Origin of the sequence: Bartonella sp. CM31XJBT, from assembly GCF_028618555.1 — a bacterium.
Lineage (GTDB): Bacteria > Pseudomonadota > Alphaproteobacteria > Rhizobiales > Rhizobiaceae > Bartonella.
In genome coordinates this window covers 1-55456 of sequence record NZ_JAQITD010000007.1, presented here as the reverse complement: position 1 = coordinate 55456, position 55456 = coordinate 1, and the positions used below count along the sequence as shown (strand labels likewise).

Annotated in this window: 63 protein-coding genes, 1 tRNA gene, 1 other RNA gene and 2 pseudogenes (1 of these 67 cut by a window edge); 44 read left to right on the top strand and 23 right to left on the bottom strand. The window is 40.5% G+C overall.

What is annotated here, in order from left to right; translation table 11 throughout:
- The 7 genes from PVV63_RS04720 to PVV63_RS04690 form a co-directional block, all read left to right on the top strand.
- Positions 1-525: the 3' end of a DUF6990 domain-containing protein gene (locus tag PVV63_RS04720; protein ID WP_273790881.1), read on the top strand. Its footprint begins 627 nt before the window's first position; 525 of the gene's 1152 nt are visible here — the last part of the coding sequence; the start codon falls outside the window, past its left edge; the stop codon is at positions 523-525.
- An 88-nt stretch (positions 526-613) separates the two neighbouring features.
- Entirely contained in the window at positions 614-964 is a 351-nt protein-coding gene (locus PVV63_RS04715) for a hypothetical protein (protein ID WP_273790880.1), read from the top strand.
- 397 nt (positions 965-1361) lie between these two features.
- Positions 1362-1574, top strand: coding sequence for a hypothetical protein (locus PVV63_RS04710; protein ID WP_273790879.1), 213 nt, complete (start codon positions 1362-1364; stop codon positions 1572-1574).
- 15 nt (positions 1575-1589) lie between these two features.
- On the top strand, positions 1590-1766 hold the full coding sequence (locus tag PVV63_RS04705) for a hypothetical protein (RefSeq protein WP_273790878.1): 177 nt from the start codon (positions 1590-1592) through the stop codon (positions 1764-1766).
- A gap of 286 nt (positions 1767-2052) precedes the next feature.
- On the top strand, positions 2053-2217 hold the full coding sequence (locus PVV63_RS04700; protein ID WP_273790877.1) for a hypothetical protein: 165 nt from the start codon (positions 2053-2055) through the stop codon (positions 2215-2217).
- 117 nt (positions 2218-2334) lie between these two features.
- Entirely contained in the window at positions 2335-2472 is a 138-nt protein-coding gene (locus tag PVV63_RS04695; RefSeq protein WP_273790876.1) for a hypothetical protein, read from the top strand.
- Between the two features lie 136 nt (positions 2473-2608).
- Positions 2609-2749 carry a hypothetical protein gene (locus PVV63_RS04690; protein WP_273790875.1) on the top strand — a complete coding sequence of 47 codons (141 nt, stop codon included), beginning with the start codon at positions 2609-2611 and terminating at the stop codon, positions 2747-2749.
- Between the two features lie 590 nt (positions 2750-3339).
- On the opposite strand, the gene PVV63_RS04685 is transcribed toward PVV63_RS04690, so the two are convergent.
- On the bottom strand, positions 3340-3855 hold the full coding sequence (locus tag PVV63_RS04685; RefSeq protein ID WP_273790874.1) for a short-chain dehydrogenase: 516 nt from the start codon (positions 3853-3855) through the stop codon (positions 3340-3342).
- 18 nt (positions 3856-3873) lie between these two features.
- Positions 3874-4437, bottom strand: a complete 564-nt coding sequence (locus PVV63_RS04680; RefSeq protein WP_273790873.1) for an NADPH-dependent FMN reductase — start codon at positions 4435-4437, stop codon at positions 3874-3876.
- A gap of 699 nt (positions 4438-5136) precedes the next feature.
- On the opposite strand from PVV63_RS04680, the gene PVV63_RS04675 reads away from it, so the two are divergent.
- The 7 genes from PVV63_RS04675 to PVV63_RS04645 all read left to right on the top strand — a co-directional run bounded on the left by PVV63_RS04675 (position 5137) and on the right by PVV63_RS04645 (position 9389).
- Positions 5137-5298 (top strand): hypothetical protein, encoded by a 162-nt coding sequence (locus tag PVV63_RS04675; protein WP_273790872.1) that lies wholly within the window; start codon positions 5137-5139, stop codon positions 5296-5298.
- A gap of 69 nt (positions 5299-5367) precedes the next feature.
- Entirely contained in the window at positions 5368-5595 is a 228-nt protein-coding gene (locus PVV63_RS04670) for a hypothetical protein (protein ID WP_273790871.1), read from the top strand.
- 148 nt (positions 5596-5743) lie between these two features.
- Complete coding sequence (locus tag PVV63_RS04665) at positions 5744-6277, top strand: hypothetical protein (RefSeq protein ID WP_273790870.1); 534 nt, start codon at positions 5744-5746, stop codon at positions 6275-6277.
- A gap of 585 nt (positions 6278-6862) precedes the next feature.
- Positions 6863-7147: a hypothetical protein gene (locus PVV63_RS04660; protein ID WP_273790869.1), complete on the top strand. Its 285-nt coding sequence runs from the start codon at positions 6863-6865 to the stop codon at positions 7145-7147.
- A 137-nt stretch (positions 7148-7284) separates the two neighbouring features.
- Positions 7285-7491: a hypothetical protein gene (locus PVV63_RS04655; protein ID WP_273790868.1), complete on the top strand. Its 207-nt coding sequence runs from the start codon at positions 7285-7287 to the stop codon at positions 7489-7491.
- Positions 7492-7840: 349 nt separating this feature from the next.
- On the top strand, positions 7841-8218 hold the full coding sequence (locus PVV63_RS04650; RefSeq protein ID WP_273790867.1) for a hypothetical protein: 378 nt from the start codon (positions 7841-7843) through the stop codon (positions 8216-8218).
- Positions 8219-8228: 10 nt separating this feature from the next.
- Positions 8229-9389, top strand: coding sequence for a DUF6990 domain-containing protein (locus tag PVV63_RS04645; protein WP_273790866.1), 1161 nt, complete (start codon positions 8229-8231; stop codon positions 9387-9389).
- Between the two features lie 887 nt (positions 9390-10276).
- Here the strand turns inward: PVV63_RS04645 and PVV63_RS04640 are convergent.
- A complete protein-coding gene (locus tag PVV63_RS04640; protein ID WP_273790865.1) occupies positions 10277-10600 on the bottom strand; it encodes a hypothetical protein in 324 nt (107 codons plus the stop codon).
- Positions 10601-10978: 378 nt separating this feature from the next.
- Here PVV63_RS04640 and PVV63_RS04635 point away from each other — a divergent pair, with 378 nt between their 5' ends.
- Both PVV63_RS04635 and PVV63_RS04630 read left to right on the top strand, forming a co-directional pair.
- Positions 10979-11131 carry a hypothetical protein gene (locus PVV63_RS04635; protein WP_273790864.1) on the top strand — a complete coding sequence of 51 codons (153 nt, stop codon included), beginning with the start codon at positions 10979-10981 and terminating at the stop codon, positions 11129-11131.
- Between the two features lie 168 nt (positions 11132-11299).
- Complete coding sequence (locus tag PVV63_RS04630) at positions 11300-11521, top strand: hypothetical protein (RefSeq protein ID WP_273790863.1); 222 nt, start codon at positions 11300-11302, stop codon at positions 11519-11521.
- A gap of 2330 nt (positions 11522-13851) precedes the next feature.
- On the opposite strand, the gene PVV63_RS04625 is transcribed toward PVV63_RS04630, so the two are convergent.
- On the bottom strand, positions 13852-14421 hold the full coding sequence (locus PVV63_RS04625; RefSeq protein ID WP_273790862.1) for a hypothetical protein: 570 nt from the start codon (positions 14419-14421) through the stop codon (positions 13852-13854).
- A gap of 302 nt (positions 14422-14723) precedes the next feature.
- Between PVV63_RS04625 and PVV63_RS04620 the strand changes: the two genes are divergently transcribed.
- From PVV63_RS04620 to PVV63_RS04590, 7 genes are all read left to right on the top strand, one after another.
- Positions 14724-14942, top strand: coding sequence for a hypothetical protein (locus PVV63_RS04620; protein ID WP_273790861.1), 219 nt, complete (start codon positions 14724-14726; stop codon positions 14940-14942).
- 162 nt (positions 14943-15104) lie between these two features.
- Positions 15105-15356 carry a hypothetical protein gene (locus tag PVV63_RS04615; protein WP_273790860.1) on the top strand — a complete coding sequence of 84 codons (252 nt, stop codon included), beginning with the start codon at positions 15105-15107 and terminating at the stop codon, positions 15354-15356.
- Between the two features lie 24 nt (positions 15357-15380).
- Positions 15381-15704, top strand: a complete 324-nt coding sequence (locus PVV63_RS04610; protein ID WP_273790859.1) for a hypothetical protein — start codon at positions 15381-15383, stop codon at positions 15702-15704.
- Positions 15705-15761: 57 nt separating this feature from the next.
- Positions 15762-16169 carry a hypothetical protein gene (locus PVV63_RS04605; RefSeq protein WP_273790858.1) on the top strand — a complete coding sequence of 136 codons (408 nt, stop codon included), beginning with the start codon at positions 15762-15764 and terminating at the stop codon, positions 16167-16169.
- A gap of 56 nt (positions 16170-16225) precedes the next feature.
- Positions 16226-16549 carry a hypothetical protein gene (locus PVV63_RS04600; protein WP_273790857.1) on the top strand — a complete coding sequence of 108 codons (324 nt, stop codon included), beginning with the start codon at positions 16226-16228 and terminating at the stop codon, positions 16547-16549.
- Positions 16550-16793: 244 nt separating this feature from the next.
- On the top strand, positions 16794-17477 hold the full coding sequence (locus PVV63_RS04595) for a hypothetical protein (RefSeq protein WP_273790856.1): 684 nt from the start codon (positions 16794-16796) through the stop codon (positions 17475-17477).
- The gene (locus PVV63_RS04590; protein WP_273790855.1) at positions 17456-18028 is read left to right on the top strand and encodes a hypothetical protein; all 573 of its coding nucleotides are present in this window, start codon (positions 17456-17458) and stop codon (positions 18026-18028) included. The genes PVV63_RS04595 and PVV63_RS04590 overlap by 22 nt, the downstream gene beginning before the upstream one ends.
- On the opposite strand, the pseudogene PVV63_RS04585 reads toward PVV63_RS04590, so the two are convergent.
- A pseudogene (locus PVV63_RS04585) lies at positions 18022-20310 on the bottom strand (toprim domain-containing protein); the annotation flags it as partial. The gene PVV63_RS04590 and the pseudogene PVV63_RS04585 overlap by 7 nt on opposite strands.
- Before the next feature lie 293 nt (positions 20311-20603).
- Here PVV63_RS04585 and PVV63_RS04580 point away from each other — a divergent pair.
- On the top strand, positions 20604-20927 hold the full coding sequence (locus tag PVV63_RS04580; RefSeq protein ID WP_273790931.1) for a hypothetical protein: 324 nt from the start codon (positions 20604-20606) through the stop codon (positions 20925-20927).
- Between the two features lie 360 nt (positions 20928-21287).
- Here the strand turns inward: PVV63_RS04580 and PVV63_RS04575 are convergent, their stop codons facing one another.
- Positions 21288-22358: a DUF1376 domain-containing protein gene (locus PVV63_RS04575; RefSeq protein WP_273790853.1), complete on the bottom strand. Its 1071-nt coding sequence runs from the start codon at positions 22356-22358 to the stop codon at positions 21288-21290.
- Positions 22359-22774: 416 nt separating this feature from the next.
- Here PVV63_RS04575 and PVV63_RS04570 point away from each other — a divergent pair, with 416 nt between their 5' ends.
- From PVV63_RS04570 to PVV63_RS04560, 3 genes are all read left to right on the top strand, one after another.
- On the top strand, positions 22775-23092 hold the full coding sequence (locus PVV63_RS04570; RefSeq protein WP_273790852.1) for an XRE family transcriptional regulator: 318 nt from the start codon (positions 22775-22777) through the stop codon (positions 23090-23092).
- Between the two features lie 312 nt (positions 23093-23404).
- Positions 23405-23794 (top strand): hypothetical protein, encoded by a 390-nt coding sequence (locus PVV63_RS04565; RefSeq protein WP_273790851.1) that lies wholly within the window; start codon positions 23405-23407, stop codon positions 23792-23794.
- 2 nt (positions 23795-23796) lie between these two features.
- Positions 23797-23985: a hypothetical protein gene (locus PVV63_RS04560; protein ID WP_273790850.1), complete on the top strand. Its 189-nt coding sequence runs from the start codon at positions 23797-23799 to the stop codon at positions 23983-23985.
- On the opposite strand, the gene PVV63_RS04555 is transcribed toward PVV63_RS04560, so the two are convergent.
- Positions 23927-24055 carry a hypothetical protein gene (locus tag PVV63_RS04555; RefSeq protein WP_273790930.1) on the bottom strand — a complete coding sequence of 43 codons (129 nt, stop codon included), beginning with the start codon at positions 24053-24055 and terminating at the stop codon, positions 23927-23929. The two genes, PVV63_RS04560 and PVV63_RS04555, sit on opposite strands and share 59 nt — an antisense overlap.
- A 296-nt stretch (positions 24056-24351) precedes the next feature.
- Here PVV63_RS04555 and PVV63_RS04550 point away from each other — a divergent pair, with 296 nt between their 5' ends.
- Entirely contained in the window at positions 24352-25116 is a 765-nt protein-coding gene (locus tag PVV63_RS04550; RefSeq protein WP_273790849.1) for a lambda exonuclease family protein, read from the top strand.
- A gap of 763 nt (positions 25117-25879) precedes the next feature.
- Here the strand turns inward: PVV63_RS04550 and PVV63_RS04545 are convergent.
- From PVV63_RS04545 to PVV63_RS04535, 3 genes and pseudogenes are all read right to left on the bottom strand, one after another.
- Positions 25880-26116 (bottom strand): annotated as a pseudogene (locus tag PVV63_RS04545) (DnaJ domain-containing protein); the annotation flags it as partial.
- Positions 26117-27062: 946 nt separating this feature from the next.
- Positions 27063-27596: a hypothetical protein gene (locus PVV63_RS04540; RefSeq protein WP_273790848.1), complete on the bottom strand. Its 534-nt coding sequence runs from the start codon at positions 27594-27596 to the stop codon at positions 27063-27065.
- A gap of 92 nt (positions 27597-27688) precedes the next feature.
- Positions 27689-28426: a hypothetical protein gene (locus PVV63_RS04535; RefSeq protein WP_273790847.1), complete on the bottom strand. Its 738-nt coding sequence runs from the start codon at positions 28424-28426 to the stop codon at positions 27689-27691.
- Positions 28427-29993: 1567 nt separating this feature from the next.
- Between PVV63_RS04535 and PVV63_RS04530 the strand changes: the two genes are divergently transcribed.
- On the top strand, positions 29994-30155 hold the full coding sequence (locus PVV63_RS04530) for a hypothetical protein (protein ID WP_273790846.1): 162 nt from the start codon (positions 29994-29996) through the stop codon (positions 30153-30155).
- Positions 30156-30157: 2 nt separating this feature from the next.
- Here PVV63_RS04530 and PVV63_RS04525 read toward each other — a convergent pair.
- A tRNA-Thr gene (locus tag PVV63_RS04525) sits at positions 30158-30232 on the bottom strand.
- Positions 30233-30408: 176 nt separating this feature from the next.
- Between PVV63_RS04525 and PVV63_RS04520 the strand changes: the two genes are divergently transcribed.
- From PVV63_RS04520 to PVV63_RS04500, 5 genes are all read left to right on the top strand, one after another.
- Positions 30409-30561, top strand: coding sequence for a hypothetical protein (locus PVV63_RS04520; protein WP_273790845.1), 153 nt, complete (start codon positions 30409-30411; stop codon positions 30559-30561).
- Positions 30562-30737: 176 nt separating this feature from the next.
- The gene (gene murA / locus PVV63_RS04515; RefSeq protein ID WP_273790844.1) at positions 30738-32033 is read left to right on the top strand and encodes a UDP-N-acetylglucosamine 1-carboxyvinyltransferase; all 1296 of its coding nucleotides are present in this window, start codon (positions 30738-30740) and stop codon (positions 32031-32033) included.
- Between the two features lie 333 nt (positions 32034-32366).
- A complete protein-coding gene (locus PVV63_RS04510; RefSeq protein ID WP_273790929.1) occupies positions 32367-32825 on the top strand; it encodes a helix-turn-helix transcriptional regulator in 459 nt (152 codons plus the stop codon).
- A gap of 243 nt (positions 32826-33068) precedes the next feature.
- Positions 33069-33461, top strand: a complete 393-nt coding sequence (locus PVV63_RS04505) for a helix-turn-helix domain-containing protein (RefSeq protein WP_273790843.1) — start codon at positions 33069-33071, stop codon at positions 33459-33461.
- Positions 33462-33632: 171 nt separating this feature from the next.
- Positions 33633-34097 carry a helix-turn-helix domain-containing protein gene (locus tag PVV63_RS04500; protein ID WP_273790842.1) on the top strand — a complete coding sequence of 155 codons (465 nt, stop codon included), beginning with the start codon at positions 33633-33635 and terminating at the stop codon, positions 34095-34097.
- Between the two features lie 366 nt (positions 34098-34463).
- Here PVV63_RS04500 and PVV63_RS04495 read toward each other — a convergent pair whose 3' ends face one another.
- The 7 genes from PVV63_RS04495 to PVV63_RS04465 form a co-directional block, all read right to left on the bottom strand.
- On the bottom strand, positions 34464-35285 hold the full coding sequence (locus PVV63_RS04495) for a TIGR00282 family metallophosphoesterase (protein ID WP_273790841.1): 822 nt from the start codon (positions 35283-35285) through the stop codon (positions 34464-34466).
- Between the two features lie 18 nt (positions 35286-35303).
- A complete protein-coding gene (locus PVV63_RS04490; protein WP_273790928.1) occupies positions 35304-35909 on the bottom strand; it encodes a 5-formyltetrahydrofolate cyclo-ligase in 606 nt (201 codons plus the stop codon).
- Between the two features lie 345 nt (positions 35910-36254).
- A non-coding RNA gene (gene ssrS, locus PVV63_RS04485) (6S RNA) lies at positions 36255-36415 on the bottom strand.
- A 1388-nt stretch (positions 36416-37803) separates the two neighbouring features.
- Positions 37804-38589, bottom strand: coding sequence for a tetratricopeptide repeat protein (locus tag PVV63_RS04480; RefSeq protein ID WP_273790840.1), 786 nt, complete (start codon positions 38587-38589; stop codon positions 37804-37806).
- Between the two features lie 157 nt (positions 38590-38746).
- Entirely contained in the window at positions 38747-38872 is a 126-nt protein-coding gene (gene ykgO / locus PVV63_RS04475; protein WP_004863016.1) for a type B 50S ribosomal protein L36, read from the bottom strand.
- A gap of 778 nt (positions 38873-39650) precedes the next feature.
- A complete protein-coding gene (locus PVV63_RS04470) occupies positions 39651-39824 on the bottom strand; it encodes a hypothetical protein (protein WP_273790839.1) in 174 nt (57 codons plus the stop codon).
- On the bottom strand, positions 39817-40191 hold the full coding sequence (locus tag PVV63_RS04465; RefSeq protein ID WP_273790838.1) for a hypothetical protein: 375 nt from the start codon (positions 40189-40191) through the stop codon (positions 39817-39819). The genes PVV63_RS04470 and PVV63_RS04465 overlap by 8 nt, the downstream gene beginning before the upstream one ends.
- Positions 40192-41048: 857 nt before the next feature.
- Between PVV63_RS04465 and PVV63_RS04460 the strand changes: the two genes are divergently transcribed.
- Positions 41049-41189: a hypothetical protein gene (locus PVV63_RS04460; RefSeq protein ID WP_273790837.1), complete on the top strand. Its 141-nt coding sequence runs from the start codon at positions 41049-41051 to the stop codon at positions 41187-41189.
- A 169-nt stretch (positions 41190-41358) separates the two neighbouring features.
- Here the strand turns inward: PVV63_RS04460 and PVV63_RS04455 are convergent, their stop codons facing one another.
- Positions 41359-42441, bottom strand: coding sequence for a 5-(carboxyamino)imidazole ribonucleotide synthase (locus PVV63_RS04455; RefSeq protein WP_273790927.1), 1083 nt, complete (start codon positions 42439-42441; stop codon positions 41359-41361).
- A gap of 283 nt (positions 42442-42724) precedes the next feature.
- Positions 42725-43222: a 5-(carboxyamino)imidazole ribonucleotide mutase gene (gene purE / locus PVV63_RS04450; protein WP_273790836.1), complete on the bottom strand. Its 498-nt coding sequence runs from the start codon at positions 43220-43222 to the stop codon at positions 42725-42727.
- Between the two features lie 825 nt (positions 43223-44047).
- Between purE and PVV63_RS04445 the strand changes: the two genes are divergently transcribed.
- Both PVV63_RS04445 and PVV63_RS04440 read left to right on the top strand, forming a co-directional pair.
- The gene (locus PVV63_RS04445) at positions 44048-44200 is read left to right on the top strand and encodes a DUF5993 family protein (protein ID WP_273790835.1); all 153 of its coding nucleotides are present in this window, start codon (positions 44048-44050) and stop codon (positions 44198-44200) included.
- A gap of 10 nt (positions 44201-44210) precedes the next feature.
- Positions 44211-44786, top strand: a complete 576-nt coding sequence (locus tag PVV63_RS04440; protein WP_273790834.1) for a disulfide bond formation protein B — start codon at positions 44211-44213, stop codon at positions 44784-44786.
- Positions 44787-45540: 754 nt separating this feature from the next.
- Here PVV63_RS04440 and PVV63_RS04435 read toward each other — a convergent pair.
- Both PVV63_RS04435 and PVV63_RS04430 read right to left on the bottom strand, forming a co-directional pair.
- Entirely contained in the window at positions 45541-45888 is a 348-nt protein-coding gene (locus tag PVV63_RS04435; RefSeq protein WP_273790833.1) for a hypothetical protein, read from the bottom strand.
- 908 nt (positions 45889-46796) lie between these two features.
- A complete protein-coding gene (locus PVV63_RS04430; RefSeq protein ID WP_273790832.1) occupies positions 46797-47168 on the bottom strand; it encodes a helix-turn-helix transcriptional regulator in 372 nt (123 codons plus the stop codon).
- 1331 nt (positions 47169-48499) lie between these two features.
- Between PVV63_RS04430 and PVV63_RS04425 the strand changes: the two genes are divergently transcribed.
- The 5 genes from PVV63_RS04425 (at position 48500) to PVV63_RS04405 (ending at position 52399) form a co-directional block, all read left to right on the top strand.
- Complete coding sequence (locus PVV63_RS04425; RefSeq protein WP_273790831.1) at positions 48500-48691, top strand: hypothetical protein; 192 nt, start codon at positions 48500-48502, stop codon at positions 48689-48691.
- 247 nt (positions 48692-48938) lie between these two features.
- Positions 48939-49157, top strand: a complete 219-nt coding sequence (infA, locus tag PVV63_RS04420; RefSeq protein ID WP_004857577.1) for a translation initiation factor IF-1 — start codon at positions 48939-48941, stop codon at positions 49155-49157.
- Between the two features lie 276 nt (positions 49158-49433).
- On the top strand, positions 49434-50147 hold the full coding sequence (locus tag PVV63_RS04415; RefSeq protein ID WP_273790830.1) for a Maf family nucleotide pyrophosphatase: 714 nt from the start codon (positions 49434-49436) through the stop codon (positions 50145-50147).
- A gap of 21 nt (positions 50148-50168) precedes the next feature.
- Positions 50169-50450: a DNA gyrase inhibitor YacG gene (yacG, locus tag PVV63_RS04410; protein WP_273790829.1), complete on the top strand. Its 282-nt coding sequence runs from the start codon at positions 50169-50171 to the stop codon at positions 50448-50450.
- Positions 50451-51190: 740 nt separating this feature from the next.
- Positions 51191-52399 (top strand): MFS transporter, encoded by a 1209-nt coding sequence (locus PVV63_RS04405; RefSeq protein ID WP_273790926.1) that lies wholly within the window; start codon positions 51191-51193, stop codon positions 52397-52399.
- Between the two features lie 430 nt (positions 52400-52829).
- Here PVV63_RS04405 and PVV63_RS04400 read toward each other — a convergent pair whose 3' ends face one another.
- A complete protein-coding gene (locus PVV63_RS04400) occupies positions 52830-53201 on the bottom strand; it encodes a helix-turn-helix transcriptional regulator (RefSeq protein WP_273790925.1) in 372 nt (123 codons plus the stop codon).
- A 1468-nt stretch (positions 53202-54669) separates the two neighbouring features.
- On the opposite strand from PVV63_RS04400, the gene PVV63_RS04395 reads away from it, so the two are divergent.
- Both PVV63_RS04395 and PVV63_RS04390 read left to right on the top strand, forming a co-directional pair.
- The gene (locus PVV63_RS04395) at positions 54670-54804 is read left to right on the top strand and encodes a hypothetical protein (protein ID WP_273790828.1); all 135 of its coding nucleotides are present in this window, start codon (positions 54670-54672) and stop codon (positions 54802-54804) included.
- A gap of 118 nt (positions 54805-54922) precedes the next feature.
- Entirely contained in the window at positions 54923-55051 is a 129-nt protein-coding gene (locus PVV63_RS04390) for a hypothetical protein (protein ID WP_273790827.1), read from the top strand.
- Positions 55052-55456 lie beyond the last annotated feature (405 nt).

Below are 55456 nucleotides of genomic sequence, written 5' to 3'. Positions count from 1 at the left end.
CTTCACTCTCAATATAGAATCCTGCCTTGGGAAAACAAAACTGTGGTCCCTCGGTTGGCTTCTTATTCCCTGCGTTATCTTGCAGCTCTGGCTTTGATGGGCGATGTTGAAACTTTACACTCTTATCAGAAAAGCTTTATGGAAGGTGAGAAGCTGGGCTTTGAAACAAGCATCGAAGAGGAGCATCTGGAACGCGCAATGGTGATCGCTCAAGCGGTAGAAAAGACAAAGCAACCCAGTTACGATTTGCTTCAACAGGCGGCAAAGGATTTTTCCATGGAGGTAGAAAGCTATGAATGTTTTAGAGCTACAGATCCCAATTTGTGCAATAGAAGAAGAGATTCTTATGAAAAATTGATCGAGGAAAAAAGAGAAGAATTAAGGCAACAGGGATATTTTGTTTACGAAAAGGACGCGATTTGTGAAGTTGATGGAAAAAACTATCGTCCTCATATTCTTTACATAAAGGATGGGGAGTTAGAATATATGGATGTAGAAATTAGGGTTGAGGAAAAAATTTATTGAGAAAAATAAAGAGTTTAGATAAGTTAAAAAGAGCTTAAACCTAAAAATAGAGCGTAAAAAGCGCGAAGCGTAAAAGCAGAGGGGAACAATGCAGGAGAAAAAAGCAACATTTGAAGAGTCTTTCTTTTCATTTAGAAAATTTATGGTGTCTTCAGTGGAAAGGCGTAAAGGGGTGGGAAGGTGTAAAATAATAGGGTGCCGCTTTTTTATCATGTTTTGTACATGCCTTATCATGATGGCTTTAGAAGTTTCTGCGGGTGCAAAATCTCTGGTACAGCCGTTGCAATGGACAAGATGGGAAGGAATTGGTTCTCTTATTTTTCTCTTACCAGTGTTGATATGGTTTTGTCTTCTCACACCCCTTCCTATTTTGTGGGGCATTTGTCGTTTTAAAGAGCGTAAATTGGAAAAAATAAAGAAAAAACTAAAAAAAAAATAAAGCAGCAAGAGATTAATCAATGAGGTTATACACATGAGGGGTGAGATCGCGTTTTTTATTTTGTTTCTGCCGGTTGGATATTTTCTTCTAAATGCAGTTACAGTTTTTGCCATTTTTGTGAATATGATTATTGTGGCGCCTTATTATTCTTTAATCAAGCGTTTGAGGCTCTATTACAGAGTGAAAAAACAAAGACGTTTGATGAAAGAACATCCACAGCGTTTTTGTTTCTTTGAAAAAAGCGGAAAAGAAAAAGAGAGAGTGCCGCAAAACTTAGCACTAGAAACACAGATAAGTTCCTATTCGTTAAAAAAAATGGCTCGCTTTTTCACGCAAAGATTATATCCTCCACGCATGCCTCTCTTTCATCATTATGTTTTTCAAAGCTTATGTCTATGTGATTTTCTCTAAAGGGATAGCTGCTGAGGTAGATGAGAGCAGATTTGAATATCTTGCCATTCTCTTGCTTTTCTGGTTTTTTTTATCGGTATGTATTTTTGCAACGATCCCTGTTGTTGTGATCCTTCGTGAAATTTTAACCCATCGATTGAAAAAGAAGATTCAGCAGTTGGAAGAAGTGACTGAAGCAACCCAATCAATCAATTTATAAAGAGAAGGGGATAAAATGCATTACGAAATGGCGGCAGCTTGGACGGTGATTTTGATCATTCTGCTGGGGGGTGTTTTTGATTTTTTCTTAACAATACCCATTGTGGCACTGTATATTTCTTTTATCAAGCGTTTGATCTCGTATTACAAGGTTACCAAACAATTAAACGCAGCGCTGAAAAAGCGCATGTAGTGCTCGTGTCATGGGGGAGGCATAAGTTTTAGATCATGCCATTGCTTCACGGCTTGGGCATGCCATTGCTTCACGGCTTGGGAGGAGGGCATCGATTGTTTTTCTCATTTTACGCTGATCTCTGGGGAAAAGGGTTGATGGCAATGAATAGGCTGGTGATAGGTTTGTAATAGGCTTGTATAGGCTTTAATGGGGCGGTTGATCGGAAGTTTGTTGTTTTCTGTGAATTTGCAAAATCGTAAAAACGTGAAACTGTAATAGGGCGTGTGGTTGCTCAAGAGCCGTGATGGTTGTGGGGCGGTTGGGGAGAAAAGGTGCCAATGGAGGCATAAAGGTTGGATTGTGCAATGCGTCAAAATTGGAATGGGGTAATGGAGGGCGCGTTGGGGGAATGGAGGGCGTTGGGGGAAAAGGGCTGATGGCAATGAATAGGCTGATGGTAGGTTTGTAATAGGTTTGTATAGGCTTTAATGGGGCGGTTTATCGGCAGTTTGCTTGTTTTCTGTGAATTTGCAAAATCGTAAAAACGTGAAACTGTAAAAGGGTGTGTGGTTGGTCAAGAGCCGTGATGGTTGTGGGGCGGTTGGGGAGAAGAGGTGTCAATGGAGGATGGTTGGATTGTGCAATGCGTCAAAATTGGAATGGGGTAATGGAGGAATGGGGTAATGGAGGGCGTTGGGGGAAAAGGGCTGATGGCAATGAATAGGCTGATGATAGGTTTGTAATAGGCTTGTATAGGCTTTAATGGGGCGGTTTATCGGCAGTTTGCTAGTTTTCTGTGAATTTGCAAAATCGTAAAAGCGTGAAACTGTAAAAGGGTATGTGGTTGCTCAAGAGCCGTGATGGTTGTGGGGCGGTTGGGGAGAAAAGGTGCCAATGGAGGATGGTTGGATTGTGCAATGCGTCAAAATTGGAATGGGGGAATGGAGGGCGTTGGGGGAAAAGGGTTGATGGCAATGAATAGGCTGGTGATAGGTTTGTAATAGGCTGGTGATAGGCTTTAATGGGGCGGTTTATCGGCAGTTTGCTAGTTTTCTGTGAATTTGCAAAATCGTAAAAACGTGAAACTGTAAAAGGGTGTGTGGTTGCTCAAGAGCCGTGATGGTTGTGGGGCGGTTGGGGAGAAAAGGTGCCAATGGAGGATGGTTGGATTGTGAAATGCGTCAAAATTGGAATGGAGTAATGGAGGGCGTTGGGGAAAAGGGTTGATGGCAATGAATAGGCTGATGATAGGTTTGTAATAGGCTTGTATAGGCTTTAATGGGGCGGTTGATCGGAAGTTTGTTGTTTTCTGTAAATTTTTAAAATCGTAAAAGCGTGAAACTGTAAAATGGTGTGTGGTTGCTCAAGAGCCGTGAGGGTTGTGAGAGGGGGATAAGCCCGTGTGAGAAGGGTTAGAAAAACGTTTGGTTTTGGAGCTGTTGATATAGGCATGCTGTTTAGAGGCGTAAGGGAGGGGGATTGTTCGTTCTCAAAGCCTATGATGTAAGAGAGTATGGGCTATTCAAGAGGGTGTTCGGGTATGGATAGAGATTGAAGGGGCACTGCTTCTTTGCAAAGCCATAGGTGTTGCTCATAAGTTTTGTTTATTCATATGTTTTTTTATGGCATCCAGTACCTGTTGGCTTATCTCCTTATGGGTCAGCCATCGTAAACCTTTGGGCGTTGTTTTTTGTCCTAATTGAATGGGGATAAAATCAACCTTGTTTTTGCGCGCGCACTCGAGGATCATTTGATCATGCGTGTTGGAACCAAAAATATGAAGAATACATGGCGGTTTAGGTAAAAGAGCTAACTGCTCAATTAATGCGCAAGAAAATGCATGGGCGGGCGAATGAATCCATAATATGCAATATTTTAGATCATGCCATTGCTTCACAGCTTCTAAAAATTGCGCCTTTGATGCCGCACAATCATAATCCAACGACACACACAACTGTTTGTTGTGCAATGCCTCAAGCTGGACTTTATGGGAAAGAAAGCGTGCAGCAATAATCACTTCTTGCGGCTTTAGTGATTGATACAAAGGGGCTAGCATCCCTGTACCCCCTACCACTAAATAACGATAGTGCGCATCCTTTTTTTTCATGCCCCCTCCCTTATTACTTTAAATCCCACCTCTTTGCTTTAAAAATGTGTACATTTCATCAGCAAGTCTTTCACAACGTGTTTGTACCTCTTCACTTGTAACTTTCCAAGTACGACCTTCATCATCTGAGGAAAAATCTTCGTTGGAAGAGGCGATTTGACATTGGAGTGTATAACCATAAAGCGTGTGCACCACCGGAACTAAATGTTCACACGGTTGTGCGCATTTTTTGGCCGTACTCCCATGAGAGATAAGCCCAACAGGTTTATTTAAAAAGGCATTATAGCTCAAATTATCAAGAGCATTTTTTAAAACACCCGAATAAGACCCTTGATAAACGGGGCTTGCTAGAATAACGCCATCAGCCGCTGCAATGGTTTTTACAAACTCACGGACCGCAGCACTTGGATTAGCCTCTACCTGCTGATGATAATCGGGATCTGTCATCGGCAAGGGCTGTTCACGCAAATCAACCCACTGAAGTGATGCACCCCGCTTTATGAGGCAATCCGCTAAATAATTGGCTAAAGTTCTTGTTAAGGAAGGTTGACGCACAGACCCCAAAATAATTGCTATATTCAACAGGATTCTCCTTTATCTTTTCCCCACAAGCCTATAACGCAAGGCTTATAAAGAAGTGTGAGTAAAATGGCGCGTATCAATGCTGTTTATAAAGAGCAATTGTGCTGATATCGCATAGTTATAGAATCAATCCATGCTAACAAGATTGTTGACAAAACAACACCTCAAACTTGCAAGGGAATGTTAGTGCTTTCATTAATATTAAAATGCTTGATCTCAAGAATTGCGGCTGTCTCTCTGTCTTAGAAGCGCTTTGATGAATATATTCTGAGCTATTGGCTTGCAAGATCCCCAATGAAAAATGGAATATATCGTCATATTTTGAATGATCATTGATCCTTTTTAATTGGAATAAGAAAGTTGTAAGATTTTCTCATTTCAAATGCTCTTATTGCGCGATCATTTGCAAATCAATGGAAGTTCCTTTTTTCATGTCTTAAGTGGGGGTCCGAAAACAATTGAGAAAAGAATAAAAATGCTTCTGTCTTTTCAAGGGATAAAGGCTATCGTAGAAGCTAGATATGCTTGTTTTTAGGGCAAGAGGTGGGGTTGTCGTAGGAGCCTTAGGCTAATGGGGTTGTCCGTGTTGAGGAACGAGTTATGGCGTAGCTTGTTGCAAGGGAGGGTAAGGCTATTGTAGAGGCCGCAGGGGGCGTATATGAATGGTGCCGGATTACATTTTTTATTGAAACAATGGTAGTGATAGAGTTTATAGTAAGGGGATATATTCATGGGAGCGCTATTGTTATCCCCTTCATGGGGGCTGTTTATGAAATGGGGGTGATGCGCGGTGGTTTGCAAGTGTTGAGAGATGTTTCTTTAAAACAAGCACGTGAATTGGCAAAAGTATTGGCAACATGAATATGCAATACGAGTGTTCTTTGGGTATTCTGTTTGACGACAATGGACGCAATGGTGCTTTGAGAGATTATGCGTATTACAAGGGAGGGTAAGGCTATTGTAGAGGCCGCAGGGGGCGTATATGAATGGTGCCGGATTACATTTTTTATTGAAACAATGGTAGTGATAGAGTTTATAGTAAGGGGATATATTCATGGGAGCGCTATTGTTATCCCTTTCATGGGGGATGTTCATGAAATGGGGTGTATGCGCGTTGGTTTGGAAGTGTTGAGAGATTTCTTTAAAACAAGCACGTGAATTGGCAAAAGTATTGGCAACATAAATATGCAATACGAGTATTTTCTGGGGTGTTCTGTTTGACGATAATGGATGCAATTGTGCTTTGAGAGATTATGCGTGTCCTTATAAAGTTAGGGACAAACAGTTGCATAAAAGGGAAGAGCAAATGAAGGGGGAAAATTCCACATTTTATAACAAACGGTGCTCTCTTTTTTTTGGAAAATCATTTCGTTCTTATAAAGATCATATGATTATTTGTCTTATTTCTATCCTTATTGGGATAGGTTATAAAGCTCTTTTGATCCCATTAGAAGCCAAGTGGTCGTTGAGTGTATCGCAGGATAGCACTCTTTTGGCGCTTTTTGTGCTGCGTGAAGTCATCATGGTTGTTGTTGTTGCCTTGATGCCTGTTTTATTGGTGCTTTATCTCATCTTAACGTATTTGTTGAAAAAAAAGATTCAGCAGTTAGAAGAGGTTATCCAGCAACGGGGTTACACAACCGATCAACAAAATAATCCAGTAAAAAACAATAGAGAAAAAATAAGCAGTTTTTTTATCGTATACTTTTGGTTGATATTTCTGCTAGAGGTCTTTTTTCCTGCGGGTGTTGTCATGCTCATTTTAGAATTTTACTATTTTGTTTTCAAGCAGGTGAGAAAGTATCGTAGAATGAGACGGCTACTAAAACGCGTAAGATAAAGAGAGTGACAAGGCGCTTTTGTAGCTATCGTAAGGGGTAAGAGGCAATGTTTAGAAGCTCTCGTGACATAGAGAAGAGGGGATGGTTGGAAAATCATCAGGCAAAGAAGAGAGTCTATTTTTGTTTGTAATGAGGAGGATGCTCTTAATCATTTGGAAGAGTAACCGCGCTTTTAGAAAGTTGGGGGTTTTTATTGAAAATAAGGGAAGCGCCATGCATCGCACTTTTCGTGGTTCTTAAAAGAGCGGGCATGAGATAAAGAAGTGCATTTTTCATAAAAAAAAAGAAGAGCAATGAAGGGGAAAAAGTCAGAATTTTATTCAGCATTTTATAATGGACTGCGCTATTTTTTTGGGAAAGATTATTTTTCTGTGCGAGAGCATGTTGTCATTTGTTTCCTCTCCCTCATTGAGCTATGGAACAGGATTTTCTTTCTCCTATCCTTGGGTAGCAATGGAGAACGGACAGGGTGGTGGGATACACCTCTTTTTCTCTCTTTGTATGCGTTTTGGAAAGTTATTATAGTGTGTGTTTTGGTCTTGTTCCCAGTTATATTGATACTCGGCATCATATTGTGGTTTTTGTTGAGAAAAAATATTCGGAAATTGAAAGGAATAGATCAGCAACGGGGTAAAATAACCGATCAAAAGGATTGGTATAAAAAAGGCGATAGAGAAAAATGGAGTGATATTCTTGTTACAATATTCGGTCTCGTGCTTCTGTTCGTGACACTGTGGGTTGCTTGTATTCCCATGATGATTTTAGAACTTTATTATGGTGTCTTTAAGCAGGTGAGAACGTATCGCTGTTTAAGAAAAGAACTGAAAAACGTCTTGCAAGAACAGGATACAGCGTTTGAGAAGTCATGAGAGGGAAAAAATAATGAAGAAATTATGAGAGATTCAGCCTTTATAGGGATTGCTCTCTATACCATTTTGCTTCTGATATGTTTTGGTGCTCTTTCATGAGGTGTCCGTAAACATTGCTCTAAGGAGCAGTGTTGAGGGTGGCATTGAGTGAAAGAAAAGCCGATTATGGATTAGTATTGATAAAAGGGAATAAGAGCCCTTGGGGTTTAGAGCCTAGAGTGAGTGCTTGGGACTTACTTTATCGTTTGAGGTGTGAGGAAGGAACGGTTTTGCTTGTAGGTGGTCGCGATATATGGGTTGTTTTCGTATTTTTAGGAGCCTTGTTCATTCAAGCTTTGAAATGAATCCTATTGAAGTGGGGTTGCAGGGTCATTTTCTTGAAAATAGGAGAATTTTTGGGAAGAAAAAGCTGAATTGTGACTATTGTTTACAGATTGGCGTGGTTTGAAAATCTTTATTGTTTGCAATGTGAGGAAGGTAAGAGGGTAGCAAGGTACCACGAATATTATCATTTTTATTATGACGCAAACCATAATGGCCTGTGTACTTTTCTTTATTCCGGTGGTATTTGGGTTTTGCATCATCATAATGCGTAAATTGGAAAAAAGATCTAGAAACGAGAAGAGGCAATCTCTGTGTGATAGCAAATAAGCTCTCTGTCGCACAGGTCTTTTCAAAGAGAGAGGGGAATACATGAAGGAGCAAAATTGGGCATCAGAGCAAGAAACGCATAAAGGAGTGCATTCTTTTTCGCTCCAGCAAGCGTTGCTCTCAGCAAAGGATTATAAAATTATCTTTGCTATTGCGGTTCTCATTATCATGTGGAAAATGGTTCTAGAAATACCAGGTGTATTGAATTGGCAGCTGACAGGGTGGCAATATGTTGTGCATGCCGTTCTCTTTAAAACAACGGACATCATAACGGTTTGTGTTATTATTTTTATTCCGGTTATGTTACGGCTTCGCACCAAAGTGACGGGTGAGTTGCGAAAAAATATTCAGAAACTAGAAGAAGCAATCTCGGTGCGAGAGCACATAAGCTCTCTGTCGCACGGGCTTTGTAAAGACTGAGAGGGGAAAAATGAACAGTGATCCTATAGCCGTATTTCTATTAGATCCCGGATTCTGGGTGATGATTGTTATTTGCATGATCATTATCATGCTTATTTTAGCTCTTTATATCTCTGTCTTTAAACGGATGAAAATGAATTTCCAAGTGAAAGGCGAGCTGGAAAGAGTGCTTAAAGAAAATGATCTTGCAACGCAGCAGTTTTGGAAAGATGAAGCCGTGGTGCAGAAGAGGCGTTTGCAACTAAAGGAAAAAGAGTTCTCTGCCGATTATGATGATGATGAAATTCTCACGATAGAAAGTGCAACAGGGCTTTTAAAAAGCTTGGGATGGTCGGTGGAAATCGAGGGAAAGGGAGATTATTTGGCAACCCTCTTTTTACCAGATCGCGAAGTGCAGTTTCTTTATAACGAGCAACGAGTGGAAGAGTTTTCGCCTTTTGATCGCGGACTTTTAATTATGAGCGGTATTTTTGCGGCGGCTTGTCAGACGATTAATCCTCATAATTCTGGGGTTGTGCCAACGGTATTTATGAATTTTGTATCCAATGGATTGGAAATTTTTGAAGAAAAAGTGAGCGTCCAGCTTTTAAAGAAAGCACTCGATAAAACTTTAAAATGGACAATGGAAGATGATTCTTTGCATGAAATGTTTCGCTCTCAATATGGTATTCCCCCTTGGGAAAAAGACTCTTTATCTTGGGCACCGGATGATGACATAGAGCTCGCACCTTATGCTTTGCTGCATCTTGCTGCTCTTGCCTTACTGGGCGATGTTGAGACTTTAGCTTCTTATGACGAAAGTTTTACGGCAGGGGAGAAGCTTGGCTTTGATGAAACCATTGAAAAAGTCCATTTGGAACGCGCGATGGTGATCGCTCAAGAAGTGAAAAGGGAAGGAAAGTTCAGTTACGATCTACTGGAACGGGTTGCTGAGAAGTGGTCTATAGCCATGGACTATCAGCTTTTCAGAGTGAGATCCCCTAATACGTGTAATCAAAAACGTGCTTTTCATAAAAAATTAGTCGAGGAGAAAAAACAAGAATTAAGGGAACAAGGATTTGATGTGAGTGATGAACAGTTCGTGTTTGAAGCAGAGGGGGTAAAACATGCTCCTGATATTACTTATATTAAAGATGGTGAACCTGCATTTATGGATATAAAAATTGATTAGTGTTGTACTCTCCTGTTGAAGAAAACACTCTTATTTAAAAGATGTGAAAGCGCCATGATTGAGGCACTTTCACACCTTTCTTACCAGAGCCAAATAAAGGGCTCGAAAAATCAAGAATAATAGCCAAGATTTTAAAAAATAGACTGGAAATAGCTTGATCCTCAAGAATAGGGGGAAAAATCAATTATAAATTCTACTCTCTTCTTTAAGACTGTTCTGTTGTTTTGTTAGAAAATGCTCATAAATTATCGCTTATTCAAGTGCCTTATTCAAGCGGTATGAGGAAAAGGTCCATTGACTAAAGCGCTATGGGGGGAGCTTTAAGGGTTAGAGCCTTTGTCATTTGAGGGGAGAGGAAGGCAAAAAATGGCATTTTTGAGCAGTGTTAGGGTCTTTTTCCTTTGAGGTGTTTTTTGTCTTTAAGCTGTTCTTGCCAATGAAGCAGCGCTTGTTAAGCTGCAACAACGTTTCAGTATGGTGATCTTGATACAAAAATTTATATGGTATTTTTGTGTTTTTCAGTCTGCTTCATGGAGATCTGTAAGCCAATCCGATGATGTAGGGGATGCATGGTCATTTTCTTGAAACAGAGGAATTTTTGGGAAGAACAAGAAGAATAAAAGGATTGCGGATTCTCATTGATTAAAGCGCTATGGGGGGGAGCTTTAAGGGTTAGAGCCTTTGTCATTTGAGGGGAGAGGAAGGCAAAAAATGGCATTTTTGAAGGCTGTGATATTTGGCCAATAAAAATAAAAACACAATAAAAATTAAACTAAAACAAAGGAAAAATTAAACTAAAAAAGGCCCCATTTAAAAAGGGCCTTTTTATTTAAATTTTACAATATATACAAAATGTATATAACTTTACTTTAAGAACTTTTTGTATCTTATACTCTAGTAGAAACAAGTTGTATGAAATATATAATAATTGATCCTAAAAAACTAGCTATTGCATTCAATAAACTTTTTCCTTTCTCGTATATATCGTTTATTGATGCTTGTTCTGATGCGCTTCTATTACTGACTCTCAGTATATTCAATGTATCCGATGTGTCCCTTACTTGTTTAACAAACTGTAAATTTGTTTTCTCAATAGTATAAGGTGCAACAATAGGAGAGGGCTGTTTATTGACTATACGATCAGATTTTTGAATCGCGAGAGCTAAACCACTTGTGATAGCCCCCGCTATGAAAAAATATCTGATATTCATAGTTTTTCTCCTATATTTATTTCGATAAATAAATATCGATACGTATCATATATAAATTCGATTTAAATAACTATAGTAAAAATACAACAATCACAAAAAAGAATAAACTTTGTCTATATTTTGACAAAATTTACCCTTAATTGCCTTAATGAATTCTTTTAGATTCGATTTTATGAAGGCGTAAAAAGGTTTGAAAGCTCTGTAGGCAAGTGGAATCCCATAAGATGGGTGATACGGCAGTCGCTAGAAAACTTCCTTTTGTGCCTTTGACCAAGGATTCATAAAAATGAGGGTTCATAAATAATGAGATGCGATGAAAATTGAGTAAAACCCTTGAAGGGAAGGATTCACTCTATTGAAGGCGGAGTGAATCCTCTTATGGATCGGATACTGCCTTATGAGGGTTTGGCAGTTTCCGTTGAGGGGAAGGATGCACTCTTTTTGAGGGCTAGAGTGCATCCTCTTATAGATTGGATACTGCCTTATGAGGGTTCGGCAGTTTCCGTTGAGGGGAAGGATGCACTCTTTTGAGGGCTAGAGTGCATCCTCTTATGGATTGGATACTGCCTTATGAGGGTTCGGCAGTTTCCGTTGAGGGGAAGGATGCACTCTTTTGAAGGCTAGAGTGCATCCTCTTATGGATTGGATACTGCTTCATGAGGGTTCGGCAGTTTCCGTTGAGGGGAAGGATGCACTCTTTTGAGGGCTAGAGTGCATCCTCTTATAGATTGGATACTGCCTTATGAGGGTTTGGCGGTATCCGTTGAGGGGAAGGATGCACTCTTTTTGAGGGCTAGAGTGCATCCTCTTAGGGATAGGATACTGCCTTATGAGGGTTTGGCGGTATCCGTTGAGGGGAAGGATGCACTCTTTTTGAGGGCTAGAGTGCATCCTCTCATGGATTGGATACTGCCTTTATGAGGGTTCGGCAGTTTCCGTTGAGGGGAAGGATGCACTCTTTTGAAGGCGGAGTGCATCCTCTTATGGATTGGATACTGCTTCATGAGGGTTCGGCAGTATCTGTTGAGGGGAAGGATGCACTCTTTTGAAGGCGGAGTGCATCCTCTTATGGATTGGATACTGCCTTTATGAGGGTTCGGCAGTTTCCGTTGAGGGGAAGGATGCACTCTTTAAGGGCTGGAGTGCATCCTTTCCATGGATTGAACGCACTCTTTGGAGGCTAAAGTGCATCCATAGGGAAAGGCATATTCCATAAGAAACAGAGATAACCAAAAGATTTGTTTTTATATTTTTATTGATAGGTTGCTGTATTTGCGAGGGCTATTCATTCTTTATTCTCAATATTTAAGATGATTATGTGATAAGGGTTGTTCGTCAATACAATCGTAAAAGACGCTGAGCATTTTTATAAAAATTAAGATATTTTTGTGCCTTTTTCTTGTTTTTTTTGTGTTTACACAAGATATGCACGGCTTTTCAACAGTTTGTTTTTTTAGCTTTGCTAATGGCGTTGGCTAAACACTTCAATTGTTTTAACTGCTTCAATACCGCCTTAAAAAAACAGTGCTTTATAATATGACAAAATAAGCTTTATAACTTTTGATTCTTACGCGATGCTAGAAAAAGGGGAATGTTAGGAGAGATGTTGTCTATATTCTTAGCTTATCTCTTAAGGTAGGAAGATTAACATACTTTCTGGATCTATTTTTATTTGGCCGGATCTATTTTTATTTGGTTTGACGGTTAAAGAGCAATAGCTGAATGGAATCACGCTTGCTTCATGTTTTTATCCTCACGCTTTAGATTTTTTCTCATAGAGATTTTGTTTTTAATGGGGTTTTACGCGAATCACGTAAAACAGAATGTTCTAAATAGAATATATTTGTGTTGCACATTTACGTACTTGTTTAAAAAACATTATGTTGTCTTATCATCACAATGATGTTGATGAATGGGGATGTTGATGAATGGGGATATTGATGAATGGGATAATGGAGAAATCTCTTGCGAAGTGGATAAGCCCTTCTTTAAAATCTCATAAGGGGAAAGCCTGCACTATCATACTATTCGCGCCTCATGTGATGACAGCCTTTGGCTCTTGAGCGTGTTCATAAGAGGCATTTTGATTCTTTATCTTGCTAGTGTTTTATTTCATATGTCTCTCATGTTTGTAATGTGGAAAAGACAAGGTGTTGATTGATGCAACATGAAATAAATTTAAAATGAGAGAATCCCTATGATATCCGGGTCTCTTAAATTTTATATGGATAACTGGAAATTATTATTATAAATCAAATTATTACCGTGATACATCAACCTGTTGGTGGACTATGCGATAAAGAAAGTTATCCAGTAGTTAAGTCATTCTGTTATGTCGTAAAACACTGTCATTTGAAGTTTGGTGATATGAAGCAAGCTTCTTTGGATATGTTTTAAGTGTTTTTTTAAGGGCGTGGTGAATCTTTAAGACAGAGCAAGCTTCTGTTGCGCCTTGAGTTTAGCTGAAAATCCCTGAATGGAAGCCAAGAGTGAATGGAAGCCAAGAGAGAAGTGTATCCAAGCTGTTTGTAAATCAGATTGAGTTAAGAATCTTTGTTCTTTGAGAATGAAACGCAAGTCAATTTGACAAAAGAATGATCTATTTTGCGGGTAGACCTTATGGAGGAATATAACAAAGCTCATAAGGAAGTGATTTAAGACAATACAGTCATAAAAAAGTACAGTTATAAAAAAAAGTCCTCCGTCGCAATTAGAGGACCAAAGAGCAGGAGAATTTTAACATTGACTCGCAGGACGTGTCAAAAAAGAATAAATTCAAAAGGCCGTACTAAATACAAAAAATCATACTTAAAGAACCTACCACATTATAATTAGCAGAGAATTGAAAAAATAGCAATATAAAAAATACTTTTTACAAAAAATTTTGTCATTTTGCATTAAAACTTAATACTTTTTTCAATTGAATATTTGTTTTAAGACTCGATATTAATTAAACTATATTTAAAAATATTATGATGCATGCAAGCATCTTGATAATATTCTTCAATCAAAAACGAATTAAGAGCCCCTCATGATTATAGGACTGATATGGGGGAAGGCTTTTTGTTTTTAAGAGTGTGGGGTGTATCTTCAGTATGTGTAGGGGGTGAAGTATTGTCCTTTTGGGTGTGGGGGGCAAGGTAATGAAAATGGAGGCGAGAGCTGCTGGATGCTTGAGCCCGTGTGGGGGAGGTTTCTTTAGAGGGGGCGGGGGCAACATGGGAGGCCGCTTAAAATGGCGAGGAGGGGGATTATTCAAAATGTTTATGGTTTGCATATCCCCAATGAAATGCGAGCAAGTCTAAACAATCTCGTAAATGATCGGCAAGGGAGTTTTGTTTGCGTTTTGAAGAACTTAATTCTTTTATCGCTTGTCCATGGCCGATAACGCGTTCAAGCAGTGAATAGCCAAGAATACCCAGTTGAACTTTGATTGTTCTTAAATGATTGGAGGCTTCTATTTGACGTTCAATGGGGTGTATGTACCCTTGGCTACAGGAAACCTTTTCACGGGTGTAGTCAAGGCTCATGTGGAGATCGGCTTGGCTTTGACGCCAGTAAAAATAAAAACGTTCTGCCGCTTTATATTGGGCTTTGCTGAGATGTCCTTTCGCATATAAAAGTGCAATGGGATGGCTTTGTGCATTGGCAATGGCATTGATGGTGCGCGGGTTGCTGGAACTTTCTCGATGATTGGGTTTAAAATAAGGATTACGCGTTTCAACAGGGATTTCTTGCGTCTTTAAATGACCAATGTGCTTTTCTTGATTTTGATGATCAAGCGGGCAGGTTTGCATATTTTTTTTCTGCTTATGGGTCATAGCATCTCCTTAAAAATTTTAATTTTGCTTCTTTATGTTTATGCAAAGAAACGGGATTGTGCTGTTGTATGCTTGTTGAGGGATACGTTTTTATGTCTGCTTTTTGCGTGAGGGGAAGTTTCAAAAAAAGGGTGAGGGGTCGCTTTCTGTGGGTGTTGTCATTGTTTTATAAGAGAGGGGTTTATAGGGGAGGCTGTATGGGAGAAAAGTGTGTTGTCTCGCGTGGATTTGCTTCTTGAAAGGATTGGCATTTTTTTGCATGATGGGCGTTACCTTTAATTTTACTGCTGTGGGGGATATTGATGCCGCATGATTTGGTTTTTCTGCCGTGGTTGGTATTTTTCTGCCCTTTGGCTCTCGCCTTTGTTTCTATTTATGCGGGAATAAGGTTTTTCGGGTTTACAAGGAAGGGCTTTTTTAAGAGTGGGGTGCTTGCATTCTTTGTTGGCGTGAGCTCTAAGTTTGTTTATGCGCAAGCTGAGCATCTTGGTTTGGCTCAGGTGTGGTTTTCAAACAGTTAGGTCTTTCACATTCTTTTTGGCGTTGTCTTTGGTCTTATCTTTGGGCTTATTTGTCTAGGGGCAAAGCGTCTTGGGTTTAGGCTTTCATTCTTTGCAAAGGATTGATCTTTTGCTGCATTTTTGGCATGGTCTCTGATTTTTGCTTATAAAGGAGCGGGGCGTATGGTGGTTGCGCGGGACATGTTTTTGAAGGGGCTGGTGTTTTGCTGTGTTGTTGGAGCTGTTGTTGGGTTGGCGTATAACGGAGCCAAGCATATGGGGGTTCACTGGTTTTTGATCTCGAACAATGGGGTGTTTGTGGGCACTGTTGGACTTGTTCCTTTTTTTGCTCTGGAGGGGGTAAGGTGTATGCGTGTACTGTTGGGGGGCTTAAAAAGAATGAGCATTTCTCTTCCCCACGGGCGTGGTCTTTGATGTTCTTTCTGTGAGGGGTATTTGATGTCGAACGATTTGATGTTTTGGCAGTGGTTGGCGCTTTTCTGTCCTTTGGTTCTCGCCTTTGTTTCTATTTATGCGGGAATAAGGTTTTTCGGGTTTACAAGGAAGGACTTTTTTAAGGGTGGAGTGCTTGCATTCTTTGTTGGCGTGACCTCTAAGTTTGTTTATGGGCAAGCTGAGCACTTTGGTTTGGCTTGGTTGTGGTTTTCAAAAAAGTGGGTCTTTAACATTCTTTTTGGCGTTGTCTTTGGTCTTATCCTTGGGTTTATTTGTCTAGGGGCAAGGCGTCTTGGGTTTAGGCTTTCATTCTTTGAAAAGGATTGATCTTTTGCTGCATTTTTGGCATGGTCTCTGATTTTTACTTATAAAGGAGCGGGGCGTATGGTGGTTGCGCGGGACATGTTTTTGAAGGGGCTGGTGTTTTGCGCCATTGCTGTAGTGGTTCTTGGCTTTGCTTATAAGGGAGCGAAGCGTTTTGATATATCGTGGGAATTTTTAGTGATAGGAGCGGTGTTTGTTGCATTGCTGGACCTGTCCTTGGTTTTGCTTATGAGGATGCGGGGTAAGGGGATATCGCGTGGGGTGTCTTTTTTGAGGTTTCTGGTGTTTTGCGGCGTTGTTGGAGCTGTTGTTGGGTTGGCGTATAACGGAGCCAAGCATATGGGGGTTCACTGGTTTTTGATCTCTAACAATGGGGTGTTTGTGGGCACTATTGGACTTGTTCCTTTTTTTGCTCTGGAGGGGGTACGGTGTGTGCGTGTACTGTTGGGGTGGTGCTTAAAAAAATGAGCATTTCTCTTCCCCACGGGCGTGGTCTTTGATGTTCTTTCTGTGAGGGGTATTTGATGTCGAACGATTTGATGTTTTGGCAGTGGTTGGCGCTTTTCTGTCCTTTGGTTCTCGCCTTTGTTTCTATTTATGCGGCAATGAGGTTTTTCGGGGTTACAAGGAAGGCTTTTTTAAAAAATTTGGCGTTGAGCTTCATTATTATCGCTGTCTCTAAGTTTGTTTATGGGCAAGCTGAGCACTTTGGTTTGACTCAGGTGTGGTTTTCAAACAAGTGGGTCTTTCACATTCTTTTTGGCGTTGTCTTTGGTCTTATCCTTGGGCTTATTTGTCTAGGGGCAAAGCGTCTTGGTTTTAGGCTTTCATTCTTTGCAAAGGATTGATCTTTTGTTGCATTTTTGGCATGGTCTCTGATTTTTACTTAATAAAGGAGCGGGGCGTATGGTGGTTGCGCGGGACATGTTTTTGAAGTTTCTGGTGTTTTGCTGCGTTGTTGGACTTGTTCCTTTTTTTGCTTATGAAGGTATAAGGTGTGTGCGTGTACTGTTGGGGTGGTGCTTAAAAAGAATGAGCATTTTTCTTTTCCACGGGCGTGGTCTTTGATGTTCTTTCTGTGAGGGGTATTTGATGTCGAACGATGTGATGTTTTGGCAGTTGTTGGGGGTTTTCTGCTTTTTTTCTCTGGCCTTGATTTTTATTTATGTGGGAGCAAAGCGTCGCTCTGTTACAGAGTGGGTGTTTTGGAGATGGGTGGTGCTTTATGGCGTTGTTGCCACCTACCTTGGTTTTGTTTATGTGGGCGTGGGCAGGCGCGCTGTTGACGGGGAGCTGCTCTTGAAGGGGGCGGTGTTTTCTTGCATTTTTGCAACTGTCCTTGGTTTGGTGCATCTGGGCGTCAAGAGCATGCCTGTTGCTTGGCAAGTGTTCTTAAAGGCGGTTATGTTTTGTTGCATGATGGGCTTTATCCTGTGGTGTGCCACTGTGGGCGTCAGAGATATGGATAGCATAAGGGCGGTATTCTTAAAGGGATTGCTCTTGTCTGTATTGTTGAAAGTGCTCTTGGGGTTCTTTATACGCGAGCAAAGTGATACGGTGTTACAGAGGTTGTTGCGTGCTTTGAATTTTGTGCTGTTTTCCTGCATTTTGGGTACTCTCCTTTTTTTTACCCGTCTGGGAGCAGAGAATCTAGGGTTGAGCTGGCTTTGGTTCTCGAAGGATTGGGTGTTTTTATTCATTTTTGGATTTACCCTTCCTTTTGTTTGTGAGGGAGCAAGGTGTGCGCGTGTTCTATGGGCTTGGTTCTTAAAGTAGGGGGTGTTTTTTTGCTGTTGTTGGTGGTTTCCTACCTTTTTATTGTTGTCGTTATTTGTACTTATAAAGTTTCCAAGCGCTTCGATATTCCGAGGTGGCGGGCGGCGTTTTATTGTATTTGTGGTATTTCCCTCTTTTTGAAGGAAGTGCTGTTTTACTGCATTTTAGGAGTCGTCCTTTTTTTGGCTCTTTGGGGGATGGAGAGTATGGACATACCGTGGGGACTCCTGTCCTTGATGGGGATCGTGTTTGCTGTAGTGTTGGAGTGGTTCTTGATTTTGCATATAAGGGGGCGGCAAGATGGGGTGGTGACGCGTTGTTTGTGGTTATTGAAGGGGTTGGTGTTTTGCGCCATTGCTGGAGCGACCTTTTTTTGTTTGTCTTTGGGAGCAGAGAATCTAGGGTTGAGCTGGCTTTGGTTCGCGAAGGATTGGGTGTTTTTCGTCATTTGTGGATTGATCCTTCCTGTTGTTTCTGTGGGAGCAAGGCGTGCGCGTGTGAAGGCGGAGGCGTTTTTAAAGAGAGTGGGGTTTATGGGGTATTACAGATAACGTCGAGGGAATGATTGTTCAAAAGAACAGCGATAGCGGTAGGTTTGGGGATCAAACCAAAGCCCTATTTTGCCTTCAAAATCACCAGAACGTTGTTTGGCAATATTCATAATAACGCCTGGGCGTTTTGCTAAATCTGCTTTTTCTTGTGCTAGAGAGGCGGCAAAGATTTTATCTTCCAACGACCGATTGCGCCAAATGGTGATGATGTTAAAGGCATTGGCACCAATTTCTGAGGCGCCTTTAATGTCTTCTGTGCTGGGGATATCTTTATCCAGACCGCCTTTGCGGGCATGGGCGACAAGGTGAATATGCACATTGTTTAAAACAGCCCAATCAACCATTTTATAAACGGCTTGTTCTTGTCTTGCATAATCATCAGAGGCAATGCCAAGCCGCATCAAACTGTCGATGATAAATTGATCGCAGCCATAGCGCGCACGGCAATAGTCAAAGACTTCAAGCAAGGTATCTACGCTCGATTTGCCAACATGCTCATAAAGAATAAGCCCTTCGTCTAAAAAATGAAGAATCCGTTCAATCGTTTCTTTTGTAGGCTGTTCTAAGCCGCCCGTTTGTTTGGTTAAACGGCGAAGTGATTGTTCTCCTTTCATTTCTAGAGACGCTAAGCAAAGGCGACTCTTTTGTGCAATCCAATGGGGAATACAGTCTGATAATAATTGGCTTTTACCTGCACCACTCGCACCACTCCAGAGCGTTAATTCTGCTGGGCGGAAATGCAATTTGTCCTTCAGTTTAGGATAGGGAACCGTATAACCAAGATGTTTTTCAGGCTCTGGCCAAAAAAGCCCAATCACTTGATCTTTATAGTCTGAGGCGCGCCGTAAACCTTCTGGTGCAAAGCTTTGTGCTGAGGAAAAGGCAGCTTTTATGGTGGCTTTATCAATCCCTGCGGTTAAACAGTCATTGGCATCTTTAAGGGGTAAACGGACACGGTAGCAACGGTGGCGTCCAAGCCTGCTGGCAATCTCACGGGCTGCTTCTTCTCCGGGCGGATCCATATCGGTGGCTAAAAAAATCGTTTCAAAAGATTCTAAATGATCAAATTCATTTTCAATCCAGTTGTGTTTTCCTCCACTGCCTCCTCCAAAGGGAACAGAAACCGCCGGATATCCATAGGCGGCTAAGGATAGCGCATCAATTTCTCCTTCAGTGATAACAATGGTACGGTTTGTTGAAGAAAAATTGGGGAATGGCGCCTGTTGGGGCGCGTGCGTGGGTGCCTGCTGGGGTGTGTGCGTGGAGGCGTGGTTGGTTGAGGCGGTGTTTTGGGGCGCCTGTGTAGAGGCGTGGTTGGTTGAGGCGGTGTTTTGGGGCGCCTGTGTGGAGGGGTGGTTGGTTGAGGCGGTGTTTTGGGGCGCCTGTGTAGAGGTGTGGTTGGTTGAGGCGGTGTTTTGGGGCGCCTGTGTGGAGGGGTGGTTGGTTGAGGCGGTGTTTTGGGGTGCCTGTGTGGAGGTGGGGTTGGTTGAGGCGGTGTTTTGGGGCGCCTGTGTGGAGGGGTGGTTGGTTGAGGCGGTGTTTTGGGGTGCCTGTGTGGAGGGGTGGTTGGTTGTGGCGGTGTTTTGGGGCGCCTGTGTAGAGGCGGGGTTAGTTGAGGGTACCTGCTGAGGTGTGTGTTGGAATATTTGCTGAGGTGTGTGCTGGGTCGCCTGCTGGGATGTGTGCGTGGAGGCGTGGTTTGTGGGGTAAAGGGCTTGCCAACCAAATAAAATCGGTTCACATTGGGAGGCTGTTGGTTTGGTTTTTGCTCCCGTTTGCGCAAGCCGTTCTTTGACTAAAGCAAGGGTGCCGTCGGGTTTATAAAAGGGGAAAATGATTTTTTCGCCATTTTCTCCTATGCGGTAACGCTTTATAATCTCTAGAGGAATGCGGCGTTCTTCATGGAGATAGGTTTTTACAAGATTCTGCGGGCTCTGCCCTGTAGGAACCGGTGGACGGCGATAGGAACGATGAGGCGCCATAAAGGGTTTGGGGCGTGTCAGATTGAGAGTCGCGCGTGCTTCTTCTAAGGCTTGAGAGAGGCTAATGCCTTTGACTTCACACCAAAGGTCTAAAAGATCTCCTCCTGTGCTTTCTGCAAAATCATACCAAAGTCCTGCTTTACTACCACTTAAGCAAATCGATAAACTTTGACCAGCTTCACCACGTGTGTTGCCTACAATCCAATTGTTGCCTCGTTTGTGCCCTTGGGGAAGAAGCATTTCTACTATTTTATCGGCTTGTGAGATAAGTTTTTGTTTGATTTCAAAAATTGTGCTCATGGTCATTCGTGATATTATTGTCGTTTTTCTCAAGATGTGGGAGGTGAGAATTCTGTTTTTGCTGTTCTCACCATTCGATCTGATCGTAAAGTCCCGTGGTGCTATGGGGCTTGCCAGTTTACTTTGAGAGCTTCTTTGCCGCTCTTTTCTTGCCAATAGTCGCGAAACCTCTTGGCTTGCCAAAGGGCTAGACTCTCACTCAAACCTTTTTGAAATGGCTGTGTTGATGTCTTCTTGCCAAGAGCATGGGAAGTGGTGCCTTGAGAAAAAGGAGGAAGGGGAAAGAAGGAAGGATGCAAGAAGGGCGGGGTGGGTATGCCTGTTTTGAGGGTGTGGTGCATGCTTGGGTCCTGTTGGGGTGTCTGTTGGGGTGCCTGTGTGGAGGGGGTGGGTTTGTTGCCAAAGAGTTTGTTTGCCAAGAGCATGGGAAGTGGTGCCTTGAGGAAAGGAGGAAGGGGGTGAAAGAAGGAAGGATGCAAGAAGGTGGGGCGGATGCCTGTGAGGGTGTGGTGCATGCTGGAGTCTTGTTGGGGTGCCTTGTGTTGGAGTGTCCTGTTGGGGTGCCTGTGTGTGGGGGGGTGTTGCCAAAGAGTTTGCTTTTCATTGAGTTTTTCTGAAATGGCTCTGTTGGTGTTTGTTTGCCAAGAGCATGGGAAGTGGCGCCTTGAGAAAAGGAGGAAGGCGGAAAGGAGGAAGGATGCAAGAAGGTGGGGCGGATGCCTGTGAGGGTGTGGTGCATGCTGGAGTCCTGTTGGGTGCCTTGTGTTGGGGTGCCTGTGGATGTCCTTGTGTGGGGAAAACGCTTTTGTGATGAGAGCAAAATGGTCGATGTTGACGCGTTTTGCTGTGTGAATCGCCTATCCAAGTGTTGTTTTGCCGCCCTTTGTTTTGTTCTGTGTTATTTTGTCCGATGCTGTTGTGGTTTTGAAACATTTTTATCCCCGCGCGTGCTTGAAAAATACGTTGTTTTTGTGATGTCAAAAATTGTCATTATAGTTGATCAAACTGCGGTAAAGGGTGTCGTTGTTCTCAGAGATGAAAGATGAGGAGCTTCCCTGTTTTTGCTGTTCTTGCCGTTCGATCTCACGGCGAAACCAGTTGCGCCATGTGGCTTGCCAGTCTACTTTGAGAGCTTCTTTGCCGCTCTTGGCTTGCCAATAGTCGCGAAACTTCTTTTCTTGCCAATGGGCTTGGCTTTCACTCAAACCTTCTGAAACTGCCGCCTTGATGTCTGCTTGCCAATGCTCAGGAAGACGGTGCCCTTTGGCAACTGAGGAAGTGGTTTTTTTGTTGGTGCAAAGCGGGATGGAGGCAGAAAGATTGCTGGGGGGAAGAGTGGTGGCGGATTTTGTTTTTTCCCCCGTGACAATTTGCGCGATAGGGGCGGAGGTAAACTCGGCTTGGGGAGCAGTTAAAGAGGGGGCGTTTTTTTGCTCCGCTTCTTCTTGTGGAGGGGAAGAGAGAGGTGAATCAAGAGCCGATGAGGGGGATGGATGATCGCTTTGTTCAAAGTTCTCTTCGAAGGAAAAACAAGGCTCTGTCTCATCAAACAAAATTTTCTTTTCTAAAACACCGTAAGGTGTTTCCTTTTCTTCTGTCTTTTGAGCTTCTGAGCTTTGTGCAGCATCTTTTGGACTTTCGTTAAGCAGTTGTTGCATCTCTGCATTGATTTTTTTGCGTTTTTTTGCCGAAGAACGACCCGCAAAGGATTTTTGTTCAAGCAATTTTTCACGCTCTTGAAAAATATTTTCGCAACGCTTGTTCCATAATCCATTGGCTAAATTTAAAATCTTACCCTCTTGGATGAGCATTTCTAAAACATTAACAAAAGTTCGCTTGTCACAACCACAAAGACGCGCTAAACGTTCTTTCGATATTTCTAAAGGTCGTCCACGGGCATACATTTCATTGAGAAGAATCGTATAGATTCCAATTTCGTGTGCGCGCATCCCACGTACACCTCCTAGAAAGTCATTTTGATACCAACAAACATATGGAAGCCTAGACGATTCATAATGAGGAGTTTCTTGTTGATTAGCGTGTTTCATACTGCAATCTACTTTCTTCTTTTTTATACATTTTTATTGATGATAAAAGCTCAAATAAGGATTTAACTTGTGTTGCTTTTGGCTCTGTTCGATGATGACTAGAGGCTTCTTTACGACGCTTATAAATGATTGGCTGTGCTTGAAGAGCATGCAAACTTACGATTTAAGATTGCGGTGATGGAAAAAATAAAGAATACCACACATTCTCAACGTACTTGCTTTTGGGCAGAAGCTTTGGAGAGTGGTCTTTTATATCCTGTAGGGTGGTTAAAGTGTTTTTATGATCCAAAAATAAAAAAATTTCCCCCGAAAAAGTAAAATTTGTTTCCTTAATTTTATCCTTTTTAGAGGATAATGCAAGCTCGTTTTATAAAAAGGACGTGTTTTTTTAAAAAGACGCGCTATATGGTGAAATTATGAATATCGATGGTTGGCGTCAAAGATTAAGAATCGCTTTGGAAAAAAGTGGGCGGTCAAAAAGATCTATCTCCCTCGCTGCCGGTAAAGGCGCGGGGTACCTTCATTCTATTCTTTCTGAAGGAAAAGAACCAACAATCGAATCTCTCTCGCGAATTTGTCACGAAATTAATATCAGTATGAATTATATTCTTTATGGAAAAGGGGCTAGCCCTGAAGATAAAGAATTTATAGAGCTTATTTCGAAACTCTCTCCGCAAGAGAGACAGGCGATTTTGACTCTTTTGCGGCGGCCAATTGACGAAGCTTCAAAATAACTTCCTTCTGTGCTTTTGAATCAAGGCGACTCCAGTATTTTATTAATATTATGTCACTCATTTTATCTCTCCTGTGTGTTTATAATTGCAATTTTGTAAGAACAAATAGAGAACAACAAAGGGGCATGAGAGGAACAAAGAATAATAGATTTTTATTTACATATGTCATTTGAACCCCGTAGATATTTAAAATATATCTTTTATGAAGGATAAAATGGTTGACATCTCTCCTATAGAGGAGATAAGACTAACGCTATATTTAGTCTTGTCAAGACAAGGCTATGCTTTATCAACTATCTAAAGGGGGAAATCATGAAAAATATTTCATTCGTTAAAGAGGATGAAATCATTATCGTTTTATGCGAAGAGGAAAATCCTTGTACTTATGAAGGACCAATCGACGAAATCGAAGAAGTGCTCGAACTGATTGAAGAATGTGAAACTGTTTATAGAGTTTTACGACTCGATCTGACAACTTCTCATGCTGAAGATGTTACGGAACAAATCGCTGATTTTTATGTCGAAAATCATGAAATGAATGAAGAAAATACACAATTGCAGCCCTTCATTTTGAATAGTGAAGCTTATCATGCTTGTTTAAATGAAAGAGCGGCTTGCGATTATGAAGATAATCTCTATGGCTCTTATGAAAAACAGCATCGTTTACGCCCATGTGATGTCTTGACAGATTATTGGTGGTAAACATGCCAAGTTATCTCAAGACTTCTTATCAAGGGATTCCACTTTATTATGCTGGAAATATGCGAAATTTAATCAGACTCGAACCACAAAAACACAACGCTATACTTTTTATATCGCAAGAGGTGGCTCAGTCTATGGCAAAAAAATTGGAGGAAGAATATTGCCGCCATGATTTTTCCGTCGTGCAATAGCAGGGTTGAAAAAGGAAGCCGCAATGAAAGGGTCCAAGTGCTTTTTCATTGCGGTGACAATGGTGTGCATTATGCTTTCGTTCTTGGAGGGAAGCTTAGGGAAGCTTAGGGGGGAGCTTTGCGGGGGTTTTTTTAGCCGACATGGGAAAGGGGGGCATGAAAAAAAGAGCCTATATATGAGAAATTGCGGAGGGGGGATGTTGAGGGGGGCAGCAGTTTTTGTGTTTTCAGCGGCACAATATTGAAGGATGCATTGAAGGATGTTGTCGCCTTTAGTCCGTGTGAGGGACACAGGCTTTAAAAATATGAATGTTTCAAAGAGGATATATTGCAAAAAACACTTTAAAGATGAAGGGGAGAAAGGTCATGCCAATTATTATCGATTGTATTCAAGGAACAGAAGAATGGCAGAAAGTGCGTAATGGTTTGATTACGGCTTCTTTGTTTGAGATGGTTATGGCACAAAAAAAACAGGGGCAAAAAACTTCACGCTATCAGAGTGTGATGATGAAATTGGCGGGAGAAAGAATTACAGGAAAAACCGTTGAGGAAGGAACAACGCTTTCTCAGCGACGTGGAACAGAATTAGAACCAATCGCACGACAGCTTTATGGGGAACTTACACATACAGAACCTGAATGTATTGGCTTTGTTTTGGCTGATGATCGCGGACAAGGATTTTCCCCCGATGCTTTTGTGGGAAAAAATGGCTTATTAGAAATTAAAACAAAAAAACCTGAAATTTTGATCCCTCATTTCATGCAAAAGAATTTTCCAGCAGAACATAAAGCACAATGTCAAGGGGGATTATGGATTTCTCAACGCGAATGGGTGGATTTAATGCTCTATTGGCCGGATATGCCTCCTTTGATTAAACGGGCTTATCGTGATGAAGCGTATATTTGCAAGCTTGAAAATGAAATTAGCCGTTTTAATGAGGCTTTGGAGAAGATGGTACAGCAAATTAAGAGTGTTGGGACAGGTTTTCATCTAAGGACAGAAATTGCTTTGAAGGAGGGGGAAGAAAGGGTGCTTGGAATGAAGACAAAGCGTCTGCTGGAGGGCAAAACAAGAATGAGGCGGGCAAGAAAGGGATCGTGTGCAGCGTTGAGGAGAGGCAAAGTTCTATAAAAAGGAAAGAGCAGAGGGAGAAAAGAGCCGGTTTTTTGTGTTTTCTGGGCACGCAAGTAGGGAGCTTGGAGTGATAGGTAAAGCATGCTGGAAAATGGAAGGAGATGTTTTACGGGAGAAGTGAGACAGATGTTTAGACGTCGAGATCCGAGGGGGCTGGGAGCTTTTGTGTTGCGTGTTAAGGGGGGGAGATAAGGGGGAAGATTAAGGGGGGGGAGTTTTTTAGCCGATATGGGGAAAAGAATGTAGGAGCATGAGAAAAAGTCTGTGTGGAGTCAAGTGGGCTTGTTGGGGGAAAGGGTGGCGGGCGGATTGTGGAAGAAAATAAAGGGGTGGGGAAAACGGGAGAATAGGGAAAGAACGGATAGAGATATTATAATCTTTATGTTTCTCTACATTACCTTGTTATAGAAAATCAAAAATGACCACATTTTATGAATTCACTGTGGGTCGCTCTTAATACTCTTCAAAAGCATTTTCATGAGATAATTTTCAATATAAATCTGGTAAACATTAAAAATTGTTGTATGAGTATGAGCCAGAATATCAATTTACCAATCTTTACCAAATATCCTTTTATACTGATGAGAATTAATAACCCTATACTTATTATTCCTAGTGGTATATTCTACGTAAAGAGTGAAATTGTACCATAAATTAGAGGCGTTATTCCACAAGTAATGAAAATTACACGCTTGATATTATTTATATTTATATTATCTCTTATTCTGTTCTCTTGGTTTCTACTTCTTTCAGAGGTCTTGTGATTGTTTTCAAAGGTTTTATGGTAGAACTGATTGTAAGCAGCTTTCTTTCGAGGATCTTTAAGAACTTCATAGGCTTCAAGAATTTTTCTGAATTTTTGTTCAGCTTCGGTACTAGGATTATGATCAGGATGGTATTGCAGAGCTAATTTACGAAAAGCAGATTTTATCTGTTTATCGTTGCATGCGTAGCTTACATCAAGAATTCCATAATAATCGTCTTCATTTAATATCATTAAATACTGCTACTTGTGTATTGCTCTTATTTTTATAGGATAGCTTAACTGATTTTTGTTGAATATATCAATGGGTATTATCTTATGTTTAAAGTATGGTGAAAATTGTATTGAATGGCATGGCTGTACTTGGGGCTATTGTCTCTAAATGAGAGGAGATACAGTTCAAAACGCTTAAAAATGCAGGGTGTTTTTAATATTTTAGAAATATTTTTTAAAAAAATAGATTAAAAGAGAGACGATAAATCAAATATAAAGGGACGGCAATAATAGCCAAGGTTGTCATTATTGTAAATAAACAGGCAGGAACCTTAAATCTAAAACGCCAAAGTAAACTAATGGGAACGGACGTTATCGTTGTTATGATGAATCCTACGATAAACCATTGCATGAATAAGTACATTATATTGATTTTATCTTTATTAAAACGATTTTGTTTGAGTTCTTCCTCTGAAATACAATCGATAATAGAAAAAACAGGGTAAACAGGAAACTCTCTACTTGGACAAGCAATAACAGCAAATTTTTCAAGCTCTAACCATTATCTTTCGCGTTCTTTTTCCAATATCTTCTTTTCTATTTTTTGTTTTATATATTCTTTGGAAATACAATTGATCGGAGAAGTATTCCCAACAAAAAATTCGTCTTTTCTACATCCACGGGTTGTATGATGCGTGAATAAAAACAGCGCTTATTGCTATAGCAAATAAAATAAAGTGTTTAAACATAGGGTATTTATTGTCTTTTGTTTCTAACGAGCTTTGATAAGTAGTTTCTATTGAATAAATCAATATATGTTATTTTTATGTTGGTAAAATAAAACAAATTGTATGTACTTTGGCACTTTGTATCTAAAGATGGCGATAGATAGTTCAAAATGCTTGAAAATGCAGAATACCCTTTGAGAAGCACTTTTCATAAAGTTATGGAATGAATAGATCAAAGTTTATGGTAATTTTGTATACTCTATGATAACTCTGTATAAGATCTCAATTTCATGATCAAGTTTCTCAAGTTCTTTCTTGTTTTTAGCTATACGCTCTTGATATGTCTCTATGTGTTTCATACTGTTTGAGAGACGGGTATGCTCATTAGAGTGTTTTGCTTCATTCACATGTCGCATTGCATCTATTTCTAATTCTATAAGGCTACACAGAGTATTAAATACATGATGTCGTTTTTTGATTATATTCTGCCATTTTTTTATTATATTGACATGTTTTTCATAGAGAGGTTGCGATAACCGCCACTTGTTTTCCAAAAAAAATGTTTTTTCTATCCAGAGAATTTGGTAGAATTTTTCTGACCACCAACTACTTCCATTAACGAGGAAAATGCGGAACAATCTCTCTCTTTCTGTAATCTCTTTTGAAGAGAATAGTTCATTCGAATGAGTATATCCCTTTGAAGAATAAAAAAGATGCGTTGTTAAAAGGGCGATAATTAAGACGTTTCTCAATAAAGACTGTTTAATTAACATTTTTTTTATACCCTTTTTGTGATTGATTATAGTCATTGTGAGAGGGCTTAATGGTTCTTTAGAAGTATTTTGAAAGGCGTTTTATTATCCGTTTAAAGATTTTTTAAATACTGCTTCCATTTTTCAAAAGTGCTATATCTTACGGGCGGTTTTACATTTTCTTTGGGCATCATGGCAAGGTATACCTCTCTAGCCATAACGCACATTGTTGCTGTGTTTCTAAAACGAGTGAGTTCATTGCCTATTATGAGCAGCTCTGTCTGGAGAGTTTGTTCTTTTCGACTAATGCCATTAGGGGAATCCAAAAATTTTTCTGCGTACGCAAACATTGGATCATCAAAGTTTGTTTCAAACTTTGCGTTGAGGAAAATATTTTCTATATAATCCCAATTTTTCCTGTATTTCATCCCGTTAGCTTTAAAAGCCCTAAGTCTTGTTGGTAAGTCGTTAAAGGTAAGTGTGGGCATCGTTTTATCACCTTGCCATAAATCAAAAAAACGTCCACAAAAAACAAGCAATATGTGATAATGTTTAAAAATATTGAATTCTGGAGGATTACTGGGCAATGTTATTAAATGCCTCCAAAATTGACTTTTGTCATGGGGTATGTCTACAGTCCATTCCATATACGCTTTTAAATATTCTACCTCTTTTTTTGCTTTTTCTAATTTCTGAGAATATGCTAAAGGAGTGTAATTTTCATGGACATATTTTTGGTAAAGCCTATCGTATTCAGCGAGATCGCTTACTTGAGTACAACCCAATAATAGGGATACAGAAAAAAACGTTATAAATATTATGACGTACGTTTTGAATAATAATTTCATCATTTTAACGTTTAATGATTTTTGTTGAATAAATCAATATGTGTTATTTTTGTGTTGAAAATATATGTAAAAAATGTATTTAATGAAAACAGCGATAGTGATCATACTGTATCTAAATAAGGGTGTAGTACAGGATAAAACCCCGCACATGCGGGGTTTTATTCGCTGAAGAAGACAAGGACAGAGGAGACAAGGACAGTAGAAAATATAAGGGAGGTCCTGTCACCAAAATGTTTGTTCTAGGGCGGGAGTGGGGAATATCCAAAATGCTCTAAACGAAATATACTTGTTGTGCATAGTCATGCGCTTGTTTTAAAGAGACATCTTGCTCCAAGCTCTTTTTATACTCATTTCATGCCCATTTCATACCGGCGTTCGTGAACTTCATGCTGGGGCTTGTAAATGGTATCGTGAGAGGTAACGATAAAACATCGTAGATTATAAATATTACACACCTCATCTTTACTTTATGAAAAAGTAAGTTGGTATCATCTTGAGCTCGTTCTCAAGATTGCGACATGGGCTTTAGCTCTTGGGATGATTCATAATCTCATTCACTGTGGGGGGACTTTTCATAAAAGGTAGGCTTTTCTTGAAAAGTTTTATGCCATACGGATCTTTCTGCTTGTGAACTGTAAGCCTTGTGAACTGTAAGCGAAGAGGGGTGTTTGATTTCAATAGAATAGAGGGGAAGAGAATTCTTCGCTCTTAGGGTTCTTCTGCAAGAGGAATAACGCTATCCGTATAAATTAAAGTATTCGTATAAAAAAGAGCGTCTTGAAAGAGGGATGGCTTAGAGCACGTGGAAAATCATAGTGTATAAAATTGGTAATGAGGGATCTTCTTTGAAACGGCGGGCTATCAATTTTCTGGTATATGGGATGCCTAGTATATGGGGATGTCTGTCATATGAGATGTTTGCCATATGGGAGCGTGGGGTGACTTATTGAAAGCTTTATTGAGGGGGGGCTTTATCACTGTTTGGTTTTTTTCTTTTGGTAAGGGGTGGGGAGAATGGGGAAGGAATTGAGTTGAGAGGAGGTTCTGGAAATGGCTCTGTTAGATTTGTTGTAAATGACGAATAGGATCGATGAAGCTTATTCTAATTTTTAGAGGGAATACTTGTGTTGCTTGAGGTGGATAGAGAGGCTAGAAAGATAAGATAATTGATTTAGGGGGGCTTTAAGGGTATCAATGGGATGTGTTCAAACAATGAGTTTATAATAATTCATTATTGAGACTTAATTTGAATTTCAATGAGAGCCCGAAATAGTGTGAGATGTTCTTATTTCAAACCTTCTTATTCAAACGCTCTTATATTGAAACAAGTAAAATCGTTTGTCTGCATATTACAAGTGGGGTGAGCTTGTGGGGAAAATATTCAAGAAATAAAAATGCCTATACCGTCTCAAGTGCCAAGAGCTGTTGCAACAGTGAGGCTTGGCAAAGTGGAGGATAGGGCAAATCTTACAGAAAGGAAAGAGGGAGAGGCAAGGAAAAAGGGGGAAGCCAATGGGAGGGGGGCTATTCTTTGGGGTGTGTCAATTTCAAAAGCCGCTCATAAAGCATTTTGGAGATTAAGCGTGTCATTGAAGCCATTGATTTTGTAGCCATTGAAGCGCATGGTTTAAAGGATGGAGGATTTGATGAAGCCAATGGAGGCTGGGGGAAAAAATTGAGGTTTATAGAGAAGGCTTATAGGGGAAAGAAGAGAGAGGCAAAAGAAGAATAAAATGGTGCTGCGAGAGAGGATTGAACTCTCGACCTCTCCCTTACCAAGGGAGTGCTCTACCACTGAGCTACCGCAGCCCTTTTCAATCTTTGCGCTGTCTTGTGCCATATTGTCAGAAAATAGGCAAGAGAACATTTGTATATTCTTGCAAGAAAACGTATCTTATGTCATGACATATGTTTCTTATATGCTTAAATATTTAAGGTTATGAGTTGCTTGGATAGAAGCTCAACACTGTTTAAAAGGTTGCGCAATGACACAAATGTATCAAAAACAAAAACAAAATGAAATGAATCATCAAGATGAAAAAGCAAAACGACGTCAAGAAAGATTGGCGCAACAATTGCGTCAAAACCTGAAACGTCGAAAAGAACAATGCCGAAAAAGAGCACAAACAGAGCTCTAAAATGCAAAAAGCTCTAAAATGCAAAAAAATGTTTTTTAGTGAAGCTTTGCAACCAAACTTCTCAATAATTTGTTCTCATATTTAGAATGCGTTCTAAAACGATTAATAAAGCATAACTTCCCGAAGGGGGACAATCCTTTGGAAGGGCAGGCACAAAGGAAAAGAGGGAAAACACTATGGATTCTATTCAAATTGTTGGGGGAGAAAAACTTAAAGGAACAATTCCTATATCAGGAGCAAAAAATGCTGCCTTGCCTCTTATGATTGCGGCGCTTTTGACAGAAGAAACGCTTACTTTAGAAAATATTCCTCATCTGGCCGATGTCGAATTGCTTATTCGTATTCTCAATAATCATGGTGTGGGATATGCCGTTGATGGACAAGAGTTTAACGATGAATGTGTGAATTCAAGAACAATTCATTTTACGGCGCAAAAAATAGCCACAACACGGGCGCCATACGAACTGGTGAAAAAAATGCGTGCAAGCTTTTGGGTTATCGGACCTCTGCTTGCACGATGCGCAGAGGCTTATGTTTCGCTTCCTGGAGGATGTGCTATTGGAACAAGACCTGTCGATTTTATCCTTGAAGGACTCAAAACTTTAGGCGCACAGATTTCGATCGAAAATGGATATGTTCATGCAAAAGCGCCAAGGGGCTTAAAAGGTGCTCACTATCGTTTCCCTAAAGTCACTGTTGGGGGAACCCATGTGCTGCTGATGGCGGCGACAACGGCAAAGGGAACAACCGTTCTTGAGAATGCGGCTTGTGAGCCAGAAGTGACAAACCTTATTCGAACCCTGAATGCTATGGGGGCTCAAATAACCGGTGAAGGAACAACAACGCTTACAATTGAAGGGGTGAAAAAACTTAAAGGGACAAAAATACGCGTTATTGCTGATCGAATCGAAGCGGGGACATATGCAATGGCTGTTGCTATGACAGGAGGAGATGTCTTTCTTAAAAATGCAAATCCTAATCATCTCACAAAAGTGCTTAAGGTGCTCCAAAAAACAGGACTCGAGATTCAAATAGAACCTCAAGGAATTCATGTTAAGCGAAATCCAAAGAACACCAAAATTATGCCCGTTGATATTAAAACAGGACCTTATCCTGCTTTTCCAACCGATCTCCAAGCCCAATTCATGGCGCTCATGACACGGGCTGAAGGAACCGCGCATATTACAGAGACGGTTTTCGAAAATCGTTTTATGCATGTTCAAGAACTCAATCGCTTAGGAGCACAGATAAAGCTTGATGGGCAGACGGCAACCGTCTATGGAACAGAGAATTTGCAAGGGGCTCCCGTTATGGCGACGGATTTGCGTGCTTCTGTTTCTCTTGTGATTGCAGCATTGGCGGCAAAGGGGGAAACAATCGTCAATCGTGTCTATCATCTTGATCGTGGATTTGAGAGATTAGAAGAAAAATTAGTCCGTTGTGGCGCAAAAATCCAACGCATCACAGTGTAATTCTCTTCGAAGGTATTCGGTCTGCCTTTAAGGGGTTTGATCTCAAGAAGCAAGCTTTGTTCATTTTCTCAATAAACGCGGGGCTTATCTCATGGTTTTGGAGCTTTTACGAGCGGGCATAAAAGTTTGAGAGGCGGGTGGGGCTCATAAAACAAACAAATAGAGACTGTTTTTAAATTTTATTGCTAATTTCATGAAATTACTTTATTGGTAAGAGAATGTTTTGGTCGTCTACGCAGCGATCAACAGGGAATGAAAGACCCTAAACTTGAGACACGTATTTATCCAGCTTTATGGATATCCCGGATTTCCGGGAGCTTTTGTTATGTCCAGGTGCTCTCTAGCACTAAAAGCAAAAGGCTGAGTCAAGTTTCAGCTCTTTCAACTCCCGGAATACCAATGCGAGGGCGCTCGCAACCGGCAGGGGAGCTTGAAGTGAAAGCTAAAAATCCACACTTTAACGACATTTCGATAGGCAGAAAAATTCGCTTTAAAAGAACAATGATCGGAATGTCGCAAAAGCAATTAGGCAGTCAGTTAGGTGTGACTTTTCAACAAATCCCAAAATATGAAAAAGGCTCTAATCGTATAGGAGCTGGGCGTTTACAAGAAATTGCTGATATTCTCAATGTTCCCATTTCTTTTTTTTACGCTGATCTCTCAACAAAGGAAAATGCTTTGTATCCTTGTGATGAAAGGATCGGAAGTAAAGAAGAGCAAGTCCTTTTGAAAAGTTTTAGAGAGCTCAAACCTAAGAAACAGAAGGCATTTTTGTGTTTGATTGTCTCATGAGATAAAAACACTGTTTTAAATTTATTGCTAATTTCATGAAATTACTTTATAAATAACACTGTAACTTTGGTCGTCTACGCAACGATCAGTAGGGTCTGAAAGCCCTAAAGTTCAGTACATAAGATTAGCCTACTCTTGTGGGTTTCCCGGGATTCCGGGAGTTTTTGCCATGTCCAGGTGCGATGAGCACTAAAAGCAAAAAAAGCTGACTGAACTCAGTACTTTCAGACTCCCGGAATACCAATGCGAGGGCGCTCGCAACCGGCAGGGGAGCTTGAAGTGAAAGCTAAAAATCCACACTTTAACGACATTTCGATAGGCAGAAAAATTCGCTTTAAAAGAACAATGATCGGAATGTCGCAAAAGCAATTAGGCAGTCAGTTAGGTGTGACTTTTCAACAAATCCAAAAATATGAAAAAGGCTCTAATCGTATAGGAGCTGGGCGTTTACAAGAAATTGCCGATATTCTCAATGTTCCTATTTCTTTTTTCTACTCCGATCTCTCAACAAAAGAAAATGTCTTGTATTGCTGTGATGAAAGGATTTCAAGTAAAGAAGAGCATATCCTTTTGAAAAGTTTTAGAGAGCTTAAACCTAAAAAGCAGAAGGCAATTTTGTGTTTGATTGTCTCATGAGATAAAAACACTGTTTTAAATTTTATTGCTGGTCTCCAGAAATTATTTTATGAACAAGCACCAGGGTTCTCGTCGTACAGTGTGGTTGAATGGTGGAACCCAAAGCCTGAAAATCCAAGATGAAACATTAGCCTGCTTTATAAGTATCGCGAGATTCCGGGAGTTTTTGCCATGTCCAAGTGCGCTCTAGCACTAAAAGCAAAAAAGCTGACTGAACTCAGTGTTTTTGACTCCCGGAATACGCATAAGAGGCGCTCGCAACCGGTAGGGGAGCTTGAAGTGAAAGCTAAAAATCCACACTTTAACGACATTGCGATAGGCAGAAAAATTCGCTTTAAAAGAACAATGCTGGGAATGTCGCAAAAGAAATTAGGCAGCCAGTTAGGTGTGACTTTTCAACAAATCCAAAAATATGAAAAAGGCTCTAATCGTATAGGAGCTGGGCGTTTACAAGAAATTGCCGATATTCTCAATGTTCCCATTTCTTTTTTTTACGCTGATCTCTCAACAAAAGAAAATGCTTTGTATTACTGTGATGAAAGAATCGGAAGTAAAGAAGAGCATATCCTTTTGAAAAGTTTTAGAGAGCTCAAACCTAAAAAGCAGAAAGCAATTTTAAGATTAAATTTTCGTTAGAATCAAAAAAAAATTAAAGAGGCTCTTGCTAAATAATAAATTATTATATAAAGCTTTTTCTAGAGAAGGGGGTTAACATTTCTCCTCCCCCCCCCCGCAGAAATGTCCAAATAAAACCTCCTTCTCATCATTTTAAAAATCACGAAAATTTTTATCCTTTATCTTTTATCCTTTTAAAAAGAGTGACTTATTTGTGCTAGAAAAGTTGCTGTATTAGGCAAATTGGAGGGCGGGGTGTTTTTAGGATTTGGGAAGGGCTTGAAAAATCATCTTGCCAAATAGAGTTCTCAAAAGGAAATCTTGGAGAGCAATCATCCAAAGGGCGCACAGTGGAGAGCGATCATCAAAGGGGCGGCTTAAAAGAAGCTACCAAAAATCCGGAACTTCAGGCTTTAAATGAGGACCAATCCGTACCGCTGAGACCTTTTCTGCTAAACCGGTGCGATCTGAAATCTCAACCGCTAAACCACAAAGGGTGGCGGGACCACACGCCGGTTCAAAACGGTCTTGCTTCGTCTTATAAAGAAAACGGTGTAAGGGTTCTTCTTTATCCATTCCAAGAGAGGAGTTATAATCTCCACACATGCCTGCATCTGTTAAATAGGCGCTCCCACCTTCTAAGATCTGCGCGTCAGCCGTGGGAATGTGCGTATGTGTGCCAACGATAACACTCACACGACCATCCAGAAAATGGCCTAAACATTGCTTCTCGCTTGTCGTTTCTGCGTGAAAGTCAAAAATAATCGTATCGGCTTGCTCCATCAACGAACAGGCAAGAAGAATATTTTCCGCTGTTTCAAATGGATCTTCTACTTTGCACGGCATAAAAACGTTGCCCAACAGATTGGCGACAAGAACACGGGCGCCATTTTTTGCCGTAAAAACACCAGCACCTTTTCCGGGAGTTTCTTTCGAAAAATTGGCAGGGCGTAAAAAACGATCACTCTCATGGGCATACTGCAATGCTTCTTTGTGAGAAAAAGCATGATTGCCCGTGGTGACAACATCAACACCGGTCATCAAAAGATCTTGATATGTCTCTTGCTTAAGACCAAAACCACCAGAGGCATTTTCACCATTTACCACAACAAAATCAAGCTGCCATTTCTCAATCAGTTGAGGAAGGTGTTCAAAAACAGCTTTACAGCCTGTGCTACCAACAATGTCACCTAAAAATAAAAAACGCATAGGCGCTTTAATCACACTTTAACATTTTAAGAAACCTTTTTCTGTAAAAATTCCTTGTACTTGTAGATCATGTTCTGCTGCGGGAATAGAGAAAACCTCCTGACATGAAAACCCTATGCCCCATAATGTCATTTGATGCCCTTGTTTTTCAAGAGCTTCAACCGCACGGTCATAGTATCCTCCTCCATAGCCAAGACGGTGACAGTGACGATCAAACGCAGAAAGCGGAACAATAATATTATTGGGGACAACAACCTCATTGTCGGCGCTGGGACCAAAGGTGCCAAAACGCATGGGCTCTAAAATCGTGCTGGGCGAAAATGCACGGAAAATCATGGTGGTGGAATCAAGAACTGCTGGTAAGGCTAAATGCCCACCGCGTAACGCTACAGCATCCAGTAAAGGACGCGGGTCAATTTCCGATTTAATGGGCCAATAGCCTGCTAAAATGAGGCGTGAAAAATCGGTTCCCTTCTTTTCAAGGTATTCAATAAAGTGGCAACAAGCACGTTGCGAAAAGAGTGCACGCTCTTCTGTTAAAAGAGCATCACGACGCGATAAACCGCTTTTGCGTTGCTGTGTGCGAAGAGATGAAGCAGATTCACAGAGGGGATTATTTGTCATTGTCTCGTCAATTGTTTTATAAGATGCTGGTATTTTATCCATTGTTGGCGTTTTGTAAATCTCTGTTAGGACAAGAGCTGTGCTCATGAAAAAAAGCATGAAAAAAAGTGTGTGCTCTTTATAGGGGGTATCTTGGTGCAACAAGCTGCTTTTGCGTTGCTTGCGTGCGAAGGGGTGAAGCAGATTCACAGAGGGGATTATTTTGTCAGTGCTGTCTGTTTTATAAAATAAAGCCCCTCGTCATTTTTATTTCTTGAAAAGAGAGTATCGTCATTGGTCTTATGTAAAAGGACGCTCTCAATTTTAGCTGGAAAAATTTTTATGCAAAAAAGTTATACAAATAAAGGGTGATCCACAACAGCCGATGGAAAAAGCTGATCCCGGGAACCTATACAAATAGGTGGGCGCCATATGAAAAAGCCCACGGGCTTGATCAGGGACAGCTCCCTTGGAGATCATTAAGGTCTCAGGAATACGTTATTTCCTGTCGAGAAGCGCAGAACACCCTCCTTAATATAAAACAATTTCAGAGTTTCTGCTAGAGATAAAATAACCTCGCTCTCTTCTTTTTCATAAAGTATTTCAGGAGAGATTGATGATATTGTTGGTGGTTGCTCGAAATGGCTGTATGATGGATGGCTTATTCAAAGTAAAAAAGCAAAAAATATGAGTGGGGGTGGGTGTTTGAGTGACGTAGAACGGTTTATTGGCAATGGCTTGATTGGCTCTTTTGGGACAATGCTTGATTTTTATGTTTCGCGGGAATACTTGGAGGAGCTTTGAAGAGAATATTTCTTATTCAAGGATGTTGGTTGAACTGGTGTTGCACCTTTGAAGTTTTTGCCTTGTGAAGCCATATTTCAGGGCTGTTTTATCAACTTTGAGGGGGGGAGGAGAGCCGATACGGTATGTGCTGCTATGGTTGAAGCTTAAAAATAAAAAACAGATGATGATAGTTTATCAGAGGCGCTAAGCGATGTTGTAAGCTTTTTTAAAAAAGTATTTTTTGAGGATCGTGTTTACAAATTTTTTTTATCCATGATGGAAGGTGTGAAAAGAAGAAACGGCTGAAGAGGACTCAAGCGTGAAGCGTTTGCTTGCTATGAGAGAAATTCTGTAGGGGGTATATTGGAAATGTTTGGACGCTGCCTGCAATACAAAAAAGGTCCAAATTCAAAAAAGGCACTGTCAATTGTGTGTGGGGGGTGTGGTTATAAGCAGGGGGCTTTTAATTTATTGAGTGGAATGTGAAGCCGGCTTGCGTTTTATCTAGGTTTGAAAGGATGCCGTAAAGTGTCTCGTTCTTGAATGGTTTTAAAGAGCTTGGGGTGATTGTTCGTCTAACAGAGCTTGCACGCGCTTTTGAATTCTGCGCATTTGTGGAGTGTAATCCAATGCTGTTTCATCAATCTTAAGAGCCAAGTTTTGGACGCTCTGTTGCTTCCATGGTAATGGCTAAGTTTCAAAAAAAGGCACTGTCAATTGTGTGTGTGGGGTGTGGTTATAAGCAGGGGGCTTTTAGTTTATTGAGTGGAATGTGAAGCCGGCTTGCGTTTTATCTAGGTTTGAAAGGATGCCGTAAAGTGTCTCGTTCTTGAATGGTTTTAAAGAGCTTGGGGTGATTGTTCGTCTAATAGAGCTTGCACGCGCTTTTGAATTCTGCGCATTTGTGGAGTGTAATCCAATGCTGTTTCATCAATCTTAAGAGCCAAGTTTTGGACGCTCTGTTGCTTCCATGGTAATGGCTAAGTTTCAAAAAAAGGCACTGTCAATTGTGTGTGGGGGGTGTGGTTATAAGCAGGGGGCTTTTAGTTTATTGAGTGGAATGTGAAGCCGGCTTGCGTCTTATCTAGGTTTGAAAGGATGCCGTAAAGTGTCTTGTTCTTGAATGGTTTTAAAGAGCTTGGGGTGATTGTTCGTCTAACAGAGCTTGCACGCGCTTTTGAATTCTGCGCATTTGTGGATAGTAATCCAATGCTGTTTCATAAGCTTTAAGAGCAAGTTTTGGACGCTCCGTTGCTTCCATGACAACGCCAAGTTCAAAAAAAGCACTATAATTGCGCGGCTCAAGTTCAAGAGCATGGTTGAGATCAAGCAGGGCAAGCTTGAAATCGTTCAGTTGAATGTGAATCCAAGCACGCCTTACCCAAGCTTCAGAATGAGTAGGTAAAAGTGCAAGAGCATTGTCAATATAATCAAGCGCAAGTCCATAATCATCGCTGTTGAGTGCATTTTCAGCCCATGACATTAAAAGATCAATCGTCTCACTCCCCGATTGGGACCATAAATGTTGAAGTTGTTGACTGATCTTTTTCGCTTTAGCAACATCAGCACAATATTTCAATTCTTTGAGTAAACGTGAAATTTCTGCTTCTTTGCGTTGCTTAACTCTGTCAACATGGGAAAGCTGCTCTTTGTCAAGATCTTCAAGAATAACCGCCGAGGAATCAGAATCGGAGGGCGTTGAGGAAGGGGGAGGAGAATTGGGAATAAGATCATCTAACGGTAAAAGCGATTGTGGAGAAGGCCGATCTTCAGGAAGAGAAGGAGGATTTTGCCCATAGCTCGAGGGAACAAAACAAAAAACGCCAACAAAAAAAAGAAAAAACGCGCGCTGAAAAATACAGAAAAAACGCAGCTGAAAAAATCGAAAGGCTTTAAAAAAAATAAAAGAATCCATAAAAACAAGCCCCCAAAAGATAAATCACCAAATATTATCAAATACTAGACTTGTAATCAACGGACTTATAACCAAAAAAACGCAAGAAAAAACTTTTAAGCCTACAATAAAAGTAGGCATAAAAACATTGACCTTAAAGAAATTAGCCCTAAAAGAATTAGCCCTGACGTGCTCTAAAACGTGGGTTCGTTTTATTAAGAATATAAACACGACCCTTACGACGCACCAAACGATTGTTACGGTGGCGCTCTTTTAGTGCTTTAAGCGAATTTTTAATTTTCATCATATTCACCGTTTAAATAGTTTACGTAACACAATACTATAATACTATAATACAACACTAAAATATAATACCACAACCCCAATAGACTGCTTACTCTATGAGCATTGCATTGCGATATCGTACTTGCATTATAACATCACACGATACACTTTTTCACTGTGATCACAAAAAGAAAAGCGCACTCTTAAGGTACGCACTAACCACTTCATTAGCACAACGATAAGTGAAAATTGCAAAAAAAGTAGGAGAGATCTAGCAAGAAGTCTTATTCTTGTCAAGGGTATATCCCTTACAAATTCCTTAGGGTGTGTTAATGGTTGCCTTGAAGGTAAAAATTTTCTCGTAAAAAAAGGACACAAAAAAGCACAAAGAGTGGAAAAAAGTAAAAGCCTTTTCAGCTTTAAACAAATAAGCTCTGTTAGGGAGTGTTGAAAGATCAGGAGCGCTGTTGAGCCGTTGGATTGTTGAAGTTGGTGTGGTTTTTTTGTCGTTAAGGGCAAGGGGGGCTTCTTAAAACGCAAGGGGCTTGTTTGTGGGGGCTTGTGAAGCCCTGTCAGGTGCGTGCGCCGGCTGAAATGCTTGAAGTGGGGGAAGAGGGGGCGCCGTTGGAATTGTTTCTTGTATTTGTGTACGCCGTGCCTATAGTTTCAAACGTCCCCTTATGAAAAATCTCATACCCTCAATATGGGCCTTCAATAACTGGGAATCACATTAAATACGTCTAGAAATATGAAAATAAGAATTATGGTATTTTAATACCACGTTTTTCACGATTTTTTTATTTATTAATTTCTTTATTCCATTTTTGAATTGCTAAGTTTAGTCCTGTAAGCGCTTTACGGTACAGTTTTCGATATTTAATGGTAGAATAAACAAGCCAAACGGATAATGTTATTATTGCACAACCGACAATGATCCCTAGAATGCGCCCTAATATTATAGCTTCAGTCATTTTCTCTCCTTATTGTATTTTGATTAGCAACCGCTTCGTCTAGTTGTTTCATTACTTTTTTCAGTTTCTTCTTTACTATGATCCGTAGCACCAAAAAGATTGGTATCGAACCGTACAGAATTAATGCGCATATCAGCCCGATTGCAGTTGCTACATTCATCTGAGGTTTATCCGCACTGCCTAATATTGAGAGGAAAATGTATAAACAGACGCTTATAAAAATTATGAATATAAACTCTCTCAGTGAAACAACACCAGCCTTTAATGTTTCCTTAACTTCTTTTTGGATATCGAGGACTAAGTCCCATTGAGAAGATGTATCATTTTGTTCTTTTGGTGATGCATTTGATAGGTTTGGTTTTGTCATGTTGATATTCGTTTGTTTCTTGAAGGTTTTGTCTTTTGATAAAGCGAATAACTCAGTTTCTCAGACTATTTTTATGAAATGAAAAAAGATTTCTGTACTTGTTAAAATGATAATACGAATGACTTGCTACGTCTGTAGCGCATCTTCCCTTTATTATTATGAGGCATGTACAATTTTTCGTGCCGCTGTATAAAAGATTCGTTTTGTGAGTACAATTATATTTTATCACTAAACTACAGGCGAAGAGGCATTTAATATTGAAGTGTTTAGCCGGTTGAATTTACTTAAGAAAAGCTTGATTGTTGACAGATCGGCACAGGAATCTTCGTCCTTGAGCGCGGTTAGGCGCTCAAATTTGAATAACGTAATTTTATAGGGGAAAGAACGAAGGCGATAGACATAACGAAGGTGACAAATATTACAGATATTAAAGTGAGTGATATTTTAAACGGTTGTTGTTTTAGAGTGTAAGCTAAATTTACGGTTTTCTTTCGGTGTGTAGTTGTATGTTTATCTGCTATTTTAAGCTTTATTGCGAAATGAAATAAGGAGAGACGCTTCAAGCTCTAGAAAATACGACACAGGTAATATCGCCTTATGAGGGGAGAGAGGATATTGCTATGATGGATAAGCTTAGTACTGTAATTATATCTTTGACATGAAACTCAAGGGGTGGTGCGGAGCGGCGCTTGGCACTTTTGTGAAAGAATGAACACAAGAAGGGAGACTAGAGGCAATGAGAACGCATTGTTAGAATGTTCTCTATAGGCTGCAAGAGGTAAGTTTATCCTCTAAAGGTTGGAATTAAAAGGCCTAAAGATTGGCATTAAAAGAAAAATGAAGGGGCTGCGTATGTTATGGGGGAATATTTATGCGGTGGAAGGTGGAGGGGTGATGAACTTGGGGGCTGGTGGATTGTTTTTAGCCGTGGGGGGACTTTTTTGAGAAAAGGAGGAGGAGCTGTTGGATTGTTGATTGGTGTGGTTTTGTATCTTTGAGGGTGGGGGCATGGAAGAGAAGGAGCTTGTAGGAGGGCTTCACGCCCTTTCAGGGCGAATTAAAAGGTTAGGGGCGCTGTTGAAGCCGCGGGATATCGGTGTGGGGTGAAGCTTTGTTTTTTCAGTTCATTGGGGGATAGTGTGAAAAAGCATTTGTATGTATGTGGGCTTAAGATTTGTTGGCTGGTCCCAATAATTGGATGACGTGCCCCATTTTGCGGTGGGGGTGAACAGTGCTTTTGCCATATAAATGGATCGAGGTGCGCTCTTGCTTCAGAAAATATTTTAACGTGCTAAAATTGTTACCAAGAAGATTGGTCATTTGGCAATCGCTATGGCGATAGGGACTGCCTAAGGGAAGCCCGCAAATAGCACGGATATGCTGTTCAAATTGTGAAGTTATGCATGCCTTTTGTGTCCAATGACCAGAATTATGGACACGCGGCGCTAATTCATTCACTAAAAGATGACCATCCGTTAAGACAAAAAACTCAATACAAAGAACACCAACATAATCGAGGGCATCCATGACTGTTAAGCTGATTTCTTGAGCTGCTTTTTGCACGTCAAGTGGTATATGGGATGGAACAAAGGATTTATGAAGAATTCCGTGTTTGTGTTGGTTTTCAGGGCAATCATAAAAAATATGTTCCCCTTGTTTTGTGCGGGCAGAAAGAACCGAAATTTCCGATAAAAAAGGAACTATTTCTTCCAAAATACAAGGCTGTTCCTGAAAAGTCCTTAAGGCTTCGTCAAGGGTTTGTTCATTGGGGTGATCAAGCTTGATCTGGTTTTTTCCGTCATAACCAAAACGACGCGTCTTTAAAAGACCACGTCCGCCTAAAGTATCAAGAGCGGAAAGAAGAGAAGAAGAATTGTCAATAGCGTGCCATGACGCGGTGCCAATCCCTTGATCACGCAAAAATTGCTTCTCAAAAAGTCGATCTTGTGTGATCTCTAATGCTTTGGAAGAAGGATAAACAGGCTTACTCTTTTCTACATATTGAACCGTTTGAAGAGAAAGATTTTCAAATTCATAGCTGACAACATCACATTGAGAAATAAAATGATCTAAAGCTGATGTATCGTCATAGGAGGAAACAATATGGTTGTTTGCTGTTTGAGCGGCTGGGCAATCGGCCTCAGGGCAAAAAATAACGGTTCGAAATCCTAATTCTGCGGCCGCTATGGCGAGCATCCGTGCTAATTGTCCGCCCCCGATTAAACCAATGACGCTGCCTGGAGGTAACATGGTGGAGGGAGTGGCGTTGGCTGAGGGAGTGGTGTTGGAGGAGAGGGTGGCGTTGGCTGAGGGAGTAGTGTTGGCTGAGGGAGTGGTGTTGGCTGAGGGAGTAGTGTTGGCTGAGGGAGTGGTGTTGGCTGAGGGGGCGGCGTTGGCTGAGGGGGCGGTGTTGGCTGAAGGGGTGGCGTTGGCTGAGGGGGCGGTGTTGGAGGAGAGAGTGGTGTTGGCTGAAGGGGCAGTGTTGGCTGAGGGAGTAGTGTTGGCTGAGGGGGCGTTGAAAAACGGTGCCATTTTAAACCTCCGTTACAGGCGTTTGGGCAACATTGGCTGTTTGTTGTTGACGCCAATCTTCTAATCGTTGGGCGAGATCATGGTCATAAACGGCCATAACGGCTGCGGCTAAAAGTGCTGCATTAATTGCGCCTGCTTTGCCAATTGCTAATGTGCCAACGGGTATCCCTGCTGGCATTTGCACGATTGAAAGCAAAGAATCTTGACCAGAAAGAGAATGAGAATGCACTGGAACGCCAAAAACAGGAAGAGGAGTAAGGGCTGCTAACATACCTGGAAGATGCGCTGCACCCCCCGCTCCGGCAATTAAAACTTTAAACCCTGCTTCTTTTGCTTCTTTTGCAAATTGATAAAGGCGTTCAGGAGTTCGGTGTGCTGAGACAATATGCGAACTATGAGAAATACCAAGACTCGTCAAAATATCTGCACTATGGCACATCGTTTGCCAATCCGATTGGCTCCCCATTAAAATCGCGACATCACATGATTTTTTCATCATTCACTATCCTTTTCAAAGGTTCAATGCGATTCTTTATCATTATTTTTTTAAAGTTTTATATTCTCTTTGCAAAGCCAATTGATGACAGAGAAACAGTTATTTTTCAAATAAGGTGGAAAGCTAAAAATTTAAAGGGGGAGACCAAGAGATGAAAAACTAAAGTATTGAAGGCATGAAGCACTTCTTTTTTTGGGGGGAGATGAATTTTGAGGAGAGGTGTTAAGGGGTGGTGTTGGATCCATGAGGCTGTTAAGCTTGCGGCATTGTAAAAGGGAAAAATATATTGGGAAAAATACATTGATTATAAGTTTTTTAAAAAAATGTCTTACTTTTTATTTGCTAAAATAAACAAGATCACCATATGATATAAAATCTGTTGCAATTTGAAACATTGCTTATGAGAAAAAGAGATTTTTATGGCGAAAATGCGTTGCAAAGTGAGGATATTCTTTTGAGAAATAAGGATATTCTTTTGAGAAATAAAGAGATGTATATCTCTCGATTTCAAAGCCTATTTATTTTGTTGTTCAAGTGATTCTTTTGTGAGTGGGGGGATATAATCTTTATAATTGTCAATATATATTTAACAATGGCTGATATTAAGGGGAAGCGAATAATCAACGCTTTTGTGCTTTTAACGCTTTTGTTGCGATCTGTTTCTTAGCGATTATATCGTTTTTTCCCTTAAATATAATGGCAATATCAATCGCGAATGACGAATTGTGAATAATAAATCCATGGTCTCTTTTTTGCCCAATTTTGTAATATGGTGAATGCTGAAATAAATAAGAGTTAAACAACGGATGTAAAGGAGATTTAAAAGCTATGTTTCTTCCATTTTTAATCGCTTTAGGTACTGCTGTAACGACTATGTGTGGTAAAAAAAATATAAGTTATGCTTTGTGGGCAATTTTATTCGTTGTCATTCTTCTCACTTTCAATCATCACGCAACTTCTACTTTAAATTTATCTTTTTGAGAGAATAGCCATGGAACATGTTGAACAAAAAAACCCTCACTTCGTCATCTTTATGAATACGCTAGGACTCTTGGGGTTATCCATTGTCTTGGTGGTGGCTTTTTATTATCAATTGGTAAAGTTTGAGTTACCTTGTCCCCTTTGTTTGCTGCAGCGCGTTGGATTGATACTGGCAGGTTGTGGGTTCTTGCTCAATATTCACCATAAGGTGAAAAATACCCATTATGGTATGGTTATTCTCGGTTGTATGGTAACCAGTGCTGTGGCAGCACGACAAGTGTTTTTGCATATCACACCCGATGATTTAGGATACGGTTCAACGTTCTTTGGATTGCATTTTTATACTTGGGCTTTCATTATTTCTGTCCTTTGTATCTTTGCTGTCTCATTTGTCATGATTTTAGGCGAATTGGCACACAAGTTCAAAGAATTTTCTCCTTTTCCAGTCTTGAGTAAAGCAGCAAGTTTCTTATTTGTATTTTTGATTGCGGCAAATTTGATTTCTACCATACTGGAATGTGGTGGTGGGCAATGTGCCGATGATCCTGTAAGGTATGAGTTGTTATCAAGTTGGTTCCCTTCATAGTTTCGAATTTGTTTAATAATCCCTCATCGTAATTTTTATTGTTAAAGAGGCGGAATATTTAAAAATCCGCTTCTTTTTTATTTATTGGGAAGACATTTTAGCAAGATTGTTCGATAATCTGATCTTTTATACTAACGCTGGCTTTTATGAGCGCTGGCGATTGATATTTTTTTAGCGAAGACTTGTACTGTGCACCTTTTATGCTGTCTTTTGAGAGAGATGAAGGGATTGATTGGCTTGGAGGCGTTTGTAGAGAAGCCCCGGACTGCTGAGCCACGTGGGTTAAGAAGCCTCGTTTTTTTAGAGCATTAACGATAAAAAATTTTTGTTCTTGATTTTTCGTAACATTGTGTTAAATAAGTTTTTGTATTCATTTTGGTGCTTCTAAAGCGTTTTTATTGCTTCTAGAGGGATTAATTTAAAATTTTGAAAGTTATGTGAATAATTTTCTGCAGAGGTTTGTTTATTAGAGGCAAACCTTTTTTTTTATCTAAGTTTTAGATGTTCTCTTTCAGTGTGAAGCCTTTTTTAGAAAAAGGTAAGCGTCTTGATGATGACTCTCTTCTTTATTAATATATTGATTTATAATGATAAATAACCATTCTTAACATAAAGCACTTCGCTGAATATAATAAAAATTTCTCATCACCAGTTCTCTCATATTAAATCAATTAAAATTACTTGCTTGTACATCATAAGTGGTGGGGCGTGCATGTGGGGCAAAACTGTACAAGAAAGGCATGCCTTTAATGAATTATCTCTTGAACCGAAGGCTGTCTGCAACATTGGGAGCTGGCAGAGTTTTTGTGATGATGCCAGCCTTGTTCTTCCATAAGCGTAAACTTGTTTCTCCATAAGCGTAAAGATAAGGGGGCTGAATGGATTTTATACACTTCATGGGGGCTTTAACCATTCCTTTACGGGCGGCGTTTTGCAAAATGGGTGTGACGAGCGTTGAGAGATCTTTCTTTAAAATAAGCGTGTGAATATGCAACGCAAGTCTATTCCTTTTGGTGCGTTTTGTATTACGAAAAAATATTGACTTATAAGGATAAGTTATCGTTGCGAATGTTGAATGAGAAAAACGAAAAGCTTCTCTCATCTCAAACTTTCTTATAGTCAATTAATTAAATGTACTCTTCTACGTTACAAAAAAGCACTGGATGTAAATAAAAATTCTTTTAAAAGTCGTAAAATGCTTCTTACAACCCCTTTTGATGGCTAGAATTTGTCAAAAAATTTTATGCTGGTCAATACAAATAATAGGGCAGTTTATATCTATGATTTAAGTGAAAATAGGGGGGATTTAGATGAAAAGGGAGGCGAGATTTTAATGACAGTTGTTGAATACGTTATTGTGTAATGCATTTTTTACAGATTTTCTGCTTTCTGTAAATGCGTAAAAGCGTAAAAACGGAAATATGTAAAAAAGGAAGCTGGGACTTTATGCGTGGTGTATGATTTTATCATGGTATGGAATGTGGAGAGAAGATTTGGGGGGATGAAGAGGCGGGGGTGTTGACGAGAGAGGGTGTGGGGATGAAGAGGTGGGTTGTGTTGATGGGAGAGGAGAGAGGGTGTGGGGGTGAAGAGTTTATGAAGGGAAGGGGGAAGTTGGGATGAAGCGAGGGAGGGGGAGTTGGGATGAAGAGGCGGGTGTGTTGACCAGAGAGGAGAGAGGGTGTGGGGAAAGTTGCTTTTGAAGTGAGATTGACCGGTGCTTTGTGTGATCTTACTTTAGGATAGCGAAGGGGCAAGAATATTTTAAAATAGGACGTATCTGTCGCGTTTGATGCAACATCATTCTTTGTGGTGTTGTGATCTGAAGTGCTTGGGGGAGATTGGCTAGGCAAGAAGCTGTATTGTTGACAAACCTATGTTTACAAAGTGGTGCGAGGGGAATTTGAAAGTTTCATTTGGCTGCTTTCTGTAAATGTGGAGAAGCATCAAAACGTTGATCCGTAAAATGTAAAATGATGCGGAGGATTTATGCTTTGTGTGCGCTTTTGCTTAATCAGAAATCAACCATAAGATTGCTTTTTGTTTTTTCGGCTGGAGCTCTCTAAAATTTTTCAAAAGTGAATGTTCTTTTTCGCTGTATGTTTCTTGATCATGGTGTGAGGCAATTTTTTCTACTGAGACATCTTCTTTTGTCACAATGTCTGCATAAAAAAAGCTCATGGGAACTTGTAGTTTTTGAGCGATTTTGAGTAAACACCCTGCGCTTACACGATTGAAGCCTTTTTCATATTTTTGGATTTGTTGGAAACTGACGCCTAAATAGTTTCCTAATGCTTTTTGAGAAAGCCTCATGGCAATTCTTCTTTGACGAATTCTTTTGCCTATCAAAATGTCGATAAAATTTGGATTTTTGGTTTGCACTTCAAGCCCCCCTCCGGTTGCGAGCGCCCTCGCATTGGTATTCCGGGAGTCTAAAAGTACTGAGCTTAATCAGCTTTTTGCTTTTAGTGCGGAAACGCACCTGGACATAGCAAAATCTCCCGGAATTCCGGGATACCCGCAATGCGGGATAAATTTATGTATTAAGCTTTCGGGCTTTTAGCTCCCTATTTGATCGTTGCGTGGACGATCAAAAACACGTGCTTATCAATAAAGTAATTTCAGGAGATTGGCAAGAAAAATCAAAATAATCTCAAAGACTATAAGATTGGGTACTTTTTAAAAAAGTGCGAAATATGGATTATAAATCGCGTTTTTTTGCTATCAAAATATCGATAAAATTTGGATTTTTGGTTTGCACTTCAAGCCCCCCTCCGGTTGCGAGCGCCCTCGCATTGGTATTCCGGGAGGTTGGATTCACTGAACTTAAACAGTCTCTTGTTTTTAGTGCTTAAAGCACTTGGACATAACAAAAGCCCCCGGAATTTCCGGGATACTCGCAATGCGGGATAAATTTATGTATTAAGCTTTCGGGCTTTTAGCTCCCTATTGGTCGTTGCGTATACGACCAAACTTACACTTTAAGTGATAAAGTAATTTCAGAAGATTGGCAAATAAAAATAGTTTTTATTTATAAACTTTATTTTTTAATGAGAGGCTTTCCGCCTCTCAAACTCTCCGGAACGCTCACCAAAATCATGAGATCAGACCCGCGTTTAATGAGGGGACTAACAATCCTAGGTTCTTAAGGTCAAGGAGACCATTACATGGCGCCTAACGGCGTCCTTGACCCAAGAACTTAACGGCTTGTTTTGTCCCTCTCACGCGGCTCCGAAATCATGATTAGAAGGGGAGCTTATAGGGGTGGTGATATCCGGCATATCAATTTATCAACGTGTTTTTTTAGAGTGTGATGAATATTTTAGGCTGGATTTTTTTGTCGTGTTTGATGAAATAAGCTCGTTTGAGGGTGGGTGATCTGAAGTGCTTGGGGGAGATTGGCTAGGCAAGAGGCTGGGTTAATACTATTGTTTATAGAGCGGCGAGGGGTGGAAGTTTCATTTGGCTTTATTCTGTGAATCTGTAAAAGCGTGAAAACGTATATTCGTGAAAAAGGAAAGGCTTTATGTTGTTAGGGGCGTTGTGGTTAATGATACGCAATGTATGGGGATCGTGTTTTCGAAGGTAGGGAGAGCAACATAAATGAAAGGAGTGGCTTAGAGGAAATGTGTGGAGAGAGAGAAAATGGGGCAAGGGTGTACGGGAATACATAGAGTGTGTAGGGGGGCGGTGAAGCATGTTGTGAATGGTGTGTGAAGAATGGAGAAGGTTTTGAAAAAGGAGGGGGCTTTTGGTGTGGGGAGTGGTGTTTATCTGAAGGGCGCATGTTTAAGGTGTGGAAGGCGGAAGGTGAGGAAAAGTTGGAGGGAGGAGGATTGTTTGTAAGTTGTGGAGGGATTAGTCAGAGGTATTGGGAAAATGCTTTAGGGGAAAAATTAGCGTAATTTCTTGTCATACTGAAACCAAAATCATCATAAAAATTGAAGGAAATTAGCGGGTAAAATTGGTGGAGAGAAAGTTTTGATTCTTAAGGTGTGAGGTGATGTTTTTTGAGAACATGAGAGAGTAAACTTGAAAAACCTTTCCCTTTTTGTGGAATTTTTATTCACAAACTTAAGAAAATAGGGTATGAACGCTGGAAATAACGCGCAGCTTAACAAAATATGTGCACTGTAAAGGAAATGTTTGTTTATGTCAAAAGAAGAAGTTTTAGAATTTTCTGGTATCGTTACTGAACTCTTACCTAACGCGATGTTTCGTGTGAAACTGGAAAATGATCATGAAATTATTGCCCATACCGCTGGTAGAATGCGGAAAAATCGTATACGGGTGTTGGCCGGTGATAAAATCATGGTGGAAATGACACCTTATGATTTGACAAAAGGGCGTATTACATATCGCTATAAGTAGCCTCGTGGGTGGCTTGTGCTTTTTTCTAAAAGCTATCATATTATTTCTATTATTTTTTAACAGTTTTTTAGTTTGCTTTTCATGAGTGAGAAAAGGGAAGTATTTGAAGGTCCTTGAAAAACTGTAAAATCAATGCAAAAAAAGGATAAGGAGATTAATGGTGAAAAGGGGCGCTTAAAAGGGAGTGCTTAAAAAGGGGGTGCGTAAAAGGGGGTGCTTAAAAAGGGGGTGCTTAAAAAGGGGGGTGAGAGGGAAGTCAATTGTGAAGGGGTGGAAATGAGAAATATAAGAGAGTGGGGGGAAAAACGTTTGGCAGATACTCTTACAGAAGAAATTCATTTGGTGCTTGCCTCCGCTTCGCCAAGGCGTTTAGCGCTCTTGGCACAAATAGGGATTGATCCGCAGCAGGTTTATGCAAGTGATATTGATGAAACACCAAAATTAAAAGAACATCCTGCAAAGCTTGCCAAACGTTTGGCAAAAGAAAAAGCGCTGAAAGCCCAAGAGATTTTGCGCTGGTACAGTCAGAATGGTCAAGACGAGTTGCAGAATGGTCAAGAAAAATTACCTGGACAGAAAATGATTATCTTAGCGGCTGATACGGTGGTGGCTGTGGGGCGGACCATTCTCCCCAAACCAGAAAGCGAGGATGAGGCTTATGAATGTTTACGATACCTTTCTGGGCGTTCGCATAAGGTCTATGGCGCCATTTGTGCGCTCAATGAACATGGAAAAATAACCGTAAAATTGGTTGAAAGTCGTGTCCGTTTTAGACGCTTAACCTCTGCCATGATGAAGGCTTACCTTGCTTCAGGAGAATGGCAAGGGAAAGCGGGTGGCTACGCTATCCAAGGAAAAGCCGGTGCTTTTGTTGTCTATATCAGGGGGTCTTATTCTAATGTTGTGGGATTGCCTTTGGCTGAAACAGCCGATCTCTTGATCGCTTATCACTATCCACTTTTCACTCACTGGGCTGAAGAAACGCATTAGAAAAACTGTAAGGCAAGTTCAATGCAAGGTGAAAAGCAACAAAAAGAGAAAAAAAATGAAAAAAAAGGAACAGAAGAAAAGTTAATGAACGAGCAGAAGACAAAGGTGCGCCAAGAACAAAAAGAGCTAAATTTGCAAAAAGAGACCCGTCCTCCGCATCCTTGTCCTATTTGTGGTCAAATGTCACAAAAATCTTCATATCCTTTTTGTTCCACACGGTGCCGAGCCATTGATCTTAATCGTTGGCTTTCAGGCTCTTATATTTTACCGCCTCCTCCACAGAAAAGTGATGAAGAAGAATAAAGGGGTCTTCCTCTTGAGAAGAGGACGCTCAGAGCGTTTTTTTGTGTGGGAGCTAAAGGAAGGCGCGCGGGATTATCCTATATCAATGGATTCAAGAGCTGGATTAACGGCTTGGTTATTGTCGTCATTCGCAAAGACGCAGATTAAGTTCAATCAACGATGGAAGTTTTAATACATATCTAAGACTTATCCCCAGTGGTTTTGTTACCATGGATAATTATAAATTGCCTTTTGGTGCTTTGTTGCGTGAAAGTTGTTGATGCTTTTAGGGTGTGAGAAAAAATTGATCATCTAATCAGTATTGCTAACGAAAAAGAAGGGGTGCGTGTTTTGGTGCAAAGAGGTGGGGCAATAAAAAATCGCTTGTTGGTGCTTTGTTGCGTGAAAGTTGTTGGTGCTTTTAGGGTGTAAGAAAAAATTGATCATCTAATCAGTATTGCTAACGAAAAAAGAAGGGGCGCGTGTTTTGGTGCAAAGAGGTGGGGCAATAAAAAATCGCTTGTTGGTGCTTTGTTGCGTGAAAGTTGTTGATGCTTTTAGGGTGTGAGGAAAAATTGATAGTTCAATCAGTATTGCTAACGAAAAAAGAGGGGGAGTGTGTTTTGGTGCAAAGAGGTGGGGCAATAAAAAATCGCTTGTTGGTGCTTTGTTGCGTGAAAGTTGTTGGTGCTTTTAGGGTGTGAGAAAAAATTGATAGTTCAATCAGTATTGCTAACGAAAAAGAAGGGGTGCGTGTTTTGGTGCAAAGAGGTGGGGCAATAAAAAATCGCTTGTTGGTGCTTTTGCTGGGTAATGGTATGGTGTCATTTGGGGGCTGGATTGATTATATCGTGATTTTGACCGTATCTGTGTTCACTTGGAAAGCTAATCAATATGATGTCGCTTTTATTGGAGCGGCAACATTATTCCCTGGTATCGTTCTGTCGAAGCCAATTGGAATGTTGGTAAGTCACCGTTCTATGATCCATTGGTTGCGGGCGTCACTGCTGTTACGGGCGCTATGTACTGTCGGTTTATTGCTGGCGACGAGTCTGCAAGGATTTATTATACTGGCAGTTATTCGAGCGACATTCAACAGTCTAGCCATGCCTGCAATTTCCGTTCTTAGTGCAAATTCTGTGCCTGAACACGGACGGACTCGTTACTATTCTGTGCTTAACATGATCAATAGCGCAGCAAAGATGATAGGACCTGCTTTGGGGAGTGCTCTGTCTGTACTTTTATCAGATACCTATACTTTATTATTTTCTGGTTTTTTGACATTGCTAGGCTTTATCGTGTTTTGTTGTCTTGGTGCACAACCTGTCTCGTCGCTAAGAATAAAAAAAGCGAATACCACGCAAGCACAGCAGAGGCTTTATGGGACAGCTTGGTATGCCTATGTGGCGGTGGTGTTTGTGTATTTTGCCATGGTCTTTATGGTGAATAATCAGTTGCCCGTTATTCTCAGCACAATGAAAATGAATAAACAGACTCTTGGAATGCTGGTATCTGCTTCAGCGATTGGTAATTTTCTCTATGGGTTTTGGCGTGTGAAACAATCAAAGCATAAACCCCTTACAGGCAAAATATCGGAGTTGTTAATGCCGGCAATGTCAACAATGATTGGTTTTGTCTTGATCTCAGTGTGCTTTTTTTACTTTGATTTACTCCGTATTGAGACTTTGTTGCTTTGTTTTTTCCTTATTGGAATGGTTAGCGCTTACTTTTCCATATCTTCTAATGTTTATCTGGTAAGCAATTTCAATGAACAGATTGGATTGGCTTCCGGCTGGGTGCAGTCTATACAAAATTTAGCTATGTTGGTGGCGCCGTTTGTTGGAGCGTTTGTTTTAGGTCACACTTCGGCTGGAAAATTGTTCCTTCTTTCTGGATTGAGTGGATTATTCTGTTTATTGGCTATCAGGATATTGGTGAACCGTTCTTTGTCTATTGTTCGATCTCAATGATTGGCTCATCAACGAAACAAATGTTTTAAATCATTTTTCTGAGGTTTAGAGGACGTGGAGATAATCCAACATAGAGCAGCTTTTTCAACGTTATAGATTCAATTTTTGATTTTTACTTAACCGCTCATATTTTTGTTTTTTTTCGGGGCTTTGTTTTCTTGACACTGTTCTACCGTCTCGTAAACTCAATAGGGGGCATGGTTTTGAGCGATAATGTCATTTTTGTTTAACTCCGCTTTGCTACGAATAGTCAAACTTAAAAACTCAGCTGCTAATCCTCAATCAGCTTGGCTTGACGCAATAATGGAAACAGAAAACAAGCTATAGTGTGAATTATCTTATATGCCATAAAACATCACTCTTGGAGGTATGGTGATATCAGGTATGGGAAACTTTAGGCAGAGGGGTATGTTAATTGTTGCTCTTTTTCCTAATCAGAAATCAACCACAAGATTGCTTTTTGTTTTTTTGGCTGGAGGTCTCTAAAGTTTTTCAAAAGAGTGTGTTCTTTTTCGCTATAGGTTTCTTGATCACGGAGTGGGGTATTTTTTTTTGTTGAGATATCTTCTTTTGTAGCAATGTCTGCATAAAAAAAGCTTATAGGAACTTCCAGTTTTTGGGCGATTTTGAGTAAACATCCTGCGCTTACACGATTGAAGCCTTTTTCGTATTTTTGGATTTGTTGAAAACTGACACCTAAATGGCTTCCTAATTCTTTTTGGGAAAGGCTCATTGAAATGCGTCTGTGGCGGATTCTTTTGCCTATCAGAATGTCGATAAAATTTGGATTTTTAGTTGGCACTTCAAGCCCCCCCTCCGGTTGCGAGCGCCCTCGCATTGGTATTCCGGGAGTCAAAATACTGAGCTCTAGTCAGTTTTTTTGCTTTTAGTGCTTAAAGCACCTGGACATGGCAAAAACTCCCGGAATTCCGGGACACCCACAAGAGTGGGCTCATTTTACGCTAGAGCTTAGGGTTTTTGAATCCCTCTTGATCGCTGCGTAGACGATCAAAAAACATTTTTTAATTTGTAAAGTAATTTCAGAAGATTGGCAAGAGAAATGAAAATAATCTCAAAGAGACTATATGATTGGGTACTTTTTAAAAAAGTGCGAAATATGGATTATAAATCGCGTCTTTTGCTTAATCAGAAATGTCGATAAAATTTGGATTTTTGGTTGGCACTTAAAGCTCCCCTCCGGTTGCGAGCGCCCTCGCATTGGTATTCCGGGAGGTTGAAAATACTGAACCTAAATCAGCTTTTTGCTTTTAGTGCTTAAAGCACCTGGACATAGCAAAATCTCCCGGAATCCGGGAAACCCACAAGAGTAGGCTCATTTTTACGCTAGGGTTTAGGGCTTTCAGTTCCCTTTGGTCGCTGCGTAGACGATCAAAATGACACTTTAAGTGATAAAGTAATTTCAGAAGATTGGCAAGAGAAATGAAAATAATCTCAAAGAGATTATATGATTGGGTACTTTTTAAAAAAGTGCGAAATATGGATTATAAATCGCGTCTTTTGCTTAATCAGAAATGTCGATAAAATTTGGATTTTTGGTTGGCACTTCAAGCCCCCCCTCCGGTTGCGAGCGCCCTCGCATTGGTATTCCGGGAGCAACAAGTACTGAACCCTAGTCAGCTTTTTGCTTTTAGTGCGGAAACGCACCTGGACATAGCAAAAAACTCCCGGAATTCCGGGATACCCACAAGAGTAGGCTCAATTGTACGCTAGGGTTTAGGGCCTGTTTTCCCTGTTGATCGCTGCGTAGACGATCAAAATGACACTTTAAGTGATAAAGTAATTTCAGAAGATTGGCAAGAACAATCAAAAATTTTCTATTCTGTTATGCCATAAAACGGCGCTATTTGGAGGGGTGTGATATCAGCATATCAATATTCACATTTAGGCGTTTTTTAGAGTGTGTGATAAATGTTTTAGGCTGGACTTATCTGTCTAGTCTAATGAAACAGTTTCGTTTGTGGGGTGGGTGATAACTATACAAAGTAATCAGTAGGGGGCCTTTGAGATAAGAAGTTGGATTGTTTACAGAACAGTGTTTACAAAGCGGTGTGGAGTGGTGAACCTTTCGTTGGCTTTGTTCTGTAAAGATGTAAAAGCGTAAAAATGTATATCCGTAAAAGTGAAGCGGAGGATTTGTGGATTTATATATTGTGCGTGTTTTGGTTACGTTGGGCTTTTGTCTGACATAGAATGTGGTGAGAGGATTGGGGGAGGTGCCAGACTGGAAGAGAAATGGAGAGTGTTGTTGAGTGCGTTGGTTGGAGAAGAGTGTGGGAGGAATGGAAGGTGATCTGAAACGAATGCGTGGTCAGTGGTGGAAACTTGCTAGACAAGTATTTGAATTATTTACAGAACAGTGTTTACAAAGCGGTGTGGGGTGGTAAGCCTTTCCTTGGCTTCGTTCTGTAAAGATGTAAAAGCGTAAAAATGTGTTTGTGAGAAAGGAGTGGGGGGCTATGTGTTGTGTGTGTTTTTGTCATGGTGAGAAATGTGGCGAGATAAATGAGGGAAAGAGTCTGTGAATGGAAGTTGGGAGGAAGAGTGCTGTTAAGTTGTGAGTGTGTGACGGGAGAGCAAAACGGGAAGGGAGAATGGAGAGAGTGCGCATGGATAGGAGGAGAGTGTTGGTAAGGCGGTGGTGCAAAGAGATGCGTGAAGGAATGGTGATTTAAGGAGATAGAGCTTGATTTGTTGAGCCTGATGAAGTGCTGTCGTTTGAGGAGGGGAGTCTGAAGACGGGGGACTAGGCAAAAAGCTGGGTTCTTTTACAGAACAGTGTTTACAAAGCGGTGTGGGGTGGTGAACCTTTCGTTGGCTTCGTTCTGTAAAGATGTAAAAGCGTAAAAATGTGTTTGTGAGAAAGGAGTGGGGGGCTATGTGTTGTGTGTGTTTTTGTCATGGTGAGAAATGTGGCGAGATAAATGAGGGAAAGAGTCTGTGAATGGAAGTTGGGAGGAAGAGTGCTGTTAAGTTGTGAGTGTGTGACGGGAGAGCAAAACGGGAAGGGAGAATGGAGAGAGTGCGCATGGATAGGAG

Bases quoted from the DNA above. Each gene is read 5' to 3' on its own strand.
- PVV63_RS04550 (WP_273790849.1), top strand. From the start codon at position 24,352: ATGCCAATTATTATCGATTGTATTCAAGGAACAGAAGAATGGCAGAAA.
- purE (WP_273790836.1), bottom strand. From the start codon at position 43,222: ATGATGAAAAAATCATGTGATGTCGCGATTTTAATGGGGAGCCAATCG.
- PVV63_RS04600 (WP_273790857.1), top strand. From the start codon at position 16,226: ATGTCGAACGATTTGATGTTTTGGCAGTGGTTGGCGCTTTTCTGTCCT.
- PVV63_RS04505 (WP_273790843.1), top strand. From the start codon at position 33,069: ATGCGAGGGCGCTCGCAACCGGCAGGGGAGCTTGAAGTGAAAGCTAAA.
- PVV63_RS04705 (WP_273790878.1), top strand. From the start codon at position 1,590: ATGCATTACGAAATGGCGGCAGCTTGGACGGTGATTTTGATCATTCTG.
- PVV63_RS04580 (WP_273790931.1), top strand. From the start codon at position 20,604: ATGCAAGAAGGGCGGGGTGGGTATGCCTGTTTTGAGGGTGTGGTGCAT.
- PVV63_RS04590 (WP_273790855.1), top strand. From the start codon at position 17,456: ATGGGCTTGGTTCTTAAAGTAGGGGGTGTTTTTTTGCTGTTGTTGGTG.
- PVV63_RS04700 (WP_273790877.1), top strand. From the start codon at position 2,053: ATGGTTGTGGGGCGGTTGGGGAGAAAAGGTGCCAATGGAGGCATAAAG.
- PVV63_RS04670 (WP_273790871.1), top strand. From the start codon at position 5,368: ATGCGTATTACAAGGGAGGGTAAGGCTATTGTAGAGGCCGCAGGGGGC.
- PVV63_RS04470 (WP_273790839.1), bottom strand. From the start codon at position 39,824: ATGACTGAAGCTATAATATTAGGGCGCATTCTAGGGATCATTGTCGGT.
- PVV63_RS04445 (WP_273790835.1), top strand. From the start codon at position 44,048: ATGTTTCTTCCATTTTTAATCGCTTTAGGTACTGCTGTAACGACTATG.
- ykgO (WP_004863016.1), bottom strand. From the start codon at position 38,872: ATGAAAATTAAAAATTCGCTTAAAGCACTAAAAGAGCGCCACCGTAAC.
- PVV63_RS04570 (WP_273790852.1), top strand. From the start codon at position 22,775: ATGAATATCGATGGTTGGCGTCAAAGATTAAGAATCGCTTTGGAAAAA.
- PVV63_RS04500 (WP_273790842.1), top strand. From the start codon at position 33,633: ATGTCCAAGTGCGCTCTAGCACTAAAAGCAAAAAAGCTGACTGAACTC.
- PVV63_RS04610 (WP_273790859.1), top strand. From the start codon at position 15,381: ATGTCGAACGATTTGATGTTTTGGCAGTGGTTGGCGCTTTTCTGTCCT.
- PVV63_RS04540 (WP_273790848.1), bottom strand. From the start codon at position 27,596: ATGTTAATTAAACAGTCTTTATTGAGAAACGTCTTAATTATCGCCCTT.
- PVV63_RS04455 (WP_273790927.1), bottom strand. From the start codon at position 42,441: ATGTTACCTCCAGGCAGCGTCATTGGTTTAATCGGGGGCGGACAATTA.
- PVV63_RS04575 (WP_273790853.1), bottom strand. From the start codon at position 22,358: ATGAAACACGCTAATCAACAAGAAACTCCTCATTATGAATCGTCTAGG.
- PVV63_RS04495 (WP_273790841.1), bottom strand. From the start codon at position 35,285: ATGCGTTTTTTATTTTTAGGTGACATTGTTGGTAGCACAGGCTGTAAA.
- infA (WP_004857577.1), top strand. From the start codon at position 48,939: ATGTCAAAAGAAGAAGTTTTAGAATTTTCTGGTATCGTTACTGAACTC.
- murA (WP_273790844.1), top strand. From the start codon at position 30,738: ATGGATTCTATTCAAATTGTTGGGGGAGAAAAACTTAAAGGAACAATT.
- PVV63_RS04685 (WP_273790874.1), bottom strand. From the start codon at position 3,855: ATGAAAAAAAAGGATGCGCACTATCGTTATTTAGTGGTAGGGGGTACA.
- PVV63_RS04665 (WP_273790870.1), top strand. From the start codon at position 5,744: ATGAAGGGGGAAAATTCCACATTTTATAACAAACGGTGCTCTCTTTTT.
- PVV63_RS04595 (WP_273790856.1), top strand. From the start codon at position 16,794: ATGTCGAACGATGTGATGTTTTGGCAGTTGTTGGGGGTTTTCTGCTTT.
- PVV63_RS04690 (WP_273790875.1), top strand. From the start codon at position 2,609: ATGGTTGTGGGGCGGTTGGGGAGAAAAGGTGCCAATGGAGGATGGTTG.
- PVV63_RS04640 (WP_273790865.1), bottom strand. From the start codon at position 10,600: ATGAATATCAGATATTTTTTCATAGCGGGGGCTATCACAAGTGGTTTA.
- PVV63_RS04625 (WP_273790862.1), bottom strand. From the start codon at position 14,421: ATGACCCATAAGCAGAAAAAAAATATGCAAACCTGCCCGCTTGATCAT.
- PVV63_RS04480 (WP_273790840.1), bottom strand. From the start codon at position 38,589: ATGGATTCTTTTATTTTTTTTAAAGCCTTTCGATTTTTTCAGCTGCGT.
- PVV63_RS04635 (WP_273790864.1), top strand. From the start codon at position 10,979: ATGGATCGGATACTGCCTTATGAGGGTTTGGCAGTTTCCGTTGAGGGG.
- PVV63_RS04460 (WP_273790837.1), top strand. From the start codon at position 41,049: ATGGGGGAATATTTATGCGGTGGAAGGTGGAGGGGTGATGAACTTGGG.
- PVV63_RS04605 (WP_273790858.1), top strand. From the start codon at position 15,762: ATGGTGGTTGCGCGGGACATGTTTTTGAAGGGGCTGGTGTTTTGCGCC.
- PVV63_RS04620 (WP_273790861.1), top strand. From the start codon at position 14,724: ATGCCGCATGATTTGGTTTTTCTGCCGTGGTTGGTATTTTTCTGCCCT.
- PVV63_RS04535 (WP_273790847.1), bottom strand. From the start codon at position 28,426: ATGATGAAATTATTATTCAAAACGTACGTCATAATATTTATAACGTTT.
- PVV63_RS04615 (WP_273790860.1), top strand. From the start codon at position 15,105: ATGGTGGTTGCGCGGGACATGTTTTTGAAGGGGCTGGTGTTTTGCTGT.
- PVV63_RS04415 (WP_273790830.1), top strand. From the start codon at position 49,434: ATGAGAAATATAAGAGAGTGGGGGGAAAAACGTTTGGCAGATACTCTT.
- PVV63_RS04565 (WP_273790851.1), top strand. From the start codon at position 23,405: ATGAAAAATATTTCATTCGTTAAAGAGGATGAAATCATTATCGTTTTA.
- PVV63_RS04695 (WP_273790876.1), top strand. From the start codon at position 2,335: ATGGTTGTGGGGCGGTTGGGGAGAAGAGGTGTCAATGGAGGATGGTTG.
- PVV63_RS04520 (WP_273790845.1), top strand. From the start codon at position 30,409: ATGACACAAATGTATCAAAAACAAAAACAAAATGAAATGAATCATCAA.
- PVV63_RS04440 (WP_273790834.1), top strand. From the start codon at position 44,211: ATGGAACATGTTGAACAAAAAAACCCTCACTTCGTCATCTTTATGAAT.
- PVV63_RS04390 (WP_273790827.1), top strand. From the start codon at position 54,923: ATGAGGGAAAGAGTCTGTGAATGGAAGTTGGGAGGAAGAGTGCTGTTA.
- PVV63_RS04435 (WP_273790833.1), bottom strand. From the start codon at position 45,888: ATGAGAGAAGCTTTTCGTTTTTCTCATTCAACATTCGCAACGATAACT.
- PVV63_RS04645 (WP_273790866.1), top strand. From the start codon at position 8,229: ATGAACAGTGATCCTATAGCCGTATTTCTATTAGATCCCGGATTCTGG.
- yacG (WP_273790829.1), top strand. From the start codon at position 50,169: ATGCAAGGTGAAAAGCAACAAAAAGAGAAAAAAAATGAAAAAAAAGGA.
- PVV63_RS04650 (WP_273790867.1), top strand. From the start codon at position 7,841: ATGAAGGAGCAAAATTGGGCATCAGAGCAAGAAACGCATAAAGGAGTG.
- PVV63_RS04715 (WP_273790880.1), top strand. From the start codon at position 614: ATGCAGGAGAAAAAAGCAACATTTGAAGAGTCTTTCTTTTCATTTAGA.
- PVV63_RS04560 (WP_273790850.1), top strand. From the start codon at position 23,797: ATGCCAAGTTATCTCAAGACTTCTTATCAAGGGATTCCACTTTATTAT.
- PVV63_RS04555 (WP_273790930.1), bottom strand. From the start codon at position 24,055: ATGCACACCATTGTCACCGCAATGAAAAAGCACTTGGACCCTTTCATT.
- PVV63_RS04490 (WP_273790928.1), bottom strand. From the start codon at position 35,909: ATGACAAATAATCCCCTCTGTGAATCTGCTTCATCTCTTCGCACACAG.
- PVV63_RS04465 (WP_273790838.1), bottom strand. From the start codon at position 40,191: ATGACAAAACCAAACCTATCAAATGCATCACCAAAAGAACAAAATGAT.